Annotated in this window: 48 protein-coding genes, 1 rRNA gene and 3 pseudogenes (1 of these 52 only partly in view); 18 read left to right on the top strand and 34 right to left on the bottom strand. The window is 65.2% G+C overall.

The window, feature by feature from the left end; translation table 11 throughout:
- Both ABIC51_RS27660 and ABIC51_RS27655 read right to left on the bottom strand, forming a co-directional pair.
- Positions 1-1,167 carry the 5' portion of a Rieske 2Fe-2S domain-containing protein gene (locus tag ABIC51_RS27660; protein ID WP_027792272.1) on the bottom strand. It extends 93 nt beyond the left edge of the window, so 1,167 of the gene's 1,260 nt are visible here — the first part of the coding sequence; the start codon lies at positions 1,165-1,167; the stop codon falls past the left edge of the window.
- An 11-nt stretch (positions 1,168-1,178) separates the two neighbouring features.
- A complete protein-coding gene (locus tag ABIC51_RS27655; protein WP_063623169.1) occupies positions 1,179-2,279 on the bottom strand; it encodes a 3-deoxy-7-phosphoheptulonate synthase in 1,101 nt (366 codons plus the stop codon).
- Positions 2,280-2,488: 209 nt separating this feature from the next.
- Between ABIC51_RS27655 and ABIC51_RS27650 the strand changes: the two genes are divergently transcribed.
- On the top strand, positions 2,489-2,914 hold the full coding sequence (locus ABIC51_RS27650) for an acyl-CoA thioesterase (RefSeq protein WP_021157713.1): 426 nt from the start codon (positions 2,489-2,491) through the stop codon (positions 2,912-2,914).
- A 36-nt stretch (positions 2,915-2,950) separates the two neighbouring features.
- On the opposite strand, the gene ABIC51_RS27645 is transcribed toward ABIC51_RS27650, so the two are convergent.
- The 3 genes from ABIC51_RS27645 to ABIC51_RS27630 all read right to left on the bottom strand — a co-directional run bounded on the left by ABIC51_RS27645 (position 2,951) and on the right by ABIC51_RS27630 (position 7,648).
- Positions 2,951-3,190, bottom strand: coding sequence for a LuxR C-terminal-related transcriptional regulator (locus ABIC51_RS27645; RefSeq protein WP_225723211.1), 240 nt, complete (start codon positions 3,188-3,190; stop codon positions 2,951-2,953).
- Positions 3,191-3,570: 380 nt separating this feature from the next.
- Entirely contained in the window at positions 3,571-4,497 is a 927-nt protein-coding gene (locus ABIC51_RS27640) for a LysR family transcriptional regulator (RefSeq protein ID WP_034196250.1), read from the bottom strand.
- 664 nt (positions 4,498-5,161) lie between these two features.
- On the bottom strand, positions 5,162-7,648 hold the full coding sequence (locus ABIC51_RS27630) for an AsmA family protein (RefSeq protein ID WP_354006710.1): 2,487 nt from the start codon (positions 7,646-7,648) through the stop codon (positions 5,162-5,164).
- A gap of 253 nt (positions 7,649-7,901) precedes the next feature.
- Between ABIC51_RS27630 and ABIC51_RS27625 the strand changes: the two genes are divergently transcribed.
- On the top strand, positions 7,902-9,710 hold the full coding sequence (locus ABIC51_RS27625; RefSeq protein WP_354006709.1) for an alkaline phosphatase D family protein: 1,809 nt from the start codon (positions 7,902-7,904) through the stop codon (positions 9,708-9,710).
- 99 nt (positions 9,711-9,809) lie between these two features.
- Here ABIC51_RS27625 and ABIC51_RS27620 read toward each other — a convergent pair whose 3' ends face one another.
- From ABIC51_RS27620 to ABIC51_RS27600, 5 genes and pseudogenes are all read right to left on the bottom strand, one after another.
- Positions 9,810-9,956 (bottom strand): DUF3096 domain-containing protein, encoded by a 147-nt coding sequence (locus tag ABIC51_RS27620; protein WP_021157720.1) that lies wholly within the window; start codon positions 9,954-9,956, stop codon positions 9,810-9,812.
- Between the two features lie 173 nt (positions 9,957-10,129).
- Positions 10,130-10,326 (bottom strand): annotated as a pseudogene (locus ABIC51_RS27615) (integrase); the annotation flags it as partial.
- A 3-nt stretch (positions 10,327-10,329) separates the two neighbouring features.
- Entirely contained in the window at positions 10,330-10,479 is a 150-nt protein-coding gene (locus tag ABIC51_RS27610) for a hypothetical protein (protein ID WP_226129519.1), read from the bottom strand.
- Positions 10,480-10,507: 28 nt separating this feature from the next.
- Positions 10,508-10,675, bottom strand: a complete 168-nt coding sequence (locus tag ABIC51_RS27605; protein ID WP_354006708.1) for a hypothetical protein — start codon at positions 10,673-10,675, stop codon at positions 10,508-10,510.
- Between the two features lie 229 nt (positions 10,676-10,904).
- Complete coding sequence (locus ABIC51_RS27600) at positions 10,905-11,426, bottom strand: TetR/AcrR family transcriptional regulator (protein WP_230947143.1); 522 nt, start codon at positions 11,424-11,426, stop codon at positions 10,905-10,907.
- 202 nt (positions 11,427-11,628) lie between these two features.
- Here ABIC51_RS27600 and ABIC51_RS27595 point away from each other — a divergent pair, with 202 nt between their 5' ends.
- From ABIC51_RS27595 to ABIC51_RS40885, 4 genes and pseudogenes are all read left to right on the top strand, one after another.
- On the top strand, positions 11,629-12,558 hold the full coding sequence (locus ABIC51_RS27595) for an alpha/beta fold hydrolase (protein ID WP_175901577.1): 930 nt from the start codon (positions 11,629-11,631) through the stop codon (positions 12,556-12,558).
- A gap of 11 nt (positions 12,559-12,569) precedes the next feature.
- The gene (locus ABIC51_RS27590; RefSeq protein WP_175901515.1) at positions 12,570-13,949 is read left to right on the top strand and encodes an MATE family efflux transporter; all 1,380 of its coding nucleotides are present in this window, start codon (positions 12,570-12,572) and stop codon (positions 13,947-13,949) included.
- 54 nt (positions 13,950-14,003) lie between these two features.
- The gene (locus ABIC51_RS27585) at positions 14,004-15,164 is read left to right on the top strand and encodes a thiolase family protein (protein WP_060172753.1); all 1,161 of its coding nucleotides are present in this window, start codon (positions 14,004-14,006) and stop codon (positions 15,162-15,164) included.
- A gap of 151 nt (positions 15,165-15,315) precedes the next feature.
- Positions 15,316-15,496, top strand: a pseudogene (locus ABIC51_RS40885) (DNA cytosine methyltransferase); the annotation flags it as partial.
- A 36-nt stretch (positions 15,497-15,532) separates the two neighbouring features.
- Here the strand turns inward: ABIC51_RS40885 and ABIC51_RS27575 are convergent.
- Positions 15,533-16,651: a helix-turn-helix transcriptional regulator gene (locus ABIC51_RS27575; RefSeq protein ID WP_175901517.1), complete on the bottom strand. Its 1,119-nt coding sequence runs from the start codon at positions 16,649-16,651 to the stop codon at positions 15,533-15,535.
- 236 nt (positions 16,652-16,887) lie between these two features.
- On the opposite strand from ABIC51_RS27575, the gene ABIC51_RS27570 reads away from it, so the two are divergent.
- Positions 16,888-18,969, top strand: coding sequence for a hypothetical protein (locus tag ABIC51_RS27570; protein ID WP_226129523.1), 2,082 nt, complete (start codon positions 16,888-16,890; stop codon positions 18,967-18,969).
- Positions 18,970-19,334: 365 nt separating this feature from the next.
- On the opposite strand, the gene ABIC51_RS27565 is transcribed toward ABIC51_RS27570, so the two are convergent.
- The 5 genes from ABIC51_RS27565 to ABIC51_RS27545 form a co-directional block, all read right to left on the bottom strand.
- A complete protein-coding gene (locus ABIC51_RS27565) occupies positions 19,335-20,258 on the bottom strand; it encodes a LysR family transcriptional regulator (RefSeq protein WP_124533597.1) in 924 nt (307 codons plus the stop codon).
- A gap of 123 nt (positions 20,259-20,381) precedes the next feature.
- A complete protein-coding gene (locus ABIC51_RS27560; protein ID WP_059696924.1) occupies positions 20,382-20,939 on the bottom strand; it encodes an ester cyclase in 558 nt (185 codons plus the stop codon).
- Positions 20,940-21,062: 123 nt separating this feature from the next.
- Positions 21,063-22,109 (bottom strand): polysaccharide deacetylase family protein, encoded by a 1,047-nt coding sequence (locus ABIC51_RS27555; protein WP_146254553.1) that lies wholly within the window; start codon positions 22,107-22,109, stop codon positions 21,063-21,065.
- A gap of 229 nt (positions 22,110-22,338) precedes the next feature.
- Positions 22,339-23,664 carry an MFS transporter gene (locus ABIC51_RS27550; protein WP_175855945.1) on the bottom strand — a complete coding sequence of 442 codons (1,326 nt, stop codon included), beginning with the start codon at positions 23,662-23,664 and terminating at the stop codon, positions 22,339-22,341.
- A 45-nt stretch (positions 23,665-23,709) separates the two neighbouring features.
- Positions 23,710-24,102, bottom strand: a complete 393-nt coding sequence (locus ABIC51_RS27545) for a 5-carboxymethyl-2-hydroxymuconate Delta-isomerase (RefSeq protein WP_124533601.1) — start codon at positions 24,100-24,102, stop codon at positions 23,710-23,712.
- Between the two features lie 98 nt (positions 24,103-24,200).
- Between ABIC51_RS27545 and ABIC51_RS27540 the strand changes: the two genes are divergently transcribed.
- Positions 24,201-25,163: a LysR substrate-binding domain-containing protein gene (locus tag ABIC51_RS27540; protein WP_146254554.1), complete on the top strand. Its 963-nt coding sequence runs from the start codon at positions 24,201-24,203 to the stop codon at positions 25,161-25,163.
- Between the two features lie 226 nt (positions 25,164-25,389).
- Here the strand turns inward: ABIC51_RS27540 and ABIC51_RS27535 are convergent, their stop codons facing one another.
- From ABIC51_RS27535 to ABIC51_RS27525, 3 genes and pseudogenes are all read right to left on the bottom strand, one after another.
- Positions 25,390-26,100: an SDR family oxidoreductase gene (locus ABIC51_RS27535; protein ID WP_354006707.1), complete on the bottom strand. Its 711-nt coding sequence runs from the start codon at positions 26,098-26,100 to the stop codon at positions 25,390-25,392.
- Between the two features lie 38 nt (positions 26,101-26,138).
- Positions 26,139-26,403 (bottom strand): annotated as a pseudogene (locus ABIC51_RS27530) (oxidoreductase); the annotation flags it as partial.
- 17 nt (positions 26,404-26,420) lie between these two features.
- Positions 26,421-26,825, bottom strand: a complete 405-nt coding sequence (locus ABIC51_RS27525) for a VOC family protein (protein ID WP_049096763.1) — start codon at positions 26,823-26,825, stop codon at positions 26,421-26,423.
- 513 nt (positions 26,826-27,338) lie between these two features.
- Between ABIC51_RS27525 and msrB the strand changes: the two genes are divergently transcribed.
- The 4 genes from msrB (at position 27,339) to ABIC51_RS27505 (ending at position 31,997) form a co-directional block, all read left to right on the top strand.
- On the top strand, positions 27,339-27,869 hold the full coding sequence (gene msrB, locus ABIC51_RS27520; protein WP_021156789.1) for a peptide-methionine (R)-S-oxide reductase MsrB: 531 nt from the start codon (positions 27,339-27,341) through the stop codon (positions 27,867-27,869).
- A 35-nt stretch (positions 27,870-27,904) separates the two neighbouring features.
- Positions 27,905-29,800 (top strand): cytochrome c biogenesis protein DipZ, encoded by a 1,896-nt coding sequence (locus ABIC51_RS27515; protein WP_226129528.1) that lies wholly within the window; start codon positions 27,905-27,907, stop codon positions 29,798-29,800.
- A 121-nt stretch (positions 29,801-29,921) separates the two neighbouring features.
- On the top strand, positions 29,922-30,617 hold the full coding sequence (gene msrA / locus ABIC51_RS27510) for a peptide-methionine (S)-S-oxide reductase MsrA (protein ID WP_049096759.1): 696 nt from the start codon (positions 29,922-29,924) through the stop codon (positions 30,615-30,617).
- A gap of 264 nt (positions 30,618-30,881) precedes the next feature.
- Entirely contained in the window at positions 30,882-31,997 is a 1,116-nt protein-coding gene (locus tag ABIC51_RS27505; protein ID WP_027792251.1) for a Rieske 2Fe-2S domain-containing protein, read from the top strand.
- Between the two features lie 32 nt (positions 31,998-32,029).
- Here the strand turns inward: ABIC51_RS27505 and ABIC51_RS27500 are convergent, their stop codons facing one another.
- The 8 genes from ABIC51_RS27500 to ABIC51_RS27465 form a co-directional block, all read right to left on the bottom strand.
- Entirely contained in the window at positions 32,030-32,467 is a 438-nt protein-coding gene (locus tag ABIC51_RS27500) for a cytidine deaminase (protein WP_175901536.1), read from the bottom strand.
- 62 nt (positions 32,468-32,529) lie between these two features.
- On the bottom strand, positions 32,530-33,846 hold the full coding sequence (gene deoA / locus ABIC51_RS27495) for a thymidine phosphorylase (protein ID WP_226129529.1): 1,317 nt from the start codon (positions 33,844-33,846) through the stop codon (positions 32,530-32,532).
- A 38-nt stretch (positions 33,847-33,884) separates the two neighbouring features.
- A complete protein-coding gene (locus tag ABIC51_RS27490) occupies positions 33,885-35,159 on the bottom strand; it encodes a NupC/NupG family nucleoside CNT transporter (protein WP_060172617.1) in 1,275 nt (424 codons plus the stop codon).
- 348 nt (positions 35,160-35,507) lie between these two features.
- On the bottom strand, positions 35,508-36,965 hold the full coding sequence (hydA, locus tag ABIC51_RS27485) for a dihydropyrimidinase (protein WP_146254559.1): 1,458 nt from the start codon (positions 36,963-36,965) through the stop codon (positions 35,508-35,510).
- Positions 36,966-37,026: 61 nt separating this feature from the next.
- A complete protein-coding gene (locus ABIC51_RS27480; protein WP_175901538.1) occupies positions 37,027-38,535 on the bottom strand; it encodes an NCS1 family nucleobase:cation symporter-1 in 1,509 nt (502 codons plus the stop codon).
- 102 nt (positions 38,536-38,637) lie between these two features.
- The gene (gene preA, locus ABIC51_RS27475) at positions 38,638-39,957 is read right to left on the bottom strand and encodes an NAD-dependent dihydropyrimidine dehydrogenase subunit PreA (RefSeq protein ID WP_027792246.1); all 1,320 of its coding nucleotides are present in this window, start codon (positions 39,955-39,957) and stop codon (positions 38,638-38,640) included.
- Positions 39,958-40,024: 67 nt separating this feature from the next.
- A complete protein-coding gene (locus ABIC51_RS27470) occupies positions 40,025-41,362 on the bottom strand; it encodes an NAD(P)-dependent oxidoreductase (RefSeq protein WP_226129532.1) in 1,338 nt (445 codons plus the stop codon).
- A 130-nt stretch (positions 41,363-41,492) separates the two neighbouring features.
- Positions 41,493-42,773, bottom strand: coding sequence for a Zn-dependent hydrolase (locus tag ABIC51_RS27465; RefSeq protein WP_175901540.1), 1,281 nt, complete (start codon positions 42,771-42,773; stop codon positions 41,493-41,495).
- Between the two features lie 356 nt (positions 42,774-43,129).
- Between ABIC51_RS27465 and ABIC51_RS27460 the strand changes: the two genes are divergently transcribed.
- Positions 43,130-43,822 (top strand): TetR/AcrR family transcriptional regulator, encoded by a 693-nt coding sequence (locus tag ABIC51_RS27460; RefSeq protein ID WP_027792244.1) that lies wholly within the window; start codon positions 43,130-43,132, stop codon positions 43,820-43,822.
- A gap of 141 nt (positions 43,823-43,963) precedes the next feature.
- On the opposite strand, the gene ABIC51_RS27455 is transcribed toward ABIC51_RS27460, so the two are convergent.
- Genes ABIC51_RS27455 through ABIC51_RS27445 form a run of 3 tightly spaced genes read right to left on the bottom strand, consistent with a single transcriptional unit; the run spans position 43,964 to position 47,630 of the window.
- The gene (locus ABIC51_RS27455) at positions 43,964-45,154 is read right to left on the bottom strand and encodes an acetyl-CoA C-acetyltransferase (RefSeq protein WP_175901542.1); all 1,191 of its coding nucleotides are present in this window, start codon (positions 45,152-45,154) and stop codon (positions 43,964-43,966) included.
- A gap of 18 nt (positions 45,155-45,172) precedes the next feature.
- Positions 45,173-45,940, bottom strand: coding sequence for a 3-hydroxyacyl-CoA dehydrogenase (locus tag ABIC51_RS27450; RefSeq protein WP_124839707.1), 768 nt, complete (start codon positions 45,938-45,940; stop codon positions 45,173-45,175).
- Between the two features lie 22 nt (positions 45,941-45,962).
- Positions 45,963-47,630 carry an acyl-CoA synthetase gene (locus tag ABIC51_RS27445; RefSeq protein WP_175901544.1) on the bottom strand — a complete coding sequence of 556 codons (1,668 nt, stop codon included), beginning with the start codon at positions 47,628-47,630 and terminating at the stop codon, positions 45,963-45,965.
- A 144-nt stretch (positions 47,631-47,774) separates the two neighbouring features.
- Here ABIC51_RS27445 and ABIC51_RS27440 point away from each other — a divergent pair, with 144 nt between their 5' ends.
- Together ABIC51_RS27440 and ABIC51_RS27435 are read left to right on the top strand one after the other, a co-directional pair.
- On the top strand, positions 47,775-48,794 hold the full coding sequence (locus ABIC51_RS27440; protein WP_060172591.1) for an AraC family transcriptional regulator: 1,020 nt from the start codon (positions 47,775-47,777) through the stop codon (positions 48,792-48,794).
- A gap of 151 nt (positions 48,795-48,945) precedes the next feature.
- Positions 48,946-50,199: an SMI1/KNR4 family protein gene (locus tag ABIC51_RS27435; RefSeq protein ID WP_027792239.1), complete on the top strand. Its 1,254-nt coding sequence runs from the start codon at positions 48,946-48,948 to the stop codon at positions 50,197-50,199.
- A gap of 12 nt (positions 50,200-50,211) precedes the next feature.
- Here ABIC51_RS27435 and ABIC51_RS27430 read toward each other — a convergent pair whose 3' ends face one another.
- From ABIC51_RS27430 to ABIC51_RS27420, 3 genes are all read right to left on the bottom strand, one after another.
- A complete protein-coding gene (locus ABIC51_RS27430) occupies positions 50,212-51,621 on the bottom strand; it encodes a purine-cytosine permease family protein (protein WP_175901547.1) in 1,410 nt (469 codons plus the stop codon).
- 299 nt (positions 51,622-51,920) lie between these two features.
- Positions 51,921-53,312, bottom strand: a complete 1,392-nt coding sequence (locus tag ABIC51_RS27425; protein ID WP_175901548.1) for an aspartate aminotransferase family protein — start codon at positions 53,310-53,312, stop codon at positions 51,921-51,923.
- A gap of 80 nt (positions 53,313-53,392) precedes the next feature.
- Positions 53,393-54,898: an aldehyde dehydrogenase gene (locus ABIC51_RS27420; protein WP_027792236.1), complete on the bottom strand. Its 1,506-nt coding sequence runs from the start codon at positions 54,896-54,898 to the stop codon at positions 53,393-53,395.
- 385 nt (positions 54,899-55,283) lie between these two features.
- Between ABIC51_RS27420 and ABIC51_RS27415 the strand changes: the two genes are divergently transcribed.
- The 3 genes from ABIC51_RS27415 to ABIC51_RS27405 all read left to right on the top strand — a co-directional run bounded on the left by ABIC51_RS27415 (position 55,284) and on the right by ABIC51_RS27405 (position 56,924).
- The gene (locus ABIC51_RS27415) at positions 55,284-55,883 is read left to right on the top strand and encodes a hypothetical protein (RefSeq protein ID WP_027792235.1); all 600 of its coding nucleotides are present in this window, start codon (positions 55,284-55,286) and stop codon (positions 55,881-55,883) included.
- Between the two features lie 92 nt (positions 55,884-55,975).
- Entirely contained in the window at positions 55,976-56,347 is a 372-nt protein-coding gene (locus ABIC51_RS27410) for a nuclear transport factor 2 family protein (RefSeq protein WP_027792234.1), read from the top strand.
- Positions 56,348-56,444: 97 nt separating this feature from the next.
- Positions 56,445-56,924 carry a GNAT family N-acetyltransferase gene (locus ABIC51_RS27405; protein WP_034196202.1) on the top strand — a complete coding sequence of 160 codons (480 nt, stop codon included), beginning with the start codon at positions 56,445-56,447 and terminating at the stop codon, positions 56,922-56,924.
- A 250-nt stretch (positions 56,925-57,174) separates the two neighbouring features.
- On the opposite strand, the gene rrf is transcribed toward ABIC51_RS27405, so the two are convergent.
- Positions 57,175-57,258, bottom strand: a 5S ribosomal RNA gene (gene rrf / locus ABIC51_RS40880); the annotation flags it as partial.

Here is a 57,258-nt window from a genome sequence, read left to right as displayed (position 1 = left end):
GCCGAGCTCGTTGTATACGTTGCCGTGCTGGATCTGCTCGAAGCTCTGCTGCACGCACTCGATCACTTCGCCGTCGTCCGCCGAAACGAAGCCGGCCGGCCCGAACAGGTTGGCCTGACGCAGCCGCCGGCGCGTCATGTCCTCGTCGTCCGTCTCGAATCCGAAGTGCGTCCAGACGTAATCGAACACGCCGGGGCTGACCGGGCGGATGCGCCGGGTCGACAGCGCATTCACCTGCTGCTGGATGATCACGCTCGGCATCAACGTCAGCATCACGACGGTCGGCTCGCCCCACCACGGCTCGTGCACGACGTCGAGGAAACGGTCGTCGTTCAGCGTCATGCGCTCCTTGAAGCTCGTCACGTTGTGCGTGACCTCGCCGCCGCCCCCGCCGCTGCGGATCGAGATCATCGCGCCGTGACGGTGATGCGCGTCGGTGACCAGCTGGGCCGGATTGTCCGCGCGCCACAGCCCGAAGTTGACGAACCAGGTGTGCAGCAGCCCCGCGTGATAGGGGTCCTTGATGTTCTCCACCATCAGCTTCCAGTTGCTCGGCACGCGCTGGCGCGTATAACCGAGCACGGTCAGCTTCGGCCCGTGGAACAGGCGGTCGTAATAGCGCAGGATGTCGGGACCGAGGAAATCCTCGAACGACTCGACGTCCTGGTCGAACGACGCGAACACCGCGCCGCCGCGCGTCGACACGCGCAGCCGCCGCAACGCGTGATTCTTCGGATCGAAATCCGGCGGCATGCCGCCGTTGATCTTGCCGCTCTGCCGTACGCCGCGCCGGAACGGCACGCCGACCAGGTTGCCCTTCAGGTCGTAGTTCCACTGGTGATACGGGCAGTGGAAATCCTTCGCGTTCCCCGCGCGTTCACGACAGAACTGCATGCCGCGATGCGCGCAGGCGTTCTCGAACACGACCACCTCGCCGTCCTCGGTGCGCGTCATCACGACCGAGCGCTCGCCGACTTCGGTGCGCTGGAAATCGCCGGGAGACGGCACTTCCGCCTCGAGGCCGATGTAACACCAGTGTTTCGAATAGAACAAACGCTCCAGTTCGCGCTGGTAAAGCGCATCGCTCGTATAGGCTTCGAACGGTGTCCGGCTTGCGCCGTCCCCCTTCCAGTCGAGCGCGTGTGCGATATCGATGGGTGAGTTCAAGAAAGCTCCTTTCAGTAAGAAATGGCTTGTACGGTGCCGGCCGGAACACCCGGTACCAGAAAGCCGACTCGGGACCGCCGCCGCGAAGCGACCGCGGCGGCGAACAGCTCGATCAGTGCAACCGTGTCCTCCCAGCCGAGACAGGCGTCCGTCACGCTCTGCCCGTAGGTCAGGGCCCGGCCGGGCACGATGTCCTGCCGCCCCTCGACGAGAAACGACTCGACCATCACGCCGGCAATCGCGCGCTGCCCGTCGCGCAGCTGCCCGGCCACGTTCTCGCATACGGCGATTTGGGCGCGCGTCTGCTTTCCGCTGTTGCCGTGACTCGCATCGATCACGACGTGCGGCGGCAACTGCGCATCGCGCAGCGCCGCACAGGCGGCCGTCACGCTGACGTCGTCGTAGTTCGGCACGCGCCCGCCGCGCAGCACGATGTGCGTATTCGGATTGCCCTGCGTGGACGCGACCTCGAGGCCGCCTTCGTCACGCGGGCGGAGATAGTGATGCGCTGCCCGCGACGTGCGAACCGCGTCGATCGCGATCTTCACGTTGCCGTCGGTGCCGTTCTTGAAGCCGATCGGCGCATCGAGGCCGGATGCGATCTGCCGGTGAATCTGCGACTCGGTCGTGCGTGCGCCGATCGCACCCCAGGACACCAGATCGTCGAGGTAGGGCGCCGTGAGCGGATCGAGAAACTCGGTCGCGACCGGCATGCCGAGTGCGTTGACGTCGAGCAGCAGGCGACGCGCGAGACGCAGCCCGTCATCGACGCGATAGCTTCCGTCGAGCCGCGGGTCGTTGATCAAGCCCTTCCAGCCGACCGTGGTGCGCGGCTTTTCGAAGTACGTGCGCATCACGACCTCGAGCGTATCGGCGTAACGCGCCCGCAGCGGCGCGAGCCGTCGCGCGAATTCGAGCGCGGCGTCCGTGTCGTGAATCGAGCACGGCCCGACGATCAACGCGAGGCGATCGTCCCTGCCCGCGAGGATGCGGGCGAGTGCGCGCTGGGCGCCACGTACCACGCGAGTGGTCGCGGCGTCGGCATGCAACTCGCCGCGCAGTTGCATTGCCCCTGTGACCGCCGCCGTCCCTTTCAGATGAGGCTGTTCCACTTGACTCTCCGATTTCGATTCGACAATACGAAACTCACGGGGGTCAATTAAAGCTTTATCAAATTCGATTCGATACTGTCATTTATCTCAGTCGCCAATCGAATTCCTCAATCTGCCATTTTTTACAGTATCTAAAACCATCCGATTCAATTTATTTTCATCGCGAGGACATGCGCCATTGCACCTCGCACTCTCACATGGAGATACACATGACGAAAAATCATTATGAAACTGAAATTACAGTTAAATACCGGGAGACGGACGGACTCGGGCATGTCAGCAGCCCGGTTTATTACGATTACCTTCAACACGCATATCTGACGTTCATGCACGACCTGCTGGAGCTGCCGTATTCGGAGAAGTTGCCGCACATCATGGTCAAGACGTCGTGCGAGTACCTGAAGCCCGCGCAGTACGGGGATACGATCACGGTGCGCAGCAGCATTACCCGTTTCGGCTCGAAGAGCTTCGAACTCGAGCACCTGATGATGCGGGACAACGGCGCGGCCGGCGACGACGCGATCGTTGCCCGCGCGCAGTCGACGCACGTGATGTTCGACTATGCGAGCAATGCGACGATGCCGGTTCCCGAAGAGTTCAAGGCGCGCGTGCTGGCGTTCCAGGGCGCGATCTGACAAACGGCTTCCCGGGGCGGGCGCCCCGGGTCCTTTCTAAACGAATACGATCAGGCCCATCAGCACGGCTTTCACGACCGCGTTTGTCTTGTTCGAAGCGTCCAGCTTGGCAATGGAACGTGAAATGTGAAAATTGATCGTACGTTCGGTCAATCCGAGAATCATGCCTATCTCATAGGCAGTCTTCCCTTCGGCTGCCCATTTCAATACTTCACACTCTCTCGTGCTCAACGCGACCGCAGTGGGGGGTGTCATGTTCAATGCCAACCGAGTCATTCTCATCTCCAGAACAATTAACCATGCTGGCCGACTCGGCGCACGCCCATCCTGCGAAGCGTGAATCATCCTGTTCAGCCCTCGAAAGCGCAAACGACAGTGCTTGGCGCCAAAGCGCCAGCCTGTTTCTTTATTTATTAAGTCAGTAATGCACGCGAATCGGCCATGTGCCGCTCGCGTACCTCGGGATCATTATCGGCAACGATCAGGCAACAATCACGAATCAAGGTGCATTGAGCGAAACAATGCAATACGGATTAATTACGCCGGACGCAGCAATCGGACAAGGTTGAGCATACCGAGTTGCAATCCCGCGCGGAAGATGCGTCAGGCTCAATGTATTCATGCAGTTGACGCGCGCGAACGTGACGTGTGCACCGTCATGGTTCAGGTGCGCCGACATCGTACAACGACGACGCCTGGGTCGCGCAGACACGTCGCAGGCAACTGCGCAGCCAGCGATGCGCGGGGTCGTTATCGAAGCGCGGATGCCATATCTGCGAAACCGTCAACGTGGCAGTCAGCACCGGCAACGGGAAGCTGAACATTCCCCCCCGCGATTTCGCGGTCTGCCGCTCCGGAACATTGGCGATCAAATCCGAATCGCGCGCCAGGGACAATGCGGCGGGAAAACCGGACACGATCGCCGCGACGGTTCGCTGCAGCCCCAGCGTATCAAGCACGTTGTCGATGGGACCGCTGAGCTGCCCCCGCCGCGACACGCTGATATGGCCGAACGATGCATATCGCTGCGGCGTGACCTCCTCCCGCGCAAGCGGGTGACCGGCCCGAACGACGCCGATGAAGCGGTCGCGAAACAACGCCTGCACACGCAATTCGGGGCCCGTATGGCCCACCACGCCGATTTCGAGATCGACGGCCCCCATGCGCAACGCCTCGACACTCTTGTCCGGCTTCGGCGCGAAGCGCAGCCGAACGTTCGGCGCGGTTTCCATCACCAGCGCGAGCAGTTCGGCCGCGAACGTATCGACGAACCCTTCGTTGGCACGGATCGTGAACGTGCGCTCGAGCCCGCCGAGGTCCGCGTTCTTGCACGGACAAAGGACAGCCTGCGCCCCTTCCACGAGCGCGCGAACCTGGACCCGCAGTTCAAGCGCATGAGGCGTCGGCACCAGATCGCGTCCGGCCCTGACGAGCAGCGGATCACCCGTCGTGGCCCTCAGGCGGGCCAGGGACCGGCTCAATGCCGACGGGCTGAGGCCGAGCGTCTCCGCGGCCCGCGCGACGCTGTTCTCGGACAGCAAGGCATCCAGAACAATCAAGAGATTGAGGTCAGGTGCATTCATCTTGTTCAACTCGTGCCGATCGGGACCCGGCCTGGATTGACGATTAACGGGAACCGCGAATTCGACGTGATATCCGCGCAGCGCACGATGACGGACAACCGCGCCGGTCGATCGCCGGCACGGCGTTCCATCCGGCATCGTGCGCCGGAATACGTGAAGCGAGACGGCCCGTTTGCGCGATGTCATTCTGTTTCCGGATTGTGCACCGCACGCGATTCGATCTCAACCGCCATTCGACGTCGGCCCCTGTCCATATCGGCCGCAGACACCGGGTGACGGCAAGGCAAGCAGGAACCTGTCGTCACGGGTCGACGCGGTGCGCCTGCGTTCGGCCGATGCGGTGCCCTGCTGGCGGCCGGGAATCGGCCGGCCACGCAAATCGAACGGCATCCCGAACGCGATCTCGCGGTATTCCGGCTACCTGCATCGGCCGCGCTTCGCGGACGCGCGTCGCCACGCTACTTCGGCTTGTCGCCCATCGGATTCCGCAACCGGGCCAGTTGTCGACGCGCGCACGAGTTGCACACGACGACGTCGCGATTCATCAGCGCCACGAGGGTTGGGGTACGCGCGTATCGCAATCGCCGCGCCCCCTGCGCGATCTGTCGATGCTCGTGCGTGTACTCGAGGCGGCCGAGCGCGGGAACGGACCGCGCACGTGGCGTTATCGGTCGTGAGAGGAACCCCGGTTCGCCCGCGTCGAATGCCCGGGTTCGGCACCCGCCGGCGCGGAAGCGGCAGAAGCAGCCAGCGGCGCGTTCATGTACGCCGGGACAGCCTTCTTTCCCTGTCGGACGCCCGGCGGCGGCGCCGTCGGGCGCTGCTCCATGTCGGCCAGCATCTGCCCGCACGGCAACGAGCGACTGCGGCCCGGCTGCAGCAACGCGAGCAGACTGGCGAGCGGATTCAGCAAGCCCAGCCCGATCGCAGCGCCGCCACGCGCGATCAGTGCGCCCGCCTTCACCCCGACGTGCGGTTGCTTGAAGGACCCGGTGACGTACAGCGGCGAGCGTAGCGATATCACCCGGAATCCCTTGGTATGGGGATGGATCGTCAGATTCATGGTCTCGTCCCGCAGGTTCACGTTGCCATCCATGCCGATCACCGCATCCTCGGTGTCGAGCGCGAATACGCGCGAGTCGAGCACGCCGTTGGTGACCACGAAGTCGGCCACACCGCAGTTGATCTTGACGTCGCGCGTGCCGAACAATTTCTCGTACACCACGTTTGCAACGTTCAGCCCCGCGGCTTCCATCAGCAAGAGACTCACCGTGCCGTCGGTCACCAATGTCTTCACTTCCCCGTTGGAAGTCGCGGCGAGTGCCGCCGGCGAATTGCCGGTGGCCGACAGCGCGGCATCGCCGTTGACCTCGCCGAGCGCCGTTTGCATCACCGGGAATGTCGGGAACAGTTGCTTGAGTTTCAGATGTCGCGCCTGCAGCGAGAACCGCCCCTTGAGCGGCGTGCCGCTGCCGTCCAGGTGGATGTTCGAAGCAAGCGTGCCCCCCGCGACGCCGAAGTTCAGCGGGTTGAGCGTCAGCACGCCGTCATGCAACACGACGTGGGTCGACAGGTCGGTGATCGGCAGGCTCGCGGTCTTGACGATGCGCCGCCCGGTCAATCGAACGTCGGCGTCGATCTTCTTCCAGCGGTCCGTGCGGAATGCCTCGACCGGCAACGCCTTGTTCGCGGGCTGCGCGACGGCGGCGCCCCGCCGCGCCTTGCTGGCATTCGTGTCGGCGCCGATGAGCGGCGCAAGGTCGGAAAACTGCAGCAGCCTCGACACCAGGGTACCGGACAAGAGCGGCCTCGGTTCGCGCGAAACGTATACCAACGAGCCGTTGATGTCGCTGCCGCCGACGCGTCCCGTGAAGTCCTCGTACTTGAATACGTTGCCGGACGCCCGGAATTGGCCGACCAGTCGGCCGTCGGTCGCATACGGAGCGGTTTCGGGAAGGGTGAGGCCCGTGACGTCATACAGCTTGGCCATGCTGGTGCCCGCGAGCCACAGTCGAAGATCGACCGCCGCCAGGTGAGCCGGATCGGTCAGCGTGCCGACGAGCGCCAGGTGCGTATCGCCAAAGCGCAAATCGGCTTGAACCGGAAACGGGTGTTGCGCGCCCTGCACCTCCAGCACATTGCCGATCTTGCCCGTGCCGGCGACCGCGCCTTTCTTGTAGGTCCCCTTGACGGTCCAGCCGATCGCGTACGTGCCGACGCCGGCAGATGCCGCGGGTGCTGCGGATGCTGCGCCCGTCGATGCGCTCGTTGTCGCCGAAGCCGTTGCGCCCGACGCGGCCACTGCGGGCGCGCTCGATGCCATCGACGGGCCTGATGCAGCCGGGGCTATCGTGGTGCGAGATGTCGTCGCCGCGGCATTGGACGCAGCGGCCAACGCTTGCGACGCCGCGGCCGATGCGCGGGACGCCGCCTCGGCACCCGACGCAGGCACCACCGGTTGCGCCGGGCCGGCGCGCGCCTGGGCCGCGAGCTTTTTCTGACCTGCCGGCCCGACGGCACGCGCCGATTCGTGTTGCGCCAACGCCTCCTGCTGTTTCACCACCGCGCCGAACGGGATCGGCTGGCCAAGCGTGTCGACCACGGCGCTCAGATCGAATTGCTTTTGCTGATCGTAGTAACCGAGACGACCCTGGGCAAACGCGATCTGATGCAGGTCGAGCGTCCATCGGCCCGGCTGCGCGGGGCTCTTGAGCTTGAGCGTCCAGTTGACTCGCCCGTCCCTGATGCGCTCGAGGTCGACAGAAGGATTGACCAGGTCGATTGCCGGAATCACGATGCGGCGTGCCATCAGCGGCAGCGCCTCGACTTCGAAGCTGATCATGTCCAGCATGACGAAATACTTCGTGCGCGCCCAATCGGGATTGGCGATCGTGACATCACGTGCGCTGAATCGCGGCCACGGCACCCATGCGCGCCAGCCTTGCTCGCTCACCGGCCGACGCCAATCGATACGCAATTCGCCGTTGATCGCGAACTGACGTCCGATCGCGTCCGACACCTTGTCATCGATCCACGGCCGGGCTCGATTCCAGTCGAACGTGACGATGAAGATGACCAGCGCGGCAAGCGCCAGGGTGACGATGACGGCAAGCCACGCGGCCACCTTGCCGACGGTGTGGCCAATGTGCATTGCTCCCTCCCCGAGTTTGCTGCACCGTATCCAGCAATTCGTGTTCCTGAATACGGGGGCCGCCCGCCAGGTAGCGTGCGTGCCTTCGAGATGGGGTTCGTACGACTTTTCAGGCGTCGATCTTCGCAGTAATGTTCCGGATCGACTGCGCTACCTGCCCCTCGCCGCGTAACGCCGGCAAGCTCGTTGAGCGAGAGAAGCGGACGCCTGCTGCAGTGCTTCCTGCATCCGCGGGATGCGATCGGGAGGATCAATGGATCGTCGCCATTTCCTCAAGTCGTCGGCCTTTTTTACCATTGCGGCTGCCGCCGCTGCTGTCCCGTACGACGTTTCACCAGCGGGCCTGCCGGGCAGCACCGTGCGCAAAAAAACCAGTCAATTTCCGCAAGGTGTCGCAAGCGGCGATCCGCGCGATCGCTCCATCGTGTTCTGGACACGCTGCGTGCCGGTACCGAGAGGCGACCAGCACGATGCAAGAAGTGCCGCGCGCGCGGTACCGCTACGACTCGAAGTATCGACGCTGCCGGATTTCTCGACGCTCGTCGCCAGCGTACCGCTGAGGGCGCTGGCCATCTACGACTTCACCGTGCGCGCGAAGGTGACGGCGCTCTCGCCGAAGACGACCTACCACTACAGGTTCGTCGCCAGCGGCGACGTCAGCATGACCGGTGTCGCGCGCACGGCACCGGAGGCCGGCGAGGCCAACGAACAGGTTCGCTTCGCGTGGCTCACCTGTCAGGACTGGAGCGTCAACCACTGGCAGGCGATGACGCTGATGGCCGCCGAACGCGATCTCGATTTCGTCGTGCACGTGGGGGACTATATCTATGAAACGGTCGGGACCTCTCCCCCCGACCAGGCCGAGCCGGCACACTCTCCGCTACATCTGCCCGACGGCAAGCGGCTCGCGGACGGCCGCGCGTATGCCGATACACTCGAAGACTACCGGACGCTCTATCGCACCTATCGTACCGATTCGCGCTTGCAGACACTGCACCAGCGCCTGCCGATGATCGCGATCTGGGACGACCACGAATTTTCCGACGATTGCTGGCAGGATCATCAGGTCTACACCAACGAGGAGCGACAGGAAACCCGGCGGCGCCGCAACGCCAGTCGCGCGTGGGCAGAGTACATGCCGGTGGATTGGGACGACGTGCGCTTCGAGCCGGACAATCCGTCGTACACGAATATTCGCATCTACCGCGATTTTCGTTTCGGCATGCTGATGCATCTGGTGATGACGGACGAGCGGCTGTATCGCGACGACCATCTCGTGAGCGAAGCGGCTATCGCGCGCGCGCACGGGCACGACCCGGTGCACGGTGACGACGCGGCCGGCTCGCGCTACTTCGTCAAGCAGGATGGACTGCTACGCGACGAGGCGCGTCTTGCCCGGCAGTTGGGCCGCCCGCCGTCGCTGCTCGGTCCGGAACAGACGCAATGGTGGAAAGCCGCGATGAAGGGCTCGCCGGCAACCTGGAAGGTATGGGGCAACGAGGTGATGTTGAACCGTCTGTGGTTCGTGATGCCGGGTGCACCCAAGACACCGGGAGCCCGCCTCGTGGTCGATTGCGACGCATGGGACGGTTATCCCGCGCACAAGCACGAACTGCTCGCCTACTTGAGGGAGCACGGGATCCATAACGTCGTCGCGATCACCGGAGACCTGCATGCATTTCAGTGCGGCATCGTGCGGGACGATCCCGATCCCGCCACGGGGGTGCCGGTCATCGTCGATTTCGTCTGCGCCGGCATCAGCAGCATGTCCTTTTATTCCTACCTGAAGGCCGCATGGAACGGCACACCGCTCGCGTCCATCGCGGCGACGCCTGCCAGGCTCGACCGCTTCCTGATGGCGAATAACCCCGATCTGTGCCACGCCGACCACGACGCACAGGGTTACGCGTCGGCCACGGTCACGCCGGACTCCTTTTCCGTCACGTTCAACAAGATGAAGCCGTTGAACCCGGACGGCGCCGCGCCCGCGGATGCATTGCTTGGCCGCACGCGATTGACCGTGCCCAGGGATTCGGTCGAGGTACGCGTCGAGCACATGTAGGTTCCGACGCGCCGCCGTTTCCCGGCGGCATTGCGCGTCTCCGAAAACTCGAGCAAGCGGCCCTGTGCGGTCATGCACAGGGCCGTTCCGCGCGGCGCGTCAGTGGAAATGTCCGCCGAAAAGCCCGAGCAACCCTATGATGATCAGGTAAAGCGCAACGATGTAATTCAGCAGTCGCGGTACCACCAGAATGAGAATCCCGGCGATCAGCGAAACCAATGGGCTCCAGTTCGTGAATTCGTGCATGGCGCGGCCTCCTGACAGTGGATCGCGAAATCGGATATGCGTCGGTGCGACGTTGATCCACGTAGCGGAGCGATTTCCATGCCTGACTCGACGCGTAACGTGTCGGGTCTTCGAATCGGCGGCCCACGCCGTCGTGCCCGTGCCGCAAGCCAATACCGGCGAACCGTCACGCGAGCAGCCGCAACGAGGTCGTCGCGCATCGTGCGTAGCAGGCGCTCGACCTCGAACGGCTCGGTGGTGTCGGCGGCGAAGTATAGTCGCGCGATCGTCGCGATCGGCAGGCCTTCGACCCGCGCGCCGCGCCCTGATTTCGGTGCGGCTGTCGGTGCGCGGCGGGAGGCAGCATCAGTTGCTGCGGGCGGTTCGATATCGGTCAGGCTGCCGCGGCTTGCGCCGCCTCACCGGCGCCGAATGTTTCCGCCCATTTCTCGTCGGAGACGGCGTCGAGCGTCGCGATCGCGGCCGCGCGCGACGCGTCGATCGTCCGTGCCTCGATCTTTGGCACGTGGCGCCCGAGCAGCACGTCAGAGGCGATGTCGCACGGCGCGTTGTCAGGACAAGCCCACGATGCCGTGCACGGCCCACGTCCGGCCGCGATGCGCGAGCGGGATGCCGATCACCGCGACGTCGCCGAAGCGCGTCGCGACCGCAAACACCACGGCATTGACGTGGCCGGGTGCCGGCAGGGCCGGCGATTTCATGGCAGAGGAAAGAGCCATGGATTCATGTCCTGTCGGGACGTGGCACGATGACGAAGGGCAGCGGCGGCTCGCCCCGCACCAGTGCGAAAAGCTCGCCGGCGCCGGCCTGATTGTCAATGAAGTCCTGCTGGTAGTGGCTGTCAACTCAAGGAGCCCGAAGGCCGACAGTGCTCGAAGAGATACTCTGTGCGACCAAATCGAGCGGCGCGTAGATCGATTCACGGCGTCGAGGAAAGCCATTCCCGCGTTATCTGCACAGCGCATCCCGAGCAGCCTCGAGTATTTCTTCCGACAGCGCCTCGTTATCGACCACGCGCGACATCATCAGCGCACCGATCATGGCTGACGCGGCCGCCAGCGACTTGCCACGCTTGCTTGCTTCCGTGCCTCCCAACTGTGCCTCGATGAGACCTACGAGACGGAGAAACCCGTCCGTCGCGACTTGCCGCGTGCGCGAATCGGCTCTCGCCATATCTCCACCCAGCGCCGCAAACGGGCAGCCTATCGACATATTGTCGCGATGCGCGACCGACAGGTAACGCTCCGCAATCTCCCGGCGCGCCTCACGAGGCGGTTTCCCCTGCACGAACGACTCGAGCGTTCCGTACAGCGTCGCGCTGGCAACATCGCATGCTTCCGCCACGAGATGGTCCTTCGACTCGAAGTGCCGATAGAACCCGCCCGGGGTCAAGCCGGCAGCCGACATGATGTCGGCAATCCCCGCACCTACCACCCCCTTCTCGCGAAACTCCCTTGCAGCGGTTTCCACGATTCGCTTGCGGGTCTCGCTTGCCTCTTCCCTCGACTTTCTCATATCGATCTTGCGCCTGAGCGCTCCGTGTAAAACTTCCCGTTGACACTTAGAGTGTATTCATACTCTAATTGGATGTCGACCATACTCTTATTTACCCAAGGGGGCGGAAGTGGGACAGGACTGGAAACATGGATACGTCCATACCAACGGCATTCGCATGCACTATGTGGAGCAGGGATCCGGGCCGCTGATCCTGCTCTGTCACGGGTGGCCTGAATCGTGGTTTTCGTGGCGCCATCAAATCGCGCCATTGGCGCGGGCCGGGTACAGGGTTGTCGCAATGGATCAGCGAGGCTACGCCGACACCGATGCACCGCAAGCGGTCGACGCATACAACGTCCTGAATCTCGTTGCGGACCTGGTCGGCCTGGTTCATGCGTTGGGGGAAGAACACGCGATTCTCGTCGGGCACGATTGGGGATCCATGGTCGCAGCGTCCGCCGCACTGCTTCGTCCCGACATGTTCCGCAAACTGGCGTTGCTGAGCGTGCCGTACCTGCCGCGCCAGACACTGCGGCCGGCCGTCCGCTTTCAATTGCTCGCGCAGGAGCAGCATTTCTATCAACAGTATTTTCAGGAGCCGGGGCGGATCGAGCGCGAGCTCGAAGCCGACGTTCGCCGCGCTTTGCTGGGCATTCTGTATTCGGCCTCGGGGCAGGCTCGCTCGAGTGAAAAACACCGCCATTCCAGCTTCGTCCGTTTCGACAAGGCCAGTCGTCTTGTCGACAATCTCGTGTTCCCCGACGAGCAACCCGTGTGGCTGACGACGGGGGAACTCGACTACTTCACGGCTCAGTTCAAGGTGTCGGGTTTCCGGGGCGGCATCAACTGGTATCGGAACTTCGATCGGAACTGGGAGCTGACGCCGTTCCTGGACGGCGCGCGCATCCTCCAGCCCACGGTCTTCATCGCCGGTGAACTGGATGGCGTGCTGAAGATGGCGAAGGAGGAATACGAGACGCTCGAACGTAACGTGCCCAACCTGAAGGGAAAACACCTGATCGCCGGAATCGGTCACTACGCGCAACAAGAAGCGCCGGACGCAGTCAATCAGCTGCTGCTGTCGTTCCTGTCCGACCGGGGATAGGGACGAAGCATATGGATCAGACTTCAAACAAACCCGATGCCGGCGCGCTACGTCGCGCCCGCATTCTGGGCGGCCCCCTCTTTCGAACGCTGCTGTCGCTCGGGGTGACCACCATGGCCGTATTGATCGCCCAGACATTCGTCGGCGTGCTGGAGACGTGGTACGTGAGTTTTCTCGGTACCGATTCGTTGGTCGGCGTGTCGCTTGTCTTCCCGATCTCGATGTTGATGACGATGATGTCCAACGGCGGCATTGGAGGTGGCGTTGCGTCCGCCGTGGCTCGAGCAATTGGCGGCGGCAAACGGCGCGATGCCGATGCGCTCGTCCTGCATGCGGTTGTCGTGGCCGTGGCACTCGGCTGCCTTTTCACGATATTGGCGTGGTGCTACGGTCCCGAGTTGTATGCCGCACTCGGCGGCCGGGGGCCGGGACTCGCCGCGGCGGTGACCTATTCGAACTACGTATTCGCCGGCGCCATACCAGTCTGGATCATCAACTTGCTGTGCGCAGCCCTGCGAGGTAGCGGGAACGTCAAGATTCCCGCGATCACGACCTTCGCCGGTGCGCTGGTGCTGATTCCGCTTTCGCCTTTGCTGATTTTCGGCATAGGCCCCGTACCCGGCCTGGGCATTGCCGGTGCGGGTATTGCCGTCTCCCTCTATTACAGCATCGCCGCCGTCGCGCTCCTGATCTACATGGCCAGGGGGCACGCCGGATTGGTCCTGACACGCACGCCGCTGAATCTGCGATTCTTTTCGGACATTCTTCGGGTTGGTGCGCTCTCGTCGATAGGCGCACTGCAACTGAATCTGATGGTCGTATTGCTGACCGCGGTGGTCGGGCGTTTTGGCCAAGCTGCGCTGGCCGGCTACGGCATCGCTTCACGACTCGACTACGTCTTGATACCGCTGCTGTTCGGTCTAGGTACCGCCGTGCTGACCGTCGTCGGGACATGCATGGGAGCCGGCGACGTCGCGCGGGCCAGACGAGCCACCTGGCTCGGCATTGCGATGGGAGCCGGCTTCACGCAGATCATCGGGTTGGTCGTCGCCATCCATCCCCCCGTCTGGCTGGGCCTGTTCACGCATGACACGGCCACGACACACTTCGGGGGCCTCTATTTGAGGACCATCGCGCCACTCTACGGTCTGGTCGGCGTGTCTTTCATCCTCTCGTTTGCGGCCCAGGGTATCGGCCGTCCTTTCTGGACAATCCTGGGTGGAACGGCTCGCTTGTTCATTGCGGCCGGTGGTGGATGGCTGGCCGTCAATCAGCTGGGGGGCGGCATGGGCACGCTGTCCGCCTTCGTCGCGGCGGGGACGATCGGTTCAGCGCTGGTATGCGCGGCCACGATGGTGCCCAAACGTATCTGGACTCGGGTCGAGGTGTGACGGATCGCGCAACGACCCGCCGTTATCGATTGGCTATATCTGGAGAATGGTGAAATGAATCGTACCGTCATCGCTGGTTATGTGCGCACGCCTTTCGCATTTGCACGCAAGGGACCCTTTCACGCAACGCGGCCGGATGATCTCGCCGCCGTCGCACTTGCCGAACTGGTCCGACGCAGCGGAATCGATCCACACCTGATCGAGGATGTACTGATGGGGTGCGCCTATCCCGAGGGCGCCCAGGGCGACAACGTCGCACGTATCGCATCGCTGCTCGCCGGACTGCCCGTTCAAATCGGTGCCGCGACGGTCAATCGCTTTTGCGGCTCATCGATGTATGCCATCCACATGGCGGCCGGACAGATAGCCATCGGTGCCGGCGAAGCGTTCATCGCGGCCGGTGTCGAGAGCATGACGATGGTGCCGCAAGGCGGCTTGTCGGCATCTCCGAATCCGCGTTTCGCGTCGAGAGAACATCCCGATGCAGACGTTCCGACCCAGGCGTACACGCCAATGGGCATCACTGCCGAAAACGTGGCGGCACGCTGGGCTATTTCGCGTGAGCAACAAGACGCGTTCGCCGTCGAGTCTCAGCGCAAGGCTTCACGTGCGCAAGCCGAAGGTCGTCTGGACGATGAACTCGTGCCGGTTATCACGCCCGATGGCACCGTGGTCGATCGCGATCTTTGTCTGCGTCCGCAGACTTCGCTCGAAGGGCTCGCCGCGCTGAAACCTGCGTTCGGGGAAGGCGGTACCGTCACGGCTGGTACTGCCTCGCCTTTGACGGATGGTGCCGTTGCCGTACTCGTCACGTCGGAAGCATTCGCGCGACAGCATGGGCTCGACATGCTCGCCCGCGTACGGTCGACTGCAATCGCGGGCCTTGAACCCGAAATCATGGGGATGGGGCCGGTACACGCAACCCGCAAGGCACTTGCGCGTGCCGGCCTGCGCATCGAGGACATGGATGTGATCGAAATCAACGAAGCCTTTGCCTCGCAAGCGATCGCATGCATGCGCGAGCTCGGCATCCATCCCGATCGAACCAATATCGACGGCGGAGCAATCGCGCTTGGCCATCCGCTCGGCGCGACAGGCGCACGGATCACGGCCAAGGCGGCGACGCTACTGCGCCGTGTCAATGGTCGTTACGCGCTTGCCACGCAGTGTATCGGTGGCGGACAAGGGATCGCGACTGTTCTCGAAGCGTTGTAGTCACCCGTTCGATACTCGCCCTGCAGGCTGCGCTCCACGCGCAGCCTTGAACGTGGCGCGAAGCGACCGCCACGGACATCCATGTCGCTGCCGGCAACCAGCATCCGCACTGCGTGTTCATCTCCTCGCCGTGCAAGGGCGCATCTGGCAGACGTGTGAAGCACGGAAGGAAGGCCCGGTGGAACTCATCGTGTTCGAGAACGTGCCACGGCTGGCGACGCGGGCGCCACCTGCTCGACCAGATTGGGCAGATCCTGCGCCACTACGACTACGCCGTGAACGAGGCGACACACGACAGTGGCAAGATCGGCGGTCTCGCGCAGAGCCGGAAAGCGACTTATCACCACCCGGCGAGCGGTTTCGAAGCATCAATCACCGCGCGAATGCCGAGGTAGCACCCAGAGCATCCGTCCCACTGCCTCGGCCTGGTTCCGGGTGTGCGTCTTCTCGTAGATCGCGCGCAACTGGGTGCGAATGGTCGCGAGCGACACACCCGCGCTGGCCGCGCATTCGTCCGGCGTCTTGCCACCGATCAACGCCTCGGCGACGGCGGCTTCCGCGCTCGACAAGCCGAACGCCTGTCGTAACTGTTGCGCGGCGACGAGCGGCGCCCCGCTACGTTGCCTGGCCGTGACCAGCAGCGTCGCATCGCCGAGAACGGCATGCCGCCCGTGTCCGGACAAGGCGGCGATGCTCAGAAAGACTTCGTGCGCGGCGTTCACGGTGCTGGACAAGGCCAGACTCTCGCTTTTGCGGGTTTTCGCGACACGCCCCAGCGCCGCCTTGAGCGCGTCATTCTGAGGCGCACTTACCGCGCCAAGATGACCGTTCTCGAGCCTGATCCAGGTGGCCGCGCGGAGCATCGCTTCGGCCGCCCTGTTGGCGAACACGATGCGTGCATGCCGGTCCAGCGCGAAGACGGACAGGCCCAGTTCCTCCATCAGTTCGGTACCGAGTGCCGCATCGTGATGCAGTACCCTGGCGTCCTGCCACAGGTTGATCGAACGTTGCAGATGCCCGGCCATGCCGGTCAGCGTCGCACGCTCTTCCGGTGAATAGGGCGGGCGCCCGTGCGCGCGCAGCAGCCCGAGCAAGATGTTGTCGCTACCGGGGCGGGCGAACCGAATGCCCATCAGATAGCGAATGCCGGACGGAATCTGATAGTCCTGGAAGAATTCGCTGCGTTCGATATCGCGCTCGGTCAGGTGATCCTGGCAGCAAACGAATTCGCCTAGCGGTGCATTCTCCACGAAGCCTCGGCGTGGATCGAGCGCGCCGTAATACTGATCGTAGAGCGCGACGATCTCGTCGAATTCCGCGCGCGGAGAATAAATCGAGAATTTCGGCGCATTGCGTGCGACGTCCCAACTGAACATGTGAAATACATTTGCACCGAGGCTTTCGGATACCCGGTGAAAGACTTCGAGAAAACCATCCGGATGCAGCGCGGCCTCGTAGAGGTCCCCGATGAGTTGGTCACGGTGCATGCTCCCCCCGTCGCTTCGCGATCTTCGTATGTTGATTTTGTCTGACGATATTGCTTCGAATACCGAATGTTTTCAGGCTAACACAGGTTATTTGCATGCAGTGCCATGTTATTTCCTGATTTTCATCCACCTGAATGATGATCAAAAAAAATGGCTTTGCGAGAATCCCGGCCATTCAGCGTGCATGAGCAGTGCATATGGCACGTATCAACCAGCAGGCTCCCGGGGGAAAAACAATGAAGCTCACACCTGTCGTATCCGGTATTGCAGTGCTCGTCCTGTCGGCTTGCGGCGGCGGTAGCAGTTCGTCCTCGTCGCCTGCCGAACCAACAGCACAGACGGTCAGCGGGGTCGCGGCCGCCGGCGCGGCGATGCAGGGCTCCACCGTGAAGCTGGTCGATGCCACCGGCAAAGCGGTAGACTGCCCGGCCGATGCGTCGACCGGCGCGTTTCATTGCACCGTAACGGGCTTGAGCGCGCCGTTCGCATTGTCCGCGTACGGCAACGTCGCCGATTCGCAAGCCACGCTGATCGCGCTCAGCGCGAAAGCCGGCACGCAGACCATCAACATCACGCCGATCACGAACGCAATCGCCGCCACGATCATCGGCGACAACCCGACGAAGCTGCTCGCCGACACCGGCTTGCTGCAGAGCAAAGTCACCGCGCAGGCAGTTGCGAGCACCGTGCAAGCTTATTCGTCTGCGCTATCGGACCTGCTGGCCGCGACCGGCAATACGGGTGTCGACCTGATTTCCGGCCCGCTGACCGCCGGCGCACCGGGCCTCGACCGGCTGCTCGACCAGGTGAAGGTCAACGTGCTGCCGGATGGCGGTGTCGAGATCAGCTCGGTGGCAGGCGCGTCCAGCGATACGCCGGTACAGCTTCAGCTAGCACCGGGTGTCGCGCCGCAGGCCGGCGACAAGGCGAGCCTGCCGGCCGCCGCGACCATCAACGGTGCGGTAGTGTCGAATTTGCCGAGCGCCAGCGATCTGGCCGCATTGCAGACCGCACTCAACCAGTGCTTCGCCGGCTCGACCGGCACCGCGCGCGTGGGCGGCAACGTAGCGGCGTGCGGCCGGATCTTCGTGGACGACGTCGCATCGAGTGCGCTGAACGCCGGCGTGCCGGCTGCATATCTCAACAACGGGATGTCGGCCGACCAGGAGTTCGGTGCAGTGGCCGGCAGAACGCCGGGGATCGTGGCCGACGATGCAATGAACAACGCCAGCTTCAGCTTGCCGGAAGTCATCCGCGTCGTTGCCGGTGACACGATGTGGGTCAAGCTCGCGTGGACGCGCAGTGACGGCATTCGCGACGGCATGCAGCAGCATGTGCAACTGGCGGTGCGGGCGGGCAGTCTCGCGAGCGGCGACAACGGCTGGCGCGTGGTCGGCAATCAGCGCGCGGTATTGAGCAAGGTGAACGCGAACGCGCAAAAATGGGACTGGCTGAATCCGGCCAACCCGTCGACGGGAACCAATGCATTCGTCGATTCGCTCAACCTCCAGGTGGGCGCTGTCGATGCGACCGGTACTGCCGTGGACTTCGCGATCGTGAACGGCCCCGGCTTGCGCAATGGCGTGTTCCTGCAGCCGTCGAGCGGCACCTGCGACACCTTGAACATCCGGGCGCAGATCGCGAGCGGGCAGACGCCGGCGCAGCTTGCCGCGCTGGCGAAGAATGCGCTGTGCCGCAACAATTTCCGTCTCGCCGGCGTCGCGCAGGATCCGGCCACCCAGGGCCAGTTCACGTGGCCCGGCGACGCGCCGCGCAACAATACCGCGTGGGCGAAACCGCAACTGAGCGCCGCCGAGCTGGCCGACATCAAGCCGTTCAGCGCCTATACGATCGACGTATATCAAAACGGCAACACGTCGACACCAGCCAAACACTATACGGTTCGCTTGCGTACGCCGTCGCCGCTTCCCGAAGCGCTGCGCCAGTACGCGTGGCACGAGCTGGCGCAATCGACGCGCGACAAGCTGACGCCGGGCACTGCCGATACATTCGTGGGCGGCACGACCTTTCCGCTGGCCTGGACGTCGAAAGCCGGACTGCCGTTCGTCAAGCGCGGCAACGTGCAGATTCGCGCAACCGCGGCCGGGCAGACGGCGGCGACGTTCGTCAATGGTTCGGCATCGGCGTTGCCGGTCCAGCCGGGCGCTGCGGTGACGCTTAACGTGCCGGGCGACCAGGGCGTCGCGTTTCCGTCGGTCGCCGGCTGGACCGGCAGCACGGACTTCTCGTTCGTGAATTTGAACTGGTCCGATCCGGTCGACACGCTCTTTACCGAGTCCTTCGAGTACGACCGGTAACGAGAGGCCCAAAATCGGCGCTCGCTGACAGTCCCGTGCATGCCGGATCACCTTGGTCGTGTCCGGCTGCGAGGAAAGCGGCGAGCGTCGCGTCGAACCCCGCTCCGTGTCGTCGAGTAGCGGGATCGCCTCTTCCCGAGCCGTACGAAGACCGCGAGCGGACATTCCGTGACGCGATGCCTCGCGCCCAGCCCACACGTGATGGGTCCAGGTCACCCTGGACAGGCGACGAGCATTCGCGGCATTTCCGGTACGACAGAAACGACTCGAGACCATGAGTGCCGCCGACCTCCCCGCGACTCGCTCACTGGCCGCAATGATCTGCGCGGATACAGGTCAAACCGATAGCCGCCGATAAAGGCGAGCTATCGCAGAAACGGCGCTAACGCTTCTGAAGCTTCGGAGAACTGCTTTTCGAGGAAGTCGAGCAGTGTGCGCACGCGCGGTGCCATATAAAGCGTGCGTTGAAAGAGTGCGTTCACCGGCACGTCCGGGCAACGCCACTCCGGCAGGAGCAGTTTCAGCCGCCCGGCCTGCAGATCTGCGCCGATGTCCCAGATCGACTTCATGGCCACGCCGCGCCCCTCTATCGCCCATTCGCGGGCAAGCGAACCGTCGTTCGTTTGACGTGAACTGTCGAGCGGTGCCGTGAACAATGCTGTCTCGCCATCGCGCGCGAAACGCCAGTTGTTCGCCGCGCCCGTTGCCGAAGAAAGTACGATGAACCGATGTTCGCGCAAATCGTCGGGATGGTTCGGCATACCGTGCGCGGCAATGTAGTCGGGCGACGCACATAGTGCACGGCGATTGTCGGCCATGCGCTTGGCGACCATCGAACTGTCGGCCGGCACGCCGAAGCGGATCGCGAGATCGATGTCGTCCTGCAGCAAATGTGACAGCGAATCGGACAGGACCAGCGTCAGCGTGACGTTCGGATGGCGTTCGTTGAATTCGTCGAGCCATCGACGTAGCACGGTGCGTCCGAAATCGGAGGTAGCCGACACGCGCAACGCCCCACTCACCGACGCCCGTCCGGCCTGCAATGCAGCGCGCGCATCTTCCAGGGTTTGCAGCGCATGCTGGCAATGGACGAGGTACAGGCGACCTTCGTCGGTGAGGCGCAGCTTGCGGGTCGACCGCTCGAACAGCTGAGTATGGAGTTCTCCCTCGAGCTTTACGAGCCGGGCGCTCGCCGCGGCGGGAGAGAGGCCGAGCCTTCTGCCGGCAGCCGAAAGACTGCCTTGGCTTGCCGTTTCAACGAAGAGGCGAATATCACCGAGATTGTCCATGATCGCGTCACGCGAAAATAATGATGGGTTGTGCCGCGCGATGCTCCGCGCGAGCCCCGGCATGGTAACGCGATGCAGATCGAATCAGGAAAGGCCGACCGTCGGGATCGGCCTCATGCCCATTTACCTGGCGACCACGCCGAGCTGCTGGAGGAACGTCAGATTGTCCTCGAGATGCCAGTTGTCGGTGATCTTGCCGTCGCGAACGCGATAGATGTCCGTCGCAATGAAGTCGACCACCTGCCCCTTTCCCTGCACGCCGTTGAAGCTGCCCGTGAAGTGACCGGTGAAGTGCAGATGGGTGATGACGCGGTCGCCTGCGACGATCATCTGTTCGACGTCGGCGTGAACGTCCGGCACGGCGCCATGGAAACCCTTCGATGCCGCGAGTGGCCCCGCGATGCCCTGCGGCCGGCCGGCGGGCAACGTGCGGTCGGTGAAATCGGCCGCCAGCGCCTCGCGGGCCTGGGCCTCGTCACCCGTGCTCCAGAAGGTATCGTAAAGGCGTGCCGCACGGATCTGTTGCTCGGCCTGATGCTTCGACAGACTCTTGTCGACAATCAGCGTTTTCGGTTGCACGAGATTGTCGTCGGTGGCGGAAACGGCCGGCAATGCGGCAGCAGCTGTGGCGGCGGCCAACGCGATGCGGGAAACGACGGAAACGACGGTGCTGGTTTTCACGTCAGGCTCTTTTGCGGTGTGCTCGAAAAAATGAAATGAATCCGGAAATGATGCGGCTTTGAATGTTCAGGCGGGAATACGTGCTGCGCGATCGCATCAGTGCGAAGCCGCTCGGGCAATACCCTAGATCGTCTCGCTTTCGCGTACCGTAATCGGGCTTTTCAGTACGAACCGTGCAATGTCGTCCTTGCGCATGAACGCAACGCCGGGATGACTCTTCGCATAACGCAGAAACGCGTCCCATGCACGTGTCATCTGCGGCGTTCCGCTGATACGGTCATGCGCGCTGATCGACATCATGCGTCGACGCGATCCCGCCTCTTCGTACAGCTGATCGAAATCGAACTTGATCTGTTCGAGGAATTTTTCCGGAGAGTAATTCCGGCCCTCGACCAGCAGGATGTCGTTATTGCGCAGTGTGTACGGAACCACAACGAAATCCTTGCCGTTGACCTTTTCGATGAACGGCTCATCACGGCTCGTATCGTCGATGTGATAGACGTAACCGAGTTCCTGCAGCAACGACAGTGTGTTCGGGCCGCGTCGCAGCCAGTTCGCGTTATAGCCGATCGGGCGTTGACCAGTCACCTCTTCCACCATCGATCGCGCCTGGATCAGGAACTCGCGTTCCTGTGGCCGCGACATCGCGTACTGCGAGTTCCACGTCGGCCCGTGGCCCGACGCTTCATGGCCACGCGCCACGATCTCCCGAGCAATCTCCGGATGCCGCTTCGCTGCCTCGCCGATCATATGAGCCGTCACCTTCACGTCGTGGCGATCCCAGAGATCCAGCATCCGGGGAATCCCTTCGCGATATCCATACGCAAACCACGCTTCGGCGGCCAGATCGGCGGGGACACTCGCCGGGAAATCGACCTTCGGGAACGGATTGTCGGCCCCCTTCGAGGGCTGCCCGCCCGCCTCGAACTGCATCGAGATTGAAATGACCAGCCGCGCGCCGTCGGGCCAGAATTCTCCCCGCCCGGGCGCGGCTACCGCGTTCGGTTGGGAATGATTCGTTTGCGCGCCGACCTGTGCCGTTTGAAGCATCGCACCGACGGCGAAAGCACCCGCGCCGACACCGGCCTTGGTCAGGAAGGAACGGCGCGTCGGCTGATCCGGCGCCTGATTGACTGAATCACGATCCGTTTGATCGACCTGAATTGCCATAGATAAGCTCCACATGACGCACAAGCGCGTCTGCGTCTATGTCACCGCGTTGCGGTGCATGATGACGAATGAACAGAAATTGAATGTCGCGCCAAACCGTGCGCGTGGGATTAATTTTCGGCAAACGCCCATATTTTGAAAATGGGCCTTGAAATGAATAGACTTTCAATCCAGACCAAAGAATTCGGATCCCACCGAGACAGGTCAGGCAAACTCGGCATGCGTCTCTTCAATGCCTCGCCACCCGCCGATAAATCGCGGTGAGTACCGCAGCCGACAAGGCACTCAGTGCCAGCAACATGGTCGGCCCGATCGCGTCGTGATGACGGTCTTTCAACCACCCGAACGCGATCGGTCCGGCGAAGCCCGCAAGGTTTCCGAAACAATTGATCGTCGCGATCCCCGCTGCCGCGGCCGTGCCGGTCAATCGCATGGTCGGCAGATGCCAGAACAGAGGCAATGCGGTCAGCGTGCCCGCAGCGGCGAGTGAAAGCCCCGCGATCACGGCCGGCAGAGCGCCACTGAACGATGCGCTCAAAATGAAACCAACCGATGCCACACCGGCGCCGCCTACGACATAGGCCGCCCAGTTACCCGCACGATCCGCGCTACGTGCTCCGACATTCATCGCCAGCACCGCAATCAAATACGGAATCGCACTGCAAACGCCGATCCATGACAGTTTCGTCAGACCCGTGTCCTTCACGAGCGTCGGAAGCCAAAAGCCGATTCCGTACAGACCGACGAGAAGCAGGAAATAAATCGTCGTCAGCAACACCATCTCCGATGCCGACAACCTGGATGCGCGCTGCGTCTCCTCGGCACGACCTGCATTGACATCGAGGCCTCGCAACACCGCATCCGCTTCTTCCGGCGACAGCCAGCGGGCATCGTTCGGGCGGCTCGGCAGCAGATAATGCACGGCGAGACCCACGACGACCGTCGGCAAGCCTTCGATTACAAACGTCCATTGCCATCCGGACAGCGCCGCGAATCCGTCGAGATTCGTCATGATCCAACCCGACAGCATGTTGCCGACAATGCCTGCGACCGCCGTCGCGCTCATGAACAGCGTCGTCATCCGGCCGCGCCGGTGAGCAGGAAACCAGTAGGTCAGATACAGCACGATGCCAGGGAAAAATCCGGCCTCCGCTACGCCAAGGATCAACCGCTGCAGATAGAAAGTGGCGGGAGAATGTACCCACGCCGCGGCGGCCGAAACGATACCCCAGGTCACCATGATGCGGGCAATCCACACGCGCGCGCCCACACGATGCAGCATGAGGTTGCTCGGTACCTCGAACAAGAAATAGCCGACGAAGAATATCCCCGCGCCGATACCGTAGACGGTGTCGCTCAACCCAAGATCACCTGCCATCTGCAGTTTCGCGGCCCCGACGTTAACCCGGTCGAGATACGCAAGAACCTGAGCCACCAGAAGCAACGGCATCAGTTTCCAACCGATGCGTCGATAAAGTGCGTCGAGATCCGCGGGCGACGAGTCTGCCGGGATTGCTTTCCGTTCGTCGGGCGTCTCACACCCGGTGCTGCGCATGATGTCCATTTCAGTCTCCATGAATTGTTGTTAGTACGTGCCACGTCATGCAGAAGCACCCGTCTCGGCGTGGGTCCCGTCACGAACGGTCTTGATGTACGGCGCGCCGCTGAAATCGCAGACGAGTACGCAGCACTGCCAGCCGAACGCCGGCTGGATACGCTCGACGTCGTCTCGCACGACGTCGTGAATCAGTCTCCCCATTTCGTGCAGTACCGGCTCGCTCCTGGGTTTCGTCAGCAACAGCCTGACGACGACGAATTCGTTTGTCGGATCATCTCCCGACAAGAACTGCTCGGCCGTATAGGTGCGGCTCTTCAATTCGGATAACAAAGCATGCCCTTGTGCCGCGAGCCGTTCGTGCAACGTGCTCGTCAAGGATCGGAAATCGATCAGTCGCGCAATCCCGGGCGTGGATTCGATGATCAGGTGCGGCATGTCTTCACCTCTGTTGAAAGAATGCGTGGGTGAGAGGTTAGGATTCGAATCACCTGATGTAAATTAATGTTTTGCGCATCAATTCATTAGCCCCTGTTATGTATTCAGCCATCGATCTTCGCCTGCTGCGCAGCTTCATTGCGGTCGCACGCTCCGGCAGCGTGACCCGCGGGGCAGCCCGACTGCATTTGACTCAATCGGCACTCTCGCAGCACCTCCGTGAGCTCGCGGATCTGCTCGGCGTGACGTTGTTCGATCGGGTGGGTCGCGGCATTCTGCTCACTCAAGCGGGTGCGGACCTGTTCGCGGAAGTCGAGCCGATCCTGGAAAAGCTCGATGTGACGCTTGCCAGCGTCCGGAACCGCTCGCTCGAAGTTCATGGCACGTTGCGCATTGGTGCGATCGACACCTACGCAAGATCGCTCGTGATACCGACGATATCGACGCTACTCGCCCGGCATTCTCAGCTGCGCGTGTCCGTTCACGAACTCCCGGCCGCGGCGATCGATCAAGGGCTGATCGAAACTGAACTGGATATCGGCGTGTCGTTCTCTCACTTGTCGAATGCGGACATCGAGCAGAGAACGTTATTCACGGAACGGCTGGCGCTCGTCCGGCGATCCAAGCGTCGCAAGGCCGGAAAGACCGTCAGCCTGCAGGAAGTTGCGCCCCAACCGCTCGCGCTGCTGAATCGGACGTTCGCCATGCGCGGGCAAATCGACGCCGCATGCGCGAGTGCAAACATTGCGCTGGACGTTCGCGTAGAGGCCGCCAATGTCGATTCGCTGATACGGCTCGTCGAGCATGCCGACTACGCAACAATCGCGAGCCCGCTGGCAGTGCAGGCCGGCTCGCGAATCGAAACGACGACTATCTCGGACGACGGCCTGGCGCGCATCGCTGCGTTGCGCTGGCGCCGCGGCAGGACCTTTACACCCGCCATGGAACGTTTTGAAGAAGCGATGTTGCAAACGATTCGTTCGTCTGGCCTGGAAACGCCAGACGACGATTCGGCACGCATGTCGGAGCCGTCCCGCCGTCCGCGTATTCGACAGCGTTGACGGCATCCTGAACACGCCCGTGGCGTAGACGGAACGGCTGCTCATGAGGCGGATACTCCCCTTCGCCCCAACTCCGGACGGACGTGAGCGATTCGCGAAGGAGTTCCGCTAAATCGCGGACGCGCGGTACCAGCAAGCGGCCGTAAAGGAAGATCACGCGCAACGGCGCGGCCCGTCAGGTCCGATGATGTTTTGGGTTCACCGGCAAGCGCCCCGACGCAGCGTACTACGCGATCGCGCCACCACCGTCTACCAGCACCGTCGAACCCGTCGCATAAGGGGTCGACGCAAGGTAGAGCACGGCGTTCGCGACGTCCTCGGGTTGTCCAACTCGACCGGCCGGCAATCGCGCCGCGGCGCCTTCGTACATCCGGTCGCGCGCTTCAGCATCGATCTTCGACCAGAGAGGTATCGCAATCAGGCCCGGGGATACCGTATTGACACGTACCGGAGCAAGTTCAAGCGCAAGTCCTCTCGCCAACGATTCAAGCGCCGCATTGATCGCGCCTTGCAAGACCGAATTCTTGCTCGGCCGCACACTCAGAAAGCCCGACACAAACGTCAGGGAACCACCTTGCCGAATGCGGACGGCCCGTGCGATGCGATACGCTCCCCAGAACTTGCTGTCCATCGCCGCGTAGGCGTCATCAAGCTCCAGACCACGCACCGGCCCCGTGGCTGTCTGGGCGGCCGATACGACAACGTGGTCGAATTCGCCCGCCGAATCGAGAAATGCACGTACGCTCGCGTCGTCGGTAATGTCCATCACGCCGGTACTCACGCCATAACCGATCCTGTCTTTGCTCGCCGCCAGCCTGGCCGCATCGCGCGACGCAATCGTCACTGTCGCTCCGGCCTCCGCAAATGCACGTGCGGTCGCTTCACCTATCCCGGAGCTTCCGCCAACCACCAACACCCTTTGATCATTGAGTTTCATCGCCCGTTTCCTCCGTTAAGAATCTGTCGTTCAAACACCACCGCCGATGGCACTACCGGCAACGCACCATCGTGGAAAGCCGGGTGCGACATCCTGCCTGCATGGCAGAGCTGTAAAAAGATGCGCCCCCTCCCTCTGCATGCACCGCCTCTGTCACGTTACGCCGGCCTTCGATCTGCGCGCACTGTGAATACCCGGCGTAAACGCGTAACCCTTACCTTGCGGAGAAATCCGCGTGGCTTCGGTCACGATCAGCGCCGCTGACGCGCGCTGCGCGTAATAACGCGCGTTGGCTGCGGTCGGCAAATCGCGTGGCCGGTTCAAGTATTCTTGATATCGCCTTGATCATTGGTTGCGAGTGCCGTCACGAACTCGACGCAAACGCCCGGAGCAATAGACACGAACAGCTGTCGCTCGTTGGACAACGGCACGTCGCTCAATGTGTAGTCGATCCGCCTGGTGGTCAGCCGCTCGATCAACGCCTCCCATTCGCGACGCGCGTCGATGCGCAGCGCAATATGATCGATACGCGGTGTGCTACGACCTTTTTGCGCAGGAAGCGTCGCGCGCGTAACGTGAATCATCGGGTGACGATCGAGGTACAACCAATAGCCGTCCACGCTGAACGGCGGTCGGGGCCCGGTATCGAGACCGACAACCTCATCGAAAAAGCAACGGGTACCGTCGATGTCATCGGTAACGATGGTGGCGTGGTCGAAATGCATGGCTCATGCCTGTACGAGGGTGCGATGTTGTATTTTGTTGCCCCCGGTCGATCTTGATAATTGGCTTCGAGATTGAATGATTTTCAACGATGACAAGAAGATGGGAAGTGCATGTTTCCACGCTCCCGATCAGCCTGGTCAGTGACCGAGAAGATTCAGGAAGATCAACAGAAAATGAAAACGGGTGCAGACCATGGTCTGCACCTGTTACGTCCCTTCCGCATCCCGGCATACCCCGTCACGAATCAGTGGTGACTGTGTAGGGCGACTTCGTCACCGGATCGGCTGCGGTGATCAAGCCGGGATTGCTCATCCCGGTGTGATTCGCGACCTCGGTCAGACATCTCGCGTATCCCGGTACGGTTCGATCGGCAAGCCAAAGTCCGGATTCCAGCGCCCCCCCAACCAAACATCCCAGACTTCACGATTCATTTAACTTTCCGTGAGGACTTCGACACCGGCTGCTGACTACGATGGGCGCATGTTTTCAGGACCTGCTACCAGGAGCCCATCATGCCCACCCGCAGACATCTGCTGTTCGCCGGCGCCACCGGCCTCGCCGCGCTTGCGACCCTGTCGTCCGTCGGCCGCCGCGCGCTGGTCGGCCGCGCGTTCGCCGCGCCGCCGGCCACCCCGCAGACGGCCGCGCCTTTCGAAGTCACCCTCAGCGACGCCGAATGGCATCGCCGGCTCACGCCCGCCCAGTACACGGTCCTGCGCGAAGCCGGCACCGAGCGCCCGTACACCAGCCCGCTGAACGACGAGCACCGGCACGGCACGTTCGCGTGCGCCGGCTGCGACCTCGCGCTGTTCTCGTCGGCCGCCAAGTTCGACAGCCATACGGGCTGGCCGAGCTTCTGGAAGCCGCTCGACCACGCGGTCGCCACCCACACCGACGCGTCGTTCGGGATGATCCGCACCGAAGTCCACTGCCGCCGCTGCGGCGGCCATCTCGGCCACGTGTTCGACGACGGCCCGCCGCCGACCGGCCTGCGCTACTGCATGAACGGCCTCGCCCTCGCCTTCCACCCCGCCACCGCCTGATCCGGCCCCACGCCTGATCGACTGGAGAACGCACCATGCTGCTCATCGTCCTTGCCTACCTCGGCGGCGTGCTCACGATCCTGAGCCCGTGCATCCTGCCCGTGCTGCCGTTCGTGTTCGCGCGCGCCGACCAGCCGTTCGTGCGCACCGGCCTGCCGCTACTGGCCGGCATGGCCCTCACGTTCGCCGTCGTCGCGACGCTCGCGGCCGTCGGCGGCGGCTGGGTCGCGCAGGCCAACCAGGCCGGCCGCTGGGTCGCCATCGTGCTGCTCGCGGTGTTCGGCCTGACGCTGCTGATGCCGCGTCTCGCGGAGCACCTGACGCGCCCGCTCGTCGCCGCCGGCAACCGCCTCACCGGCTTCGCGCAACGCGACGGCCGCCCGGCCGGCCCCGCGTCGTCGCTGCTGCTCGGCGTCGCGACCGGCCTGCTGTGGGCGCCGTGCGCGGGCCCGATCCTCGGGCTCGTGCTGACCGGCGCCGCGCTGCGCGGCGCAAGCGTCGGCACGACACTGCTGCTGGTCGCGTATGCGGCCGGCGCGGCGACGTCGCTCGGCGTCGCGCTGGTGATCGGCGGCAAGGTGTTCGCCGCGATGAAGCGCTCGCTCGGCGCCGGCGAATGGATCAAGCGCGGAATCGGCGCGGCGCTGCTGGCCGGCGTCGGCGCGATCGCGCTCGGCCTCGATACGGGCGCGCTCGCACAACTGTCGACCGTCACGACGGGCGGGCTCGAAACGAAGCTCGTCGATCGGCTCGGCGGGCATGCGAGAGGCGCGCCGGTCGCGATGGCCGCGGCCGGCGGTTCGGCGGAGAACGTGGCAGAACGCGCGGCGGACGGCTCGGCCAACGGTGTCGCGAACGGTTCCGGCGGCGCGATGATGGCCGCGACGGCCGATGCCGCGCAGGCCGGCGGCGCGATGATGCGCGTGGTGGACGCGACGCATGCGCCCGCCGCGCTGCCCGTCGAAGGCACGCTGCCGTCGCTCGACGGCGCGGTGCAGTGGCTGAACTCGCCGCCGCTGACGGCGGCCGGCCTGCGCGGCAAGGTGGTGCTGGTCGATTTCTGGACCTATTCGTGCATCAACTGCCTGCGCACGCTGCCGTACACGACCGCGTGGGCGCGCAAGTACGCGCCGTACGGGCTCGTCGTGATCGGTGTGCACGCACCCGAATTCGCGTTCGAACGCGACATCGGCAACGTGAAGAAGGCCGTGCACGACCTCGGCATCGACTTCCCGGTCGCGATCGACAACCGTTTCGCGATCTGGCGCGCATTCAACAACGAATACTGGCCCGCGCACTACTTCGTCGACGCGCAGGGCCGCGTGCGCCGTCACCACTTCGGCGAAGGCGAGTACGCGGAATCGGAGCGCGCGATCCAGTCGCTGCTCGCCGAGGCCGGCCATCCGGAAGCGCTGAACGTGCCGCTCGGGCTCGCCGGCGCGCCCGCGAAGGGTGCGCTCGCGGCGGCCGACAGCGCGGACGTCCGCTCGCCCGAGACCTACGTCGGCTACGCACGCGCCGAGGATTTCGTGTCGCCCGGCGGCGTGGTGCGCGATGCGGCGTATCACTATGCCGAGCCGGCCCGTCCCGATCTGAACGACTGGGGCCTCGCCGGCATGTGGCGGGTCGGCGCCGAACGCGCGACGCTCGCGGCGCCCGCCGGCCGCATCGTCTACCGCTTCCATGCGCGCGACCTCCACCTGGTGCTCGGCCCCGACGAGGACGGCAAGCCGGTGCGCTTTCGCGTGACGCTCGACGGCGCGGCCCCCGGCGCCGCGCACGGCAGCGACGTCGATGCGCAAGGCTACGGCACCGTGACCGGGCAACGCCTGTACCAGCTGGTCCGGCAACCCGGCGCGATCGCCGATCGCACGTTCTCGATCGAGTTTCTCGATCCCGGCGTGAATGCCTATGCGTTCACGTTCGGCTGATCCCGGCCGGGGGCGGCGCACCGGCGCCGCGTCCGGGCCCCGCTTTCCATTCCGCCTTCCGAAGGAGCACACCGTGAACACCACCTCCCCCCGCGGTTCCGCGCCGCAACGGCGCACGGCGATGCTGCGCCGCATCGGCGCCATCGCCGTCGCGGCTCTCGCCGTGTTCGGCTACCAGCGCATCGTCAACTCCGCCGAGGCGATGCGCACCGTACCCGCGCCCACGCTCGACGAAACGCCCGGCACATCGCACGACGAGACGGCCGTATTCGCCGGCGGCTGCTTCTGGGGCGTGCAGGGCGTATTCGAGCACGTGAAGGGCGTGAAGCAGGTCACGGCCGGCTATGCGGGCGGTGCGTCCGAAACCGCGCACTATGCGCTCGTCGGCTCGGGGCTGACCGGGCACGCGGAATCGGTTCGCATCGTCTACGACCCGACCCGGATCACGTACGGCCGGCTTCTGCAGGTGTTCTTCTCGGTCGCGCACGATCCGACCGAGCTCAACCGGCAGGGCCCCGACGAAGGGTCGCAATACCGGTCGGCGATCTTCCCGACCACCGCGCAGCAACGCGCGGTCGCGACCGCGTACATCGCGCAGCTCGGCACCGCGCACGTGTTTCCGGCGCCGGTCGTCACGCGCGTCGAGGACTACAAGGGGTTCTACCCGGCCGAGGCCTACCACCAGAACTACCTCGAGCTGCACCCCGACGCGCCGTACATCGCGTACAACGACATGCCGAAGATCGCCGGGCTGAAGCAGTACTTCCCGGCGCTGTACCGCACCGACGCGGTGCTGTGGCGCGATGCGCGCTCGTGACCGCCACGCGGTCACGCGGCCGCGTGACGGGGTGACGGGGTTGACCGGGTAACGCCCGCCGCGCGGCCGAAGCCCGTGCGGCCACGCACGGCCGGCGCGAGCCGCCCGCGATCCGGTTTGCGCTGCATCAACGAAACCGCGGGCGCCGTGCCGGGGCAAACCCGCATCGCGTCCGCCGCGACCGGCAACTTCGCGTAGACTTCTCCAGATCCCCGCCGCATCTTGCGGCGCCCGGAATTCCAGTCCAGCCCGGAGACGTCACGCATGCGAGCAGTGCCCTTCCCTGACAGCGGCACCCTTGGAGAACCCTCTTCCGGCTCGGCCGTGCGCGACTTGCGCCGCGTGCCGATTCATCCCGATTACTGGTACCCGCTCGCGTGGTCGCGCGAGCTGAAACGCGGCAAGACACTCGGCGTGCGCTTCGCCGGCGATCCGATCGTGCTCGTGCGCACCGAATCCGGCGCCGTATACGCGCTCGAGGATCGTTGCGCACACCGCCAGGTGCCGCTGCACGCGGGCGTCGTGAGCGGCGAGACGCTGCGCTGCTGTTATCACGGCTGGACCTACGCGTGCGACAGCGGCCGCTGCGTCGACGTGCCGTACCTCGGCCGCGAGCGCCTGCCCAACGGCGTGCGCGCCTATCCGTGCCGCGAAGCGCACGGGCTGATCTTCGTGTTCCCGGGCGACGCGACGCTCGCCGACTCGCGGCCGTTCCCCGCGCTCGAATCGGCGGACGACCGCGCGTTCAAGACGCGCCGCTTCGGCCGCGAGGTCAAGTGCCACTACTCGTTCATGCACGAGAACCTGATGGACATGAACCATCAGTTCCTGCATCGCAAGCAGATGGGGCAGATGCGTGCGCGCTCGGTCGGCCGGCGCCGCGGCGACGACTGGGTCGAGGTGGATTACACGTTCGCGCGGATGGAAGGCAAGCAGCCGGTCGGCGAGGCGCTCGTGTTCGGCGCGAGCAAGAAGCCGGGCGAGCAGGCGGACAAGAGCGTGATGACGGTGCGCACCGGTTATCCGTACCAGACACTGCAGATCCGATCGAGCGAAGGCACGCTCGTGATGGACCTGTGGATCGTCTACGTCCCGCTCGACGCCGAGCAGCGCACCAACCGCACGTTCGGACTGCTGTCGATCCACAAGCCCGGCATACCGTTCGCGCTCGATCTCGCGTGGCCGCTGCTCGTCTGGTTCACCGAGCGCATCTTCCGCGAGGATCGCTGGATCGTCGAGCGCGAGCAGGAAGCGCATGACCGGCAGGGCGCCGACTGGAACCACGAGGTGTTTCCGGTCATCAACGAGCTGCGCGACCTGCTGCGCCAGTGCGGCGCGCGCACGGTGATCCCGATCCGCGAAGCGCGCGACGGCGCGTGACGTGAGCGGCGCGCCGGCGCGCGCGCCGTTCGTTACAAGCGGAACGCGCCCGGCAGCAATGCGCGGGCCGTCGTGACGTCGACGGCCCCGTTCAGGTTGGCCAGGATCACTTCGATGTCCGGCGTGCCGATCTCGATGATCACCTGGCGGCATGCGCCGCACGGCGCGATCGGGCCGTCCGTGTCGCCCACAACCGCGAGCCGCGTGAAATCCCCCGGACGATAACCGGCGGCAATGGCCGAAAACATCGCCGTGCGTTCCGCGCAGTTGCAGAGTCCGTAAGACGCGTTCTCGACATTGCAGCCGTGAAAAACCGTCCCGTCGCGCGCCAGCAGCGCGGCGCCGACCTTGAAGCGGGAATACGGCGCGTACGCGCGTTCGCGCGCCTCCTTCGCCGCTTCGATCAGTTCGTGTCGTTCCATCTCGTCGTGCCTCCGATTGTGTGCCGGGGCGCATCGGCGCGGCCGCATCCCGGCCGCCACGATACGCCCGTGGCGTGAAGCGATCGCCGGTATCCGCACCGTGCGATCGGTCAGCCGATCCGCTGATAGAGGGTCGGCGGCGCGTCGCCCGTCTCGCCCAGCACATAGCTGCGCTGGATCGCATCCACCGCGTGCGCCGCGGCGGCTGCGTCGCGGGCATGCACATGGCCGAGCGGCTGGCCGGCTTCGACACGCTGCCCGATCTCCGCGAGCGCCGTCAGGCCGACACTGTAGTCGATCGCGTCCGCCGCGCGCGTGCGCCCGCCGCCGAGCGCGACGACCGCGAGCCCGAGCGCGCGGCAATCGACCCGCTGCACGACGCCGCTCACGCGCGACGGAACCGGTACGATCACCTCCGCCCGCGCAAGATGACGCGCGGGTGCGTCGATCAGGTCCGCGGGGCCGCCGAGCGCCGTGACCATCTTCGCGAAGCGTTCCGCAGCCGCCCCCGAATCGAGCGCGTGCTGCAACTTCACGCGCGCCGCCTCGACGTCGCGCGCCAGCCCGCCGGTGACGAGCAGCTCCGCCGACAGCGCCATCGTGACGTCATGCAGGCGCGCCGGGCGCAACTTGCCCGTCAGGTAGTCGATCGCGCACGCCACTTCGAGCGCATTGCCCGCGCACGGCGCGAGCGACTGGTTCATGTCGGTGAGGATCGCGGTCGTCTTCATGCCGGCGCCGTTGCCGACGTCGACGATGCTGCGCGCCAGTTCTGCCGACTGTTCGGCGGTCGGCATGAATGCGCCGGAGCCAACCTTCACGTCCATCACGAGCCCGTCGAGCCCGGCCGCGAGCTTCTTCGACAGGATCGACGCGGTGATCATCGCGATCGATTCGACGGTCGCCGTCACGTCGCGAATCGCATAGATGCGCATGTCGGCCGGCGCCAGCCGCGCGGTCTGCCCGATGATCGCGACGCCGACCTCGCGCACCGTGCGACGAAACACGTCAGTATCGGGCGTCACGTCGTAGCCGGGAATCGCGCTCAGCTTGTCGAGCGTGCCGCCGGTATGGCCGAGCCCGCGCCCCGAGATCATCGGCACGTAGCCGCCGCACGCGGCCACCATCGGCCCGAGCATCAGCGACACGACATCGCCGACCCCACCGGTCGAATGCTTGTCGATCACCGGCCCGCCGAGATCGAGCGCGCGCCAGTCGAGCACGTCGCCCGAGTCGCGCTGCGCGAGCGTCAGCGCGACGCGCTCGTCGGTGCTCAGGTCGTTGAAAAACACGGCCATCGCGAACGCGGCCACCTGGCCCTCGGTCACGCTGCCGTCGGTCACGCCGCGCACGAACGCGGCGATCCCGTCGCGATCGAGCGGCTGCCCGTCGCGCTTCCGGCGAATGAATTCCTGCGGTAAAAACATCGTTGCCTCTCCTCGATCGTTCAGGTTCAGGCGCAAGTTCAATGGAGCGAAAAGAACAGGCCCGCAATCGCCGCGCTCATCAGGTTCGACAGCGTCGCGGCCGTCAGTGCGCGCAGGCCGTGCCGCGCGACTTCCGAGCGGCGCTCGGGCGCGACCGCGCTGAAGCCGCCCGCAAGGATCGCGATCGACGAGAAGTTCGCGAAGCCGCACAGCGCGAACGACACGATCGCGAGCGTCTTCGGGTCGAGCACCTGCAGGCCGGCCGCCGCGACGTGCTCGCCGCTCTTCAGGTACGGCGACAGGTCGCCATACGCGACGAACTCGTTGAAGATCAGCTTCTCGCCGATGAAGTTGCCGGCCAGTGCCGCGTCGTGCCACGGCACGCCGATGATCCACGCGAGCGGCGCGAACAGGTGGCCGATAATACCCACGAGCGTGATCTGCGGAAAGCCCGCGAACGCCGCCGCGCCGCTGACGATGAGGTTCATCAGCGCGATGAGCCCGACGAACGCGATCAGCATCGCGCCGACGTTGATCGCGATCCGCAGCCCGACCGACGCGCCCGACGCCGCCGCCTCGATCACGTTGGCGGCGCGCTTGTCGTCGAAGTCGAGCCCGTCGACCACGACGCGGCTCGGCTCGACCGTCGGAAACAGCAGCTTGCCGAACAGCAGGCCGCCGGGCACCGCCATGAACGACGCGGCGAGCAGGTATTCCATCTTCACGCCGAGGCCGGCATAGCCGACCAGCACCGAGCCGGCGACCGACGCCATGCCGCTTGCCATCACCGTGAAGATCTCGGCGCTCGTCATGTTCCGCACGAACGGCTTCACGAGCGCGGGCATCTCGCTCTGCCCCAGAAAGATCGTCGCGACGGCCGAGCACGCCTCGATGCGGCTCACGCCGAGCACTTTCGCCAGTGCGGCGCCGAGGATCGCGACGATCCACTTCATCACACCGATGTAGTACAGCACCGCGATCAGCGCGGTCACGAAGATGATCATCGGCAGCACGCGCAGGCCGAACACGAACCCGCCGTCGCCGAACAGCTGGAACATCCTGCTGTCGACGAGCCCGCCGAACACGAACGCGATGCCGTGATTGCCCATGTCGAGCACGCGATTGACGCCGTTCGCGGCCGCCGCCAGCGCCGTGCGGCCAGACGGCACGAACAGCACCAGCGCGCCGATCGCCAGTTGCGTGCACAGCGCGGCGACCATGGTCCGGCCGCTCACCGCGCGCCGGTTGTTCGACAGCAGATAGGCCACCAGCAGCAGGAACAGCATACCCAGGAGACTGCGCAGAATATCCACCTCGTACTCCTTGCTCTCAATGTTGTTGGACTGTTCGGCGGGCAGGCCCGGCGTGCCTGCGAAACGCCGTCGGTGGATATTACTCGCCGGCATGCACGCCGACAACGCAAACAAAATGGCCGCGTTCGAGCAACGTCGCGTGCTTCGTCGACTTGCTCAGTTCTTCTACATACCAGGAGATCGGCAAGACGGGATCACGCTACGATCCGTCCCAAATACTGAGAGAATTGGCGGGATGGTGAGCAGCAAACAGAAGCGGTTCCGGCATGCACGGGAAGGCAAGAGGAAGCATGCGGGGCGTGCCGCTCGACCCGACACGCCCCGCACGTTACACACGTTACGCACCGTTCAGCCGGCGCGCTCGACCGGATGCGGTTCGCGCAGCCGGTTCGCGATCCGCGCGGCCTCGTAGTAGCCGGCCGCCGGCGGGCGCTTCAGGTAGCGGCCCGCACCGCGCACCGCGCGCAATTCGCCGTCGGCCCACGCGACCGCGCCGCGCGTGAGCGTATGCGTCGCGACGCCCTGCACCGTCATCCCCTCGAACACGTTGAAGTCGACCTGCTGATGATGGGTCTTCACCGAGATCGTCTTCGTCGCGGCAGGGTCCCACACGACGAGGTCCGCATCGGCGCCCACCTGCACGGCGCCCTTGCGCGGATACAGGTTGAAGATCTGCGCGGCGTTCGTCGACGTGATCCGCACGAACTCGTTCGGCGTGATGCGGCCGTGATTCACGCCGTGATGCCACAGCACCGACATGCGATCCTCGACACCGCCGCAGCCGTTCGGAATCTTCGTGAAATCGTCGCGGCCCATCGCCTTCTGCGACGCGCAGAACACGCAGTGGTCGGTCGCCGTCGTATGCAGTTGCCCCGCCTGCAGCCCGCGCCACAGCGCCTCGCGATGCTCGGCCGAGCGGAACGGCGGGCTCATCACGTGCGCGGCCGCGCGCGTCCAGTCCGGATCGCGATAAACGGCCTCGTCGATCACCAGGTGCCCCGGCAGCACCTCACCGAACACGCGCAGCCCTTCGCTGCGCGCGCGCGTGATCGCATCCACCGCGTCCTTCGCGGAGACGTGCACGATGTACACGGGCACACCGAGCACCTGCGCGATGCGGATCGCGCGGTTCGCGGCCTCGCCCTCGACCTCCGGCGGCCGCGACAGCGGATGCGCCTCCGGTCCCGTCATCCCGCGCGCGAGCAGCGCCTTCTGCAGCTGGAACACGAGCTCGCCGTTCTCGGCGTGCACGGTCGGCAGCGCGCCGAGTTCGAGCGAACGCGAGAAGCTGTTCACGAGCACCTCGTCGTCGGCCATGATCGCGTTCTTGTACGCCATGAAGTGCTTGAAACTCGACACGCCGTGCTCGCGCACGAGCGTACCCATGTCGCGATGCACGCTCTCGTCCCACCACGTCACGGCCACGTGGAAGCCGTAGTCGGCCGCCGCCTTTTCCGCCCAGCCGCGCCATTCGCGGAACGCGTCCATCAGCGGCTGCTTCGGGCTCGGGATCACGAAGTCGATGATGCTCGTCGTGCCGCCGGCGAGCCCGGCGGCCGTGCCCGAGTAGAAATCGTCGCTCGCGGTCGTGCCCATGAACGGCAGTTCCATGTGCGTATGCGGATCGATGCCGCCCGGCATCACGTACTGGTCGTGCGCGTCGACGACGCTCGCGCCGGCCGGCGCGTCGATCTGCTCGGCGATCTGGAGGATCGTGCCGCCGTCTTCAGGGTCCGCGCACAGAACGTCGGCGCGATAGGAGCGGTCCGCATCGACCACGGTGCCGCCGCGAATCAGGATTGCCATGGGGTTGCCTCCTCGTTGACTGTCGGGTGCCGCATCGCACGCATCAAGCGCATCGCGCGTGTCATGCGCTCGCGATCTGCGCGCGCTGTCCGGCGCGCCACTTCATCCAGGTGCCGTACACGCCCGACGCCAGCACGAGGCCGACGAACCACGCGTACGTGTAAAGCGTGTTGAAGAACACCGGCACGTTCGGGAACGACGCCGGAAATGCCGTGTGCAGGAAGCCGGGCAGGTTCGGCAGCACGCCGACCGCGAGCGCGGCCAGCGCGGCCGGGTTCCAGCCGCGCGCGTAGCTGAAGCCGCCGCGTTCGTCGAACAGCGCGCGCGTGTCGAGCCGCGTGCCGCGAATCAGGAAGTAGTCGACCATCATGATCCCCGCCACGGGCCCGAGCAGCGCCGAATAGCCGACGAGCCAGGTGAAGATGTAGCCGTCCGTCGTCGCGAGGATCTTCCACGGCATCATCACGATCGCGATGGTCGCGGTGATCATCCCGCCGGTGCGGTACGAGATCGCCTTCGGCCACAGGCTCGAGAAATCGTAGGCCGGGCCGACGAGATTCGCGGCGAGGTTGCAGCACATCGTGTCGAGCGTGAGGATCACGAGCGCGATGCCCACGCCGATGCCCGTCATCCGGCTCGTCAGGTCGATCGGGTCCCAGATCGCGTTGCCGTAGATCACGACGGTCGCGGACGTCACGACGACCGACACCACCGACAGCAGCGCCATCGGCAACGGCAGCCCGATCGACTGGCCGATCACCTGGTCGCGCTGCGAATGCGCGAAGCGCGTGAAATCGGGGATGTTCAGCGCGAGCGTCGCCCAGAAGCCGACCATCGCGGTCAGGCCCGGCCAGAAGGTCGCCCAGAACAGCCCGGCCTTCTTGCCGCCCGCCGCGAACTGCGACGGCGCCGACAGCATCGTGCCGAAGCCGCCCGCCTTCGACGTCGCCCACCACACGAGCGCCACGCACATCACGACCTTGATCGGCGCGGACCAGCTCTCGAGCCATCGGATCGAATCGGTGCCGTGCCAGATGAAGTAGAGCTGCAGCGCCCAGAACACGAGAAAGCACACGAGCTGCCCGAACCCGATGCCGATAACCGGCAGCGCGGCGCCGTGCAGCGCGTTGCCGGTCAGGATGTTCAGCAGCGTATAGATCGCACTGCCGCCGAGCCAGGTCTGGATCCCGTACCAGCCGCACGCGACGATCGCGCGCAACAGCGCCGGCAGCTTCGCGCCCTGCGTGCCGAACGACGCGCGCACGAGCACCGCGTATGGAATCCCGTGCTTCGCGCCCGCATGACCGATCAGCAGCATCGGCACGAGCACGATCAGGTTGCCGAGCAACACGGTCGCCACGGCCTGCCACGGCGACATGCCTTCCTGGATCAGCCCCGCCGCAAGCATGTACGACGCAATGTTCATCACCATCCCGACCCAGAGCGCCGCGAAGTGATACCACTTCCACGTGCGCTGCGCCGGCGTCGTCGGCGCGAGGTCGTCGTTGTACAGGCTGCCGCCCTGCGCCGCGGCGCCATCGGGATCGGCGGGATTCGCTGCGTGATTCATCGAACGCACTCCACGAAAACGTCGGCGCCGGCACCATGCGATGCCGGCCCGGGTGGAACGAAAAGCGGCGATGCGGGGCTCTCCCGCGCCGCCGGACGCCGGTCAGGCAGCCTTCTTCGCGTGCTTCTCGGGTGCCGCCCCCGCACCTGCACTCGCCCCCGCGTCCGCGCTCGCCGGATTGTTCGGATGCGTGGTCCAGTTCGCGTAGTCGCCCGAATCGACACGCTCCATCGTGATGCACTGCTCGACCGGACACACATGCATGCAAAGATTGCACCCGACGCATTCCGAGTCCACCACTTCGAAGTGACGCACGCCGTCCTTCGTCGCCGTGATCGCCTGGTGCGACGTGTCCTCGCACGCGATATGGCACAGCCCGCACTGGATGCAGCGATCCTGGTCGATGCGCGCCTTGATGTCGTACTTCAGGTTCAGGTATTTCCAGTCGGTCACGTTCGGCACCGCGCGGCCGCGGATATCGTCGAGCGTCGCGTAACCCTTCTCGTCCATCCAGTTCGACAGGCCGTCGGCGAGGTCCGACACGATCCGGAATCCATAATGCATCGCCGCGGTGCACACCTGCACGCTGCCGGCGCCGAGCACCATGAACTCGGCGGCGTCGCGCCACGACGAGATGCCGCCGATGCCGGAGATCGGCAGGTTCGGCGTTTCCGGGTCGCGCGCGATCTCCGCGACCATGTTCAACGCGATCGGCTTCACCGCCGGGCCGCAATAGCCGCCGTGCGTGCCCTTGCCGTCCACGGTCGGCATCGGCGCCATGTGGTCGAGATCGACCGCAACGATCGAGTTGATCGTGTTGATCAGCGACACGCCGTCCGCGCCGCCCTTGTACGCGGCGCGCGACCCCATCCGGATATCGCTGATGTTCGGCGTGAGCTTCACGAGGCACGGCAGCTTCGTGCCTTCCTTCACCCAGCGCGTGACCATCTCCACGTATTCGGGCACCTGCCCGACCGCCGCCCCCATTCCGCGCTCGCTCATCCCGTGCGGACAGCCGAAGTTCAGCTCGACCGCGTCGGCGCCCGTATCCTCGACGAGCGGCAAGATCCATTTCCAGTCCCGCTCGTTGCACGGCACCATCAGCGACACGATCAGCGCGCGTTCCGGCCAGTCGCGCTTCACCTGCGCGATCTCTCTCAGGTTCACGTCGAGCGGACGGTCGGTGATCAGCTCGATGTTGTTCAGCCCAGCGATGCGCTGGCCGTTCCACTGCACGGCGCCGTAGCGCGAACTGACGTTGACGACGTGCGGATCGAGCCCGAGCGTCTTCCACACGACACCGCCCCAGCCCGCCTCGAACGCGCGGTTCACGTTGTAGGCCTTGTCGGTCGGCGGCGCGGACGCCAGCCAGAAGGGATTCGGCGAAGTGATGCCCGCGATGGTGCAGCGAAGGTCGGCCATGTTCGGCTCCGTGAGAGTGGGGTCGTGTTCGTTGTGCTCGTGGTGGTATGTGATGCGCGCGGTGCGCTCACGCGGCCTTCGCGTCGCGTTGCGCGAGCGCCGCGTCGATCGACGCGGCCGCGCGCTTGCCGTCCTGCACGGCCTGCACCGTGAGGTCGATGCCGCCCGTCGCCGCGCAGTCGCCGCCGGCCCACACGTCGGGCCATGCGGTGCGCCCGTCCGCATCCACCGCGATACGCGTGGCGTCCGCGGTCAGCAGCGCGGCTGCGCCATCGTCCGGCACCAGCGTCTGGCCGATCGCCTTCAGCACCATGTCCGCTTCGACGGTGAAACGCTCGCCCGATGCCGCCTCGAACTCGACACCCGTCACCTGCCCGTTCACGCCCGCCATGCGCACGGGTTTCGCGTGCGTGACGAGCGTGACGCCGCTCTTCTGCGCGAATTCGCGCTCGGCCCACGTCGCGCTCATCGCGTCCACGCCACGCCGGTACACCATCGTCACGCGATCGGCGCCGAGCTTGCGGCTTTGCACCGCCGCATCGATGGCCGTATTGCCGCCGCCGATCACGACCACGCGCCGCCCGACCGGCACGTTCTCCAGCGCGTCGGCCTGCCGTACCTGCTCGATGAAGTCGACTGCGTTCATCACGCCGTCCAGTTGTTCGCCGTCAATCGCGAGCGCGCGCACGCCGGCGAGGCCCATCGCGAGAAACACCGCGTCGTGTTGCTCGCGCAGCGCGTCCAGCGTGACGTCGCGGCCAAGCGCGACGCCAGTCTGCAGCGTGATGCCGCCCACCGACAGCAGCCACTCGACTTCACGTTGCGCGAAATCGTCGACGGTCTTGTACGCGGCGATCCCGTACTCGTTGAGACCGCCGGCCTTCGGGCGTGCGTCGAACAGCGTGACGCGATGCCCGGCGAGCGCGAGCCGGTGCGCACACGCGAGCCCAGCCGGCCCCGCACCGACCACCGCGACGTGGCGGCCCGTGTCGGGCGCGCGCGTGAAGCGCACCGCGCCGGTCGCCATCGCCCAGTCGGTCGCATGCCGCTGCAGCGCGCCGATCGCAACGGGCTGCGCATCCTGGTGGTTGCGCACGCATGCGCCTTCGCACAGGATCTCGGTCGGGCACACGCGTGCGCACATCCCGCCGAGCGGATTCGCCGACAGGATGTCGGTCGCGGCGCCCTTCAGGTTGCCGTTGCCGATTTTGCGGATGAAGCTCGGGATGTCGATCTGCGTCGGGCAGGCCTGCACGCACGGTGCGTCGTAGCAGTAGTGGCAGCGGCTGGCGGCGGCCGCTGCCGCGGTCGGATCGAGCAGCGGCGCGATATCGGCGAATTCGCACGAGAGTTGCGTGGACGACAGGCGATGCGCGGCGATATCGCCGGTTGGCTTGGTGGTCATACGCGTTCCTTCGACTGGGTGGAGACAAAGCCGTCCCCGCCGGCTGCGAATGCACAGTCGGGGCGGTCATCATTATCAGGAATGCTACAGTCAGGCGGTACGCAGCCTGCCGGCTGCTACGATCCTTGCGTCATGAAGCCGGCTCGCATGCGCGCGACAGCATCGCGTGCAGCAGCACGTTCGCGCCGGCCTCGATCCATGCAGGCGTCGCGTCCTCGATCTCGTTGTGGCTGATCCCGTCGACACACGGCACGAACACCATCGACGTCGGCGCGACCTGGGCGAGATAACACGCATCGTGCCCCGCGCCCGATACGATGTCGCGATGCGAGTAGCCGAAGCGGTCGGCCGCACCGCGCACCGCTTCCACGCATGCGGAGTCGAACGCGACCGGCTTGTAATAGAAAATCTGCTCGAGCTGGGTCTCGAGCCCGATGTCGGCCGCGATGCGCGCCACACCGTCGCGCAATGCAGCATCCATCTTCGCGAGCACCGCGTCGTCCGGATGACGGAAATCGACGGTGAAGAACACGCGTCCGGGAATCACGTTGCGCGAGTTCGGGTAGACCTGCATCATGCCGACCGTCGCGCAGCCGAACGGCGCATGATCGAGGCCGATCCGGTTGACCAGATCGACCACGCGCGACGCACCGAGCAACGCATCGCGCCGGCGCGGCATCGGCGTCGGCCCCGCATGCGCTTCCTGGCCGGTGAACGTGATCTCGTACCAGCGCTGCCCCTGCGCGTCGGTCACGACGCCGATCGTCTTGCACTCCGCTTCGAGTATCGGCCCCTGCTCGATATGCAGTTCGAACGCCGCGTGCAGCTTGCGCGCGCCGCACGGCACGTCGCCCGCGTAGCCGATGCGCGCCAGTTCCTCGCCGATCGTCTTGCCGTCCACGTCCTTGCGCGACAGCCCGTATTCGAGCGGGAAGACGCCCGCGAATACGCCGGATGCGACCATCGCGGGCGCGAAGCGCGAGCCTTCCTCGTTGGTCCAGATCACGACCTCGACCGGATGCTCGGTCTCGATGCCGTGATCGTTGAGACTGCGAATCACCTCGAGGCCGCCGAGCACGCCGTAGATGCCGTCGAAGCGGCCGCCCGTCGGCTGCGAATCCGCGTGCGAGCCGGTAACGACCGGCGCCGCATCGGCCACGCGGCCCGCGCGGCGCATGAACACGTTGCCCATCGTATCGACCGTCACCGTGCAGCCGGCGGCCTTCGCCCAGCCGACGATCAGGTCGCGGCCGGCCTTGTCGAGATCGGTCAGCGCGAGGCGGCACACGCCGCCCTTCGGCGTCGCGCCGATCTTCGCGACTTCCATCAGGCTGTCCCACAACCGCTTGCCGTCGACCTTGATCGACGTGTCGAAAGCTGTCCGCTTCACTGTTTCCGATACCGCGTTCATTCGTATCGCTCCTGTGGGGTCGGTGATGTCGTCAGCCCGGTCTGTGCCGGTGCGTGCAATACCTGTTTCGGGGCAATCCCGCCCATGCACGGTGCATGTCCCAGTCGTGCGCGAAGTTCGTCCGACGAATCGCCGGAACTGCCTTCCGCCGCTCGTCGAATCCTGTCCGATTGGACAGGTTTTAGACGATCAAAATGACCAAAGCAATGTCTTTCTTTCGTGGATCGATAGAGCGAGAAACGTGCCATCGCAACGCAGCATCGCTGCGGATGCGCCGTTTCCGCATGTGTGCGTTCGACGCGGATCAGCGGCTAGAATGAAGCCCAACGCGGCATGCCCGCCGCGCGAGGGTAACGATGAGACATGACGAGGCGACAGCCGAAGCGACCGACAGCGACGAAACGTCCGCGCCTTTGCGGCGACGCAAGGCACACATCCGCGAGTCCAACGAAGCGCATCTGCTCGCGTGTGCGGAGGCCGTGTTCGCGGAGCGCGGGCTCGACGGCGCAAGCACCGCGATGATCGCGGAGCGCGCGGGCTTGCCGAAAGCCAACCTGCATTACTACTTCCCGACGAAGCTCGCGCTATACCGCCGCGTGCTCGACGACCTGTTCGAGGACTGGCATCGCGCGGCCGGCACGTTCGAGGCCGGCGACGATCCAGTGGAAGCGATCGGCGGCTACGTGCGCGCGAAGATGGATCTGTCGCGACGGCGCCCGCTCGGCTCGAAGGTCTGGGCCAACGAGATCATCCATGGCGCGGAGCACATGCAGGACATCCTGTCGCAACGCGTGAAGCCGTGGTTCGACACGCGCGTGAAGGTGATCGACGGCTGGATCGCACGCGGGCTGCTCGCGCCGATCGACGCGCACGCGCTGATGTACCTGATCTGGGCGACCACGCAGCACTACGCGGATTTCGATGCGCAGATCCGCGCGCTGAGCGGCAAGCGTGCGTTCACGCAGAAGGCGTTCGACGAGCAGACCGAGCAGGTCGTGCAGCTCGTGATTCGTGCGTGCGGGGCGGTATCGCCGCACGCGAAGGCGTAGGGCAACGCGAATCGCCATTCACTGAAAACGAAGCGGGCGAAGGTCGACGCGCAGAGAGGCCTGCGCGATGCCCTTCGCCCGTAGCGCGATACGGTCAGCGTGCCGTATCGCGCGTGTGCGTCGTTACGTTTGTACTACGCGTCAAGCAACGCGCTCGATCGCGATGGCCGTCGCCTCGCCACCGCCGATGCACAGCGATGCGATGCCGCGCTTCAGGCCATACGTCTCGAGCGCGGCCAGCAGCGTCACCATCACGCGCGCACCCGACGCACCGATCGGATGGCCGAGCGCGCACGCGCCGCCGTGCACGTTGACCTTCTCGTGCGGCAGGTCGAGATCGCGCATCGCGGCCATCGGTACCACCGCGAACGCTTCGTTGATCTCGAACATGTCGACGTCGCGCAGGTTCCAGCCGGTTTTCTCCGACAGCTTGCGCAGTGCGCCGATCGGCGCGGTCGCGAACAGGCCCGGTTTGTCCGCGTAGGTCGAATGCCCGACGATCACGGCCTTCGGCGTGAGGCCCAGGCGCTCGGCTTCCGAGCGGCGCATCATCACGAGCGCGGCCGCGCCGTCCGAGATCGACGACGCATTGGCGGCCGTCACCGTGCCGCCGTCGCGGAAGGCCGGCTTCAGCGTCGGGATCTTGTCGAGTTTCGCCTTGCCCGGCTGTTCGTCGATCGACACGACGGTTTCGGACTTGCCGGCCTTCACGGTCACCGGCGCGATCTCCGACACGAAATGCCCTTCGGCGATCGCGCGTTGCGCGCGCGTCAGCGACGCGATCGCGAACGCATCCTGTGCGTCGCGCGTGAACTGGTACGCCTGCGCACAATCCTCCGCGAACGTGCCCATCAGGCGGCCCTTCTCGTACGCGTCCTCGAGCCCGTCGAGGAACATGTGGTCGAGCACCTGCCCGTGACCCATCCTCATCCCCGCGCGCGCCTTCGGCAGCAGGTACGGCGCGTTCGTCATGCTCTCCATCCCGCCCGCGACGGCGACACCCGCCGAGCCCGCCAGCAACAGGTCGTGCGCGAACATCGCGGCCTTCATCCCCGAGCCGCACATCTTGTTGACCGTGGTCGCGCCTGCCCCGAGCGGCAGTCCGGCCTTCAGCGCGGCCTGCCGGGCCGGTGCCTGGCCCTGGCCCGCCGGCAGCACGCAGCCGAACACGATTTCATCGATACGCTCGGCCGGCACGTTCGCGCGCTCGAGCGCCGCGCGAATCGCCACCGCGCCGAGATCGCTCGCGCTGGCCGCCGCCAGGTCGCCCTGAAAACCACCCATCGGCGTACGCGCCGTGCCAACGATTACGATCGGATCCTGAGTCGTCATGATTCGCTTCCTCCAGTGTCAGCGCGGTGCCATGCGCAACGCGCCATCGAGACGGATGACTTCGCCGTTCAGCATCGTGTTTTCGGCGATGTGGCGCACCAGCGCCGCAAATTCTTCCGGGCGGCCGAGCCGCGGCGGGAACGGCACGCTCTTGCCGAGCGCGTCCTGCACGTCCTGCGGCATGCCGGCCATCATCGGCGTCGCGAAGATGCCCGGCGCGACCGTCACCACGCGAATGCCGAACCGCGCGAGCTCGCGCGCGATCGGCAGCGTCATGCCCACGACGCCGCTCTTCGAAGCCGCATACGCGGCCTGCCCGATCTGCCCGTCGAACGCCGCGACCGATGCGGTGTTGACGATCACGCCGCGCTCGCCTTCCGCATTGGCGTCCTGCTTCGACATCGCTTCGGCGGCCAGCCGGATCATGTTGAACGTACCGACCAGATTGATCGACACCGCGCGCGCGAAGCGGTCGAGCGAATGCGGACCATCGCGGCCCACCACCTTCTCGCCCGGCGCGACGCCCGCGCAGTTGACGAGCGCGTCGATGCGGCCGAACGCGTCACGCGCGGCGGCGATGGCCGCCTGGCCGTCGGCTTCGCTCGTCACGTCGGTCTTCACGAAGCGTGCAGCCTCGCCGAGCGCGTGCGCGAGGCCCGCACCGGCCTCTTCGTTGACGTCCAGCAGCACGGCCTTGCCGCCTTCCGCGACCACCATGCGCGCCACCGCGGCGCCGAGGCCCGACCCGGCGCCCGTGATCAGAAAAACGCGATCCTTGATATCCATTCGCAATCCGTACAGTGTGTGTTCAGGGTTGAGCGACCTTGTCGGCTTCCATCTTGCGCAACACGAAGCGCTGGATCTTGCCGCTCGGGGTTTTGGGCAGCGCGTCGACGAATTCGATCGCGCGGGGATAAGCGTGAGCGGACAGCCGCCGCTTCACGTGCTGGCTCAGTTCCTCGGCCAGTGCCGGCGTGCCGTCGAAGTCGTTCGACAGCACGACGAACGCCTTGACGATCTCCGTGCGCTCCGCATCGGGCACGCCGATGACGGCGGCCTCGCTCACGGCCGGATGCTCGATCAGCGCGCTTTCCACATCGAACGGGCCGATCCGGTAGCCGGACGACGTGATCACGTCGTCCGCGCGGCCGATGAAGCTCACGGTGCCGTCCGGCTCGAGCTCGACGTTGTCGCCGGTCCGGTAATAGCCGCCCGCGATCGCCGGCGTGTCCTGCTGCCAGTAGCCGTGGAACCACAGCAGCGGCGAGCGCGCGATGTCGATTGCGAGGTTGCCGGGCTCGCCGGGGCCGAGTTCGCGGCTCGCTTCGTCGAGCACCGCGACGCGGTAGCCGGGCATCGCGAAGCCGGCCGAACCGGCGTGGACGGCATGCGCGAGGCCGTGGTGGTTGTTCACGACCATCCCGAGTTCAGTCTGGCCGTAGTGATCGTAGATCGGCGCGCCGAGCGCCGCGTCGAACCAGCGCACGACTTCCGGATTCAGCGGCTCGCCCGCACTGCTGACCACGCGCAGCTTGCCCTTCAGCCGCGCCGCCGCTTCCGTCCCGGCCGCCATCAGCATCCGGAACGCAGTCGGCGAGCCGGCGAGGCTCGTGATCCCGAGCCGTTCGATCACGTCGTACGTGCTGTCGACCGTGAAGCTGCCCTCATAGAGCGTCGTCGCGTGGCCGAGCATCAGCGGGCCCGTGATCGCGTAATAGAGCCCATATGCCCAGCCCGGATCGGCGATGTTCCAGAACCGGTCGCCCGCACGCAGGTCGACCGCTTCGCGCATGTACGCGCCGAACGCGAGCAGCGCGCGCAGCGGCACCGGCACGCCCTTCGGCAAACCCGTCGTGCCCGACGTCGACATCATCATGAACAGGTCGGACCCCTTGCGCAGCACCGGTTCGAACGAGTCGGACCGCGCATCGAGCGCCGCACGGAAATCGATGTCGTTTTCCGGCAGCGTCTCGCCCGGCTCGCGCACCGTCGCAACGGTCGGGCAAGCGGCGATCTCGTCGAGCTTCGCGCGATTCGCGACGTTGGTCACGACCAGGCGCGCGTCGCTCATGCGCAGCCGGTGCTCGATCGCCTTCGGGCCGAACGCGGTGAACAGCGGCTGGTAGACGGCGCCCGCGCGCCACGTGCCGAGGATCGTCGCGACGAGTTCGGGCGTGCGCGGCAACAGGCCCGCCACCACGTCGCCCGGCTTCACGCCCTGCGCGACCAGCAGGTTCGCGACGCGTGCCGACAGCGCCTTCATCTGCGCAAACGTGTAGCGGCGGTGCTGCCCGCCGGCGTCGATCCAGTCGAGCGCGATCGCGTCCGCGGAGGCGTGCCGGTCGCAGCATTCCACGCACGCGTTCAGGCCGCGCTCCAGGTCGCCGTGCAATTGCTGCGCGGCGGTCTCGATACTGAATCGGGCCACGGCGTCGGCGTAGGCCGGCACCGCCCGGGCGGTAGCTCCATCAGGCATGCGTGTCTCCTGTGCGTTATGGCCCCCGGCGAGCCAGGGGCGCGACGGGGATAGCTCGATAGTAGACAGCCCCCACATTGCAATCAATGACAAACGGAATCTAGAATCGTGATCGCTTTTGCCATGTCGGGAGGATGCAGGAAAATGGGGCCGCAGATGATTTCGCCGGATTTCGTCGACGACGCGCTCGCGTGCCTGCGCCGGCAACGCATTGCGACGGCGCCCGTGCTGCGCGCCGCCGGCCTGCCGGCCGCCGTGCGCGAGCCCGTCACGCCGCAGCAGTACGGCAGGCTGTGGCTCGCGATCGCCGGCGCCCTCGACGACGAATTCTTCGGGCTCGCCGCGCGCCCGATGCGGCACGGCAGCTTCACGCTGCTCTGCCACGCGGTGCTGCACGCCGGCACGCTCGACAAGGCGCTGCGGCGCGCGCTGCAGTTCCTGCGCGTGGTGCTGGACGAGCCGCACGGCGAGCTCGTCGTGGCCGACGGGCAGGCGCAGATCGTGCTGACGCAGACGGGCGCGCCCTACCCGGCGTTCGCGTACCGGACGTTCTGGCTGATCCTCCTGGGCGTCGCATGCTGGCTGATCGGCCGGCGCATCCCGCTGCAACGCATCGACTTCGCGTGCCCGAGCCCCGACCAGCGCAGCGACTATCACCAGTTCTTCGGCGTGCCCGTGCATTTCGACCGGCCCGACAGCCGGCTCGCATTCAACGCCGCCTACCTCGCGCTGCCGACGATCCGCTCCGAGCAGGCGCTGAAGACCTTCCTGCGCGGCGCGCCCGGCAACCTGCTCGTGCGCTACCGGCACGATACGGGCTGGGTCGCGAAAACGCGCGCGCAGCTGAAGATGCTGCCGGCCGCCGAGTGGCCCGACTTCGATACGCTGGCCGTGCGCGTCGGCACGACGCCCGCGACGCTGCGGCGGCGTCTGCGCAGCGAAGGGCAAAGCTTCGCGGCAATCAAGGACGAGTTGCGCGGCGCGCTCGCCCAGTCGCTGCTGCGCGGGCACACGCTCAGCGTCGCGGAGATCGCGGTCGAGCTCGGCTTCACCGAGCCGAGCGCGTTTCATCGCGCGTTCCGGAAATGGACGGGCACGAGCCCCGGCGCGTTCCGTCGGGACGTGCATGCGGCCGAGGCGGAACCGGGAAGTGCGAGCGGATGACGCGGCAGGCGGTCGTCGACAGGCGTGCTGGGCCGACATGGAAACGCTCACTCGACGCTGATACGATGCGACCTGCCGGCTGCCGTTCGTTGTCGATGGTTGTCGGCAAGCGACGGCGAAGACACGACCCACCACTACCGCTCCCGCTCCTATGCAAGCCACCGACTTTTCCGACACTGAACTGGCTGAACTGCGCGCGCACGGCATCGTGCTGTTTGCCGACCGCGTGATCTTCGACGCTCAGCCACCGATGCCGGCCGACCAGATCGCGGCCGTGCAGGCCCGCTGTCACGGCGACCTTCCGCCCGCACTACTCGAGCTGTGGCGCACGACGGCCGGCGGCAGCCTCGACTACGACCTGACGCTGGAGATGAACGGACACATCGAAGCCATCAGCTGGGGGGAGCTGTTCTACAACGGCAGCAACGGCTACCGCGACCTGGAAGGCTGGATCGACCACGAACTCGAACTGGCCGAGGAAGCCGCCGACGAGCATTCACGCCCGTGGAGCGGCAGGCTCGACGTGTTGCCGTTCGGCGGATTCGAGTACTGCGACCGCATCTACATCGTGACGGACCCCGATGCGAAGGATCGCGGCCACGTGCTCGCGTGGAAACAGGGGCTGCCGCCCGCGTGGCGCGGCGCGATGCACGAGGACGGCCTCGCGACGGTCGCGCCGGACCTGTACGCGGCATTCGGCGCCCTGCAGCTCAATGCGGGCCCGCTGGAACCCGGCAACGAAAACGGCACCGGCGCGACGTTGCTCGACTATATCGACGAACGCCAGGCCGAGCATGGCCTGTCGGCATCGCTGGGAGACAAGGTCATCGCGTTCTATCGCCGGGCCGTGATCGACTGGCGCACACCGCTCGCCGACGGCACGCTCGCCGCCCAACCGGCGCTCGCGCGCCACGCGTTGCGACATGCGATCGACCACGACGACGCAGCGCTCACCGTGCAACTGGTACCGCTCATCGCGAATCTCGGCGCGGCACTCGCCGGCAGTTCGAACCCGGCCGACTATGCGCTGCGGCGACAGAAATTTGCTGCCGCGAGCGCATTGCTCGAATCCGGCGCACCGGTCGCGCCGGATTCGCTGGAGTCCGTGTCCGGCATGGTGCCGCCCGCACTGATTCGCGCGCTGTTCGACGCCGGCGTGCAGCCGGATGCCGACGCGATGGCGCGCTGCGTCGCCGCCGGCGGCACCGACAGCGCGCGCCTGATCGGCGCCGCACTGTCGGCCCAAGGCGCCGATGCGGCGTCTGCCTGCCGTTCGGCGATCGCGACGCTGCTGCACGAACTCGAGACCGACATCGCCCGGGTCCGCGCCGGCAAGCTCCACCACCATCTCGGCCTCGACGGGCTCGAAGCCCACGCCGAGCGCCTGCGGACATTCAGGCCGTGACGTGACGCGCACTCAGCGGGAAACGCCGTCGACGCTTACGGCGATATCCCGCAGCGGCCGCGAGAACAGTTTGCAGCCTGCGTAGTAGACGAGCGACGTCAGCGACAAGCCGACGATCCACGACACGTCCGCACCGCCGAGCCGGCTCGCCAGTTCGCCGGTATAGAGATCGGTCGCCATGAACGGCGCCTGCGCGACGATGCCGATGAAATACGAGCCGACGGCGATCGTGTTGAAGCGTCCGTAGATGCCGCCGTCCTGCCGGAAGAACGAATCGACGTCGTACTCGCCGTGACAGACGAGGTAGTAGTCGACGAGGTTGATCGCGGTCCACGGCACGAGCACGTACAGCAGCAGCAGGATGAAGTTCGTGTAGCCGGCGAGGAAATTGTCCTGCCCGAACAACGCGATCGCGAGCGCAATCGCGCACAGGACGATCGCGGTGATCGCCCGCGCACGCGCCTTGCCCGACCACGACGGAAAGAGCGTCTGCAGCACCGTGATGGCCGACAGCGCGCCGCAATACAGCTCCATCGCATTGCTGGCCGCGATGCCGAACGACAGCACGACGATCACGAGTACGCTGATCCCTTGCGTGAGGCCCGTGAGGCCGCTCACGACATTGCCTTCGGGCGTCGCAAGGCCCACCAGGCAGCCGAGCAGCATCGGGAAGAACGAGCCGAGCACGCAGCCCCAGTAACTCGACCAGAACGCCGTGCGCGGCCCGGTATCGGGCGGCAGATAGCGTGAATAGTCCGACACGTAAGGCGCATAAGCGATCTGCCACAGCGCGGCGACCGACATCGCGCCCAGGAAGCCGGACAGGTTCAGCGAATGCTTCGAGAAGGTATCGACGGGCAATCCATGCACGAAAATGATCCAGACGAACGCCAGCACGAGTACGCTGCCCGAGCACCAGCTCAGCATTCGCGCATACGCGTGGATCAGCTTGTAGCCATAGATCGATCCGAGCAGGCTGATCAGGCCGATCGCCACGACGCCCGCATCGAGCGGAATACCGGCGTCCAGGCTGTGCAGCGCCTGCCCGCCGAACACGCAGTTCGATGCGAAGAAGCCGACGTACATCACGACGACCAGCGCGACCACCAGCAGCGCACCGAACGACCCGAACTGCCCGCGGGTCTGGATCATCTGCGGCACGCCAAGCTGCGGCCCCTGCGCGGAATGCAGCGCCATGAAGACCGCGCCGATCAGGCTGCCGACGAGCGTGGCGAGCGCCCCCCACCAGAACGGCTGCTTGAACACCGTGGTCGCGAGCGATCCGGTGACGATCGTCAGCATCATGATGTTCGATCCGAACCAGATCGTGAACAGGTCCTTCGCGCTGCCATGGCGCTCGGTCAGCGGAATCGGCTGGATGGTGCTTTCCTCGAGATGAGCAATGGACTCGCCCTGACTCATTTCGTCTCCTTGTTTATGTTGTGGTGTTCGCGGGTTCGGCGGCTGGAGGGTGGCCCGGAATGCCAGGTGCACGTGAAGCGCGGGTTCTGCGACGAACTCATCATTCTTATTCGCATTCCTGATCAATAGGCGGTCGATAGCGCATCGCTTTACATGACTGCCGCCTGCGGCACTCCATTCTCAACGCGTCGGCCAGCCGCTCCTGTGGATGCGCGAATCCGGCCCGCCTCCGGAGCGGAACCCGTGGTTCAGTGCGCTTCCGCCCGTCTGTTGCCGGACGGAAGCGCGTCGCTCGACGGTCAGCAGTCGATGCCGAGCACTTCCCGCGCGGTGGCATCCACGGCCTTGCGCATCGTGTCGACCAGTTCATCGATTTGCGCGTGATCGATCACCAGCGGCGGCGCAACGATCAGGCGGCCATTCGTCGAACGCACGATCGCACCGAGTTCGAACCCGACCGTCCGGCTGTGCCAGGTCAGGTCCGCCTCGTTCGCAAAGCGCTCGCGCGTCGCCTTGTTCTTCGCGAACTGGATCGCGCCGACCGCGCCCGCGCCCTGGATCTCGCCGACGAGCGGATGGCCGTCGAACGCATCGCGCAGCGCCTTCTGCAGATACGGCCCCGTGTCGGTCTTCGTCCGTTCGACGAGGCCTTCGCGCTCGAGCACGTCGAGGTTGGCCAGCGCGACGGCGGCCGCGACCGGGTGCCCCGAATAGGTCAGCCCGTGCGCATAGACGCCGCCCTTGTCGACCAGCGCATCGCCCACGCGCCGGCTCATGATCAGCCCGCCCATCGGCACGTAGCCCGAGGTCAGCCCCTTGGCCACGCAGATCAGGTCAGGTTCGAAGCCGAAGTGGCGGTGCGCGAACCACTCGCCGGTACGGCCGAAGCCGCCGATCACTTCGTCCGCGCAGAGCAGCACGTCGTATTGACGGCAGATGCGCTCGATCTCCTGCCAGTAGCCGTCCGGCGGAAAGATCATCCCGCCCGCCCCCTGGAACGGCTCAGCGACGAACGCGGCGACACGGTCCGCGCCGATCTCGAGAATCTTGCGCTCGAGCGACAGCGCCGCCTGTTTGCCGAATGCCTCGGGGCTCAGGTCGGCGCCATTCGCATACCAGTACGGTTCGTCCACGTGCGCGATGTTCGGAATCGGCAGGTCGCCCATTTCGTGCATGAATGCCATGCCGCCCAGCGACGCGCTGCCCACCGTCGACCCGTGATAGCCGTTCACGCGGCCGATCAGCACCTTCTTCGCGGGCTTGCCCATCACGTCCCAGAACCGCCGTACGGTGCGAATCAGCACCTCATTCGATTCCGAACCCGAATTGGTATACACCACGTGACTGAAGCGATTGCCGAGCAGCGCGAACAGACGTTCCGACAGTTCGATCACCGAGGGGTGCGTGGTGTGAAAGAACATGTTGTAGTAGGACAGTTCCTTCATCTGCCGCGCGGCGGCGTCGATCAGCTCCGGCCGACCATAGCCGACGTTGGTGCACCAGAGCCCGGACATGCCGTCCAGGTAGCGGTTGCCGTCGTTGTCCCATAGATGGACACCTTCGCCGCGTACCATCACGCGCGCGCCTTCCTCGTTCAGCGCCTTCTGGTCGACGAACGCATGCAGGTGATGCGCGGCGTCGCTGCGTTGATAGTTCTGCGTCGTACGATGCGGAAAGTTGGGCGCGTTCATGGGCAAGTCTCCGGTTCGTTGTGTGGATAAATGCGTTGTCGTGTAGCGCGGCGCGGCCGCTTGCGGCCCGCCGCGTCGAATCAGTAACTGATCCAGGTCGTCTTGAGGCCCGTGTACTTGTCGATCGCATGCAGCGAAAGATCGCGACCGAAGCCGGACTGGCGGAACCCGCCGAACGGCGTCTGCGCGCTCAACGCATCGACCGTGTTGACGGACACCGTGCCGGCGCGCAGCCGGCCCGACACACGGTGTGCGCGTGACAGGCTGCCGGTCCAGACCGACGCGGCAAGGCCATAGATCGAGTCGTTCGCGAGCCGGATGGCCTCGTCCTCGGTGTCGAATGCCATCACCGACAACACCGGCCCGAAGATCTCCTCGCGCGCGATGGCGTCGTCAGGCTTCACGTCGATGAAGATCGTCGGCTCGATGAAGTAGCCCTTGCCGTCGACACGCGGCGCGCCTCCGCCGATCGCGAGCGTCGCGCTGTCGCGGCCGCGTGCGATCCACTCGCGCACGCGCCGATGCTGCTGCTCGTCGACGATGGCCCCCATGCCGCTCGCCGGATCGAGCGGATCGCCCGGCATGAACGCAGCGGCATGCGCAATCAGGCGGTCGACGAACGCATCGTGAATCGAACGCTGGACCAGCAGCCGCGAGTTCGCGGAACACACCTCGCCCTGGTTGAAGAAGATGCCGAAGCAGGCCTTGCGTGCGGCAAGATCGAGATCGTCCGTATCGTCGAAGACCAGGTTCGGGCTCTTGCCGCCGCACTCGAGCCACACCTGCTTCATGTTCGACTGTGCGGCGTACTCGAGGAATTTCTTGCCGACGGCCGTCGAGCCCGTGAATGCGAGCACGTCGACGTCGGGATGCAGCCCGAGCGCCCGCCCCGCGGTTTCGCCATAGCCCGGCACGACGTTCAGCACACCCGGCGGCAGGCCGGCCTCGAGCGCCAGCTCGGCGAGACGCAATGCGGACAGCGGCGATTGTTCCGCCGGCTTCAGCACGACGCTGTTGCCGGCCGCCAGCGCCGGCGCCACTTTCCACGCGACCATGTCGAGCGGGAAATTCCACGGCACCACCGCACCGACGACGCCGAGCGGTTCGCGCGTGACGACCGCGAGGTTGCCGGGGTCGGTCGACGCAACTTCGCCGTGCAACTTGTCGACAGCTTCACCGTACCAGCTGAACAGCCCTCCTGCGGCCGGCACGTCGATGCTGAACGCGTCCGCCACGCGCTTGCCCATGTTGAGCGAGTCGAGCAGTGCGAGCTCCGCACCGTGCGATGCGATGAGCTCGCCGAGCCGGCAGAGCACACGCTTGCGCTCCGCCGGTGCGCAGCGCGACCAGACGCCGGATTCGAACGCGTGACGCGCGGCACGCACCGCATCGTCGACGTCCGCGGTATCGCACGACGCAACTTCCGCGATGACGGCCTCGGTAGCCGGATTGATTGCGGCAAACGTCCGGCCGCTTCGGGCCGGCACGCTGCGGCCACCGATATGCGCGAGCGTTCTCGGCTCGACTTGCGCCGCGAGACGTCTCCAGTCCGCGTGCTGATGGTTTTCTGCTGAAGTTGGGTTCATTCAAGACTCCGTTTTGACGACCAGGCGTTTGTGCGTTGTTCTTCGCCTGAACTCGACCCGACGAAAGACGCCAGCGGGCGCAACCGATGCTCATGACCGCAGTGAATCGCCGCAGTCGTCCGGTCGACAAACTGTCGATCATCAAAAAGCGATTTGAAAGAACAGTTTTTCTTCTCATTGAAGAGGTTATTTCTATTCATCCTGCGTGCGTGCAGTGGGTTTTCCTGCCATGGCACGATCCCGGTGCCGTTTGTTTGCGTGCGACCTCATCGGCTTTCCGGTGCGATGCAACGCGACACCCGATGCGACGCCTGGCCAGCACGACATTGCGCCGCGGCCCGTCCGACCACATACTGGTCGGACGGTGCGAACAAGGATGCATTCGATGGGGAATGTCGATCAGGGTGCCGCTTCGATCTTCGGCGTCGTCGGAACGGCCGTGTCGTTGCTGGCGGCAATCCCGTACGCGCTCGCGATCTACCGGCGCACCGTTCGTCCGCATCTGTTCACATGGCTCGTGTGGTCGGTCGTCACGGCGATCGCGGCTGCCGGCCAGTTCGTCGCGGGTGCCGGGCCGTCCGCGTGGTGCACGGCGGCGATTGCGGTGACATGCTTTCTGACGCTGGTCGCCAGCGTGTTTCGCGGCGAACGCGGCTGGACGCGCGTCGACTGGTTTTTCCTGGTCGCGGCCCTGTCGGCCATTCCGCTTTGGATACTGACTGACGATCCGACGATCTCGGTCTGTCTGGTGACGCTGATCGAACTTGCCGGCCTCGGCCCGACCGTCCGCAAGACGATCCGCGATCCGTGGAGCGAGAGCCTCGCGTATTTCGCGCTGTGCGTGCTCAAGTACGCACTGGCACTGCTGGCATTGAGCACGTGGGGTATCGCGGTCGCGTTCTATCCGGCTGTCAACATCGTTGCGTCGATCGGCATCTGCGTGGTGATGCTGGTCCGGCGTCAATCGTTGTCGGCCACGCGGTAAGCGGTATCCGTCGGTGCGGTATGTTGCCTGCTGTTGAGGCTCGTCGATATGAGCGGAACCACAAACCTTCAGAGACGATACGAGGCCCGGAAATGGATGCAATCCGTACAGTCATCGAACCCAGCGAAGCCGCGCTTCGCGCCGCAATGCTGGCCAACGATGTCGAAGCACTCGAAGCGTTGCTGGACGACGACCTGGTGTTCACCGTTCCGACCGGCCAGGTCATCTCGAAGGAAGACGACCTGGCCGCGCATCGCGAGAATCTGCTGCGTCTCGACAAGCTCGAGGTGCAAGAAACGCGCGCCTGCGCGATCGGCGAGATGATCCTGACCACAACGAAGGCGACGCTCGCCGGCCATTTCGACGGCACGGCGTTCGACGGCGTGTTTGCCTATACTCGGCTGTGGCGTCGATCGGATGCCGGCTGGCGCATCGTCGCCGGACACGCATCGCAGGTCATGTAGTCGCGTCGAGCTCGCCTCCCTTCGAGTCGGCAAGCTGCGAATCCGGAGTTGTTTGAGTCGATGCGAGCCAGACGATACCTCGACGAAGGTGTCGACCATGACAGGAGACGAAATGCACAAACCATTTACCGTACGCGCTGCCCGTACCGCGGACGCGGGCGAACTCACGCGTCTGGCTCGCATTTCGAAGGCACACTGGGGCTATCCGAAGGACTGGCTCGACTTGTGGCAGAGCGATCTCACAATTGCACCGGAAACGATTGATGGGTCGATCGGTTACGTCGCGGAATCCGCGGAGGCAATCATCGGGTTCTGGGTCAGGGCGTCGTCGGAATCCGATCGCCCGACACCCGGATGGCTGTTCGTCCATCCCGACCACATGGGCCGGGGTATCGCCCGTGCGCTGTGGGAAGCGGTCCGCAAAGAAAGCGCTTCAAGAGGGATCAGGAGCTTTGTGATCGAAGCCGATCCCAATGCGGTTCCGTTCTATCTGACGATCGGGGCTGAAAAAATCGGTGAAAAGGAATCAAGCATCGTCCCGGGCAGGTTCTTTCCAATCTTGCGGATCACGATCTGACTCGTGAGGCAGCAGGAAGCGGTATGACTCACCATGCCGCACTCGGGAGAATCGTGCCGGCGGCGGTTGTGGAAGAGGTTCCAAGGGGCATGGAGTGTAATGGGGAAGGCGTCGGGAGCGCAGAGCTACCGATCGCTCGACGCATTCTGCGCCCGGTTGCAGCCAGGCCACCGATCCCGATCACTCGCGCATTTCCGTCGCTGGAATGCAAAAACCCCCGCCTTTCGGGCGGGGGTTTCTGGCTTAGGGAGCCTGACGATTACCTACTTTCACACGGGAATCCGCACTATCATCGGCGTAGAGTCGTTTCACGGTCCTGTTCGGGATGGGAAGG

This window comes from Burkholderia sp. 572, assembly GCF_040545135.1.
In the GTDB taxonomy this organism is placed as follows: domain Bacteria; phylum Pseudomonadota; class Gammaproteobacteria; order Burkholderiales; family Burkholderiaceae; genus Burkholderia; species Burkholderia cepacia.
Note: the sequence above shows the minus strand (reverse complement) of the source record. Positions and strands in the feature narration are given on the sequence as shown.

Coding starts and splice junctions, on each gene's coding strand:
- ABIC51_RS27590 (WP_175901515.1), top strand. CDS start 12,570: ATGGATCAGACTTCAAACAAACCCGATGCCGGCGCGCTACGTCGCGCC.
- ABIC51_RS27470 (WP_226129532.1), bottom strand. CDS start 41,362: ATGACCACCAAGCCAACCGGCGATATCGCCGCGCATCGCCTGTCGTCC.
- ABIC51_RS27420 (WP_027792236.1), bottom strand. CDS start 54,898: ATGAACCCAACTTCAGCAGAAAACCATCAGCACGCGGACTGGAGACGT.
- deoA (WP_226129529.1), bottom strand. CDS start 33,846: ATGTTTTTACCGCAGGAATTCATTCGCCGGAAGCGCGACGGGCAGCCG.
- ABIC51_RS27525 (WP_049096763.1), bottom strand. CDS start 26,825: ATGCATTTCGACCACGCCACCATCGTTACCGATGACATCGACGGTACC.
- ABIC51_RS27565 (WP_124533597.1), bottom strand. CDS start 20,258: ATGGACAATCTCGGTGATATTCGCCTCTTCGTTGAAACGGCAAGCCAA.
- ABIC51_RS27415 (WP_027792235.1), top strand. CDS start 55,284: ATGGGGAATGTCGATCAGGGTGCCGCTTCGATCTTCGGCGTCGTCGGA.
- ABIC51_RS27620 (WP_021157720.1), bottom strand. CDS start 9,956: ATGCACGAATTCACGAACTGGAGCCCATTGGTTTCGCTGATCGCCGGG.
- ABIC51_RS27540 (WP_146254554.1), top strand. CDS start 24,201: ATGTATTCAGCCATCGATCTTCGCCTGCTGCGCAGCTTCATTGCGGTC.
- ABIC51_RS27405 (WP_034196202.1), top strand. CDS start 56,445: ATGACAGGAGACGAAATGCACAAACCATTTACCGTACGCGCTGCCCGT.
- msrB (WP_021156789.1), top strand. CDS start 27,339: ATGCCCACCCGCAGACATCTGCTGTTCGCCGGCGCCACCGGCCTCGCC.
- ABIC51_RS27570 (WP_226129523.1), top strand. CDS start 16,888: ATGAAGCTCACACCTGTCGTATCCGGTATTGCAGTGCTCGTCCTGTCG.
- ABIC51_RS27515 (WP_226129528.1), top strand. CDS start 27,905: ATGCTGCTCATCGTCCTTGCCTACCTCGGCGGCGTGCTCACGATCCTG.
- ABIC51_RS27535 (WP_354006707.1), bottom strand. CDS start 26,100: ATGAAACTCAATGATCAAAGGGTGTTGGTGGTTGGCGGAAGCTCCGGG.
- ABIC51_RS27430 (WP_175901547.1), bottom strand. CDS start 51,621: ATGAGTCAGGGCGAGTCCATTGCTCATCTCGAGGAAAGCACCATCCAG.
- ABIC51_RS27500 (WP_175901536.1), bottom strand. CDS start 32,467: ATGCGGCCGCGCCGATGCGCCCCGGCACACAATCGGAGGCACGACGAG.
- ABIC51_RS27435 (WP_027792239.1), top strand. CDS start 48,946: ATGCAAGCCACCGACTTTTCCGACACTGAACTGGCTGAACTGCGCGCG.
- hydA (WP_146254559.1), bottom strand. CDS start 36,965: ATGGCAATCCTGATTCGCGGCGGCACCGTGGTCGATGCGGACCGCTCC.
- ABIC51_RS27545 (WP_124533601.1), bottom strand. CDS start 24,102: ATGCCGCACCTGATCATCGAATCCACGCCCGGGATTGCGCGACTGATC.
- ABIC51_RS27505 (WP_027792251.1), top strand. CDS start 30,882: ATGCGAGCAGTGCCCTTCCCTGACAGCGGCACCCTTGGAGAACCCTCT.
- ABIC51_RS27640 (WP_034196250.1), bottom strand. CDS start 4,497: ATGAATGCACCTGACCTCAATCTCTTGATTGTTCTGGATGCCTTGCTG.
- ABIC51_RS27650 (WP_021157713.1), top strand. CDS start 2,489: ATGACGAAAAATCATTATGAAACTGAAATTACAGTTAAATACCGGGAG.
- ABIC51_RS27625 (WP_354006709.1), top strand. CDS start 7,902: ATGGATCGTCGCCATTTCCTCAAGTCGTCGGCCTTTTTTACCATTGCG.
- ABIC51_RS27410 (WP_027792234.1), top strand. CDS start 55,976: ATGGATGCAATCCGTACAGTCATCGAACCCAGCGAAGCCGCGCTTCGC.
- ABIC51_RS27605 (WP_354006708.1), bottom strand. CDS start 10,675: ATGGCTCTTTCCTCTGCCATGAAATCGCCGGCCCTGCCGGCACCCGGC.
- ABIC51_RS27460 (WP_027792244.1), top strand. CDS start 43,130: ATGAGACATGACGAGGCGACAGCCGAAGCGACCGACAGCGACGAAACG.
- ABIC51_RS27645 (WP_225723211.1), bottom strand. CDS start 3,190: ATGACTCGGTTGGCATTGAACATGACACCCCCCACTGCGGTCGCGTTG.
- ABIC51_RS27450 (WP_124839707.1), bottom strand. CDS start 45,940: ATGGATATCAAGGATCGCGTTTTTCTGATCACGGGCGCCGGGTCGGGC.
- ABIC51_RS27575 (WP_175901517.1), bottom strand. CDS start 16,651: ATGCACCGTGACCAACTCATCGGGGACCTCTACGAGGCCGCGCTGCAT.
- ABIC51_RS27455 (WP_175901542.1), bottom strand. CDS start 45,154: ATGACGACTCAGGATCCGATCGTAATCGTTGGCACGGCGCGTACGCCG.
- ABIC51_RS27585 (WP_060172753.1), top strand. CDS start 14,004: ATGAATCGTACCGTCATCGCTGGTTATGTGCGCACGCCTTTCGCATTT.
- ABIC51_RS27595 (WP_175901577.1), top strand. CDS start 11,629: ATGCACTATGTGGAGCAGGGATCCGGGCCGCTGATCCTGCTCTGTCAC.
- ABIC51_RS27440 (WP_060172591.1), top strand. CDS start 47,775: ATGGGGCCGCAGATGATTTCGCCGGATTTCGTCGACGACGCGCTCGCG.
- preA (WP_027792246.1), bottom strand. CDS start 39,957: ATGGCCGACCTTCGCTGCACCATCGCGGGCATCACTTCGCCGAATCCC.
- ABIC51_RS27550 (WP_175855945.1), bottom strand. CDS start 23,664: ATGCGCAGCACCGGGTGTGAGACGCCCGACGAACGGAAAGCAATCCCG.
- ABIC51_RS27425 (WP_175901548.1), bottom strand. CDS start 53,312: ATGAACGCGCCCAACTTTCCGCATCGTACGACGCAGAACTATCAACGC.
- ABIC51_RS27555 (WP_146254553.1), bottom strand. CDS start 22,109: ATGGCAATTCAGGTCGATCAAACGGATCGTGATTCAGTCAATCAGGCG.
- ABIC51_RS27445 (WP_175901544.1), bottom strand. CDS start 47,630: ATGCCTGATGGAGCTACCGCCCGGGCGGTGCCGGCCTACGCCGACGCC.
- ABIC51_RS27480 (WP_175901538.1), bottom strand. CDS start 38,535: ATGAATCACGCAGCGAATCCCGCCGATCCCGATGGCGCCGCGGCGCAG.
- ABIC51_RS27465 (WP_175901540.1), bottom strand. CDS start 42,773: ATGAACGCGGTATCGGAAACAGTGAAGCGGACAGCTTTCGACACGTCG.
- ABIC51_RS27630 (WP_354006710.1), bottom strand. CDS start 7,648: ATGCACATTGGCCACACCGTCGGCAAGGTGGCCGCGTGGCTTGCCGTC.
- msrA (WP_049096759.1), top strand. CDS start 29,922: ATGCTGCGCCGCATCGGCGCCATCGCCGTCGCGGCTCTCGCCGTGTTC.